Annotated in this window: 54 protein-coding genes and 1 riboswitch (2 of these 55 only partly in view); of the genes, 38 read left to right on the plus strand and 16 right to left on the minus strand. The window is 47.4% G+C overall.

Going from position 1 to position 57,671, the window contains the following annotated elements; all coding sequences use genetic code 11:
* Nucleotides 1-611, plus strand: the 3' portion of a protein-coding gene (locus tag FNY66_RS01285) for a M14 family metallopeptidase (RefSeq protein WP_150310059.1). The gene continues 325 nt to the left of window position 1, outside the view; 611 of the gene's 936 nt are visible here — the last part of the coding sequence; the start codon falls outside the window, past its left edge; it ends in the stop codon at nucleotides 609-611.
* Between the two features lie 44 nt (nucleotides 612-655).
* Here FNY66_RS01285 and FNY66_RS15885 read toward each other — a convergent pair whose 3' ends face one another.
* A complete protein-coding gene (locus tag FNY66_RS15885) occupies nucleotides 656-778 on the minus strand; it encodes a hypothetical protein (protein WP_267872915.1) in 123 nt (40 codons plus the stop codon).
* A gap of 214 nt (nucleotides 779-992) precedes the next feature.
* Between FNY66_RS15885 and FNY66_RS01290 the strand changes: the two genes are divergently transcribed.
* The 4 genes from FNY66_RS01290 (at nucleotide 993) to FNY66_RS01305 (ending at nucleotide 5,833) form a co-directional block, all read left to right on the plus strand.
* Entirely contained in the window at nucleotides 993-2,144 is a 1,152-nt protein-coding gene (locus FNY66_RS01290; RefSeq protein ID WP_087150191.1) for an ROK family protein, read from the plus strand.
* 240 nt (nucleotides 2,145-2,384) lie between these two features.
* Nucleotides 2,385-3,455: an NAD(P)-dependent alcohol dehydrogenase gene (locus FNY66_RS01295; RefSeq protein ID WP_150310060.1), complete on the plus strand. Its 1,071-nt coding sequence runs from the start codon at nucleotides 2,385-2,387 to the stop codon at nucleotides 3,453-3,455.
* Nucleotides 3,456-3,490: 35 nt separating this feature from the next.
* Nucleotides 3,491-4,849, plus strand: coding sequence for an MFS transporter (locus tag FNY66_RS01300; protein WP_150310061.1), 1,359 nt, complete (start codon nucleotides 3,491-3,493; stop codon nucleotides 4,847-4,849).
* A 99-nt stretch (nucleotides 4,850-4,948) separates the two neighbouring features.
* On the plus strand, nucleotides 4,949-5,833 hold the full coding sequence (locus tag FNY66_RS01305) for a Uma2 family endonuclease (protein ID WP_229409409.1): 885 nt from the start codon (nucleotides 4,949-4,951) through the stop codon (nucleotides 5,831-5,833).
* Between the two features lie 33 nt (nucleotides 5,834-5,866).
* On the opposite strand, the gene hcp is transcribed toward FNY66_RS01305, so the two are convergent.
* Nucleotides 5,867-7,459, minus strand: a complete 1,593-nt coding sequence (gene hcp, locus FNY66_RS01310) for a hydroxylamine reductase (protein ID WP_190324742.1) — start codon at nucleotides 7,457-7,459, stop codon at nucleotides 5,867-5,869.
* A gap of 147 nt (nucleotides 7,460-7,606) precedes the next feature.
* Between hcp and FNY66_RS01315 the strand changes: the two genes are divergently transcribed.
* A complete protein-coding gene (locus tag FNY66_RS01315) occupies nucleotides 7,607-8,266 on the plus strand; it encodes a Crp/Fnr family transcriptional regulator (protein WP_150310062.1) in 660 nt (219 codons plus the stop codon).
* Between the two features lie 43 nt (nucleotides 8,267-8,309).
* Here the strand turns inward: FNY66_RS01315 and pepT are convergent, their stop codons facing one another.
* The 4 genes from pepT to FNY66_RS01335 form a co-directional block, all read right to left on the minus strand.
* Nucleotides 8,310-9,539: a peptidase T gene (gene pepT, locus FNY66_RS01320; protein WP_150310063.1), complete on the minus strand. Its 1,230-nt coding sequence runs from the start codon at nucleotides 9,537-9,539 to the stop codon at nucleotides 8,310-8,312.
* Between the two features lie 31 nt (nucleotides 9,540-9,570).
* Nucleotides 9,571-10,788, minus strand: a complete 1,218-nt coding sequence (locus FNY66_RS01325; RefSeq protein WP_150310064.1) for an MFS transporter — start codon at nucleotides 10,786-10,788, stop codon at nucleotides 9,571-9,573.
* A gap of 126 nt (nucleotides 10,789-10,914) precedes the next feature.
* Nucleotides 10,915-11,346: a MarR family winged helix-turn-helix transcriptional regulator gene (locus FNY66_RS01330; protein WP_150310065.1), complete on the minus strand. Its 432-nt coding sequence runs from the start codon at nucleotides 11,344-11,346 to the stop codon at nucleotides 10,915-10,917.
* Between the two features lie 66 nt (nucleotides 11,347-11,412).
* A complete protein-coding gene (locus tag FNY66_RS01335; protein ID WP_150310066.1) occupies nucleotides 11,413-11,841 on the minus strand; it encodes a GNAT family N-acetyltransferase in 429 nt (142 codons plus the stop codon).
* 201 nt (nucleotides 11,842-12,042) lie between these two features.
* On the opposite strand from FNY66_RS01335, the gene FNY66_RS01340 reads away from it, so the two are divergent.
* Entirely contained in the window at nucleotides 12,043-13,392 is a 1,350-nt protein-coding gene (locus FNY66_RS01340; RefSeq protein ID WP_150310067.1) for an MATE family efflux transporter, read from the plus strand.
* Between the two features lie 85 nt (nucleotides 13,393-13,477).
* Here FNY66_RS01340 and FNY66_RS01345 read toward each other — a convergent pair whose 3' ends face one another.
* The gene (locus FNY66_RS01345; RefSeq protein ID WP_150310068.1) at nucleotides 13,478-14,512 is read right to left on the minus strand and encodes a LacI family DNA-binding transcriptional regulator; all 1,035 of its coding nucleotides are present in this window, start codon (nucleotides 14,510-14,512) and stop codon (nucleotides 13,478-13,480) included.
* A gap of 459 nt (nucleotides 14,513-14,971) precedes the next feature.
* Between FNY66_RS01345 and FNY66_RS01350 the strand changes: the two genes are divergently transcribed.
* The 6 genes from FNY66_RS01350 (at nucleotide 14,972) to FNY66_RS01375 (ending at nucleotide 22,270) form a co-directional block, all read left to right on the plus strand.
* Nucleotides 14,972-15,913: an ABC transporter permease gene (locus tag FNY66_RS01350; RefSeq protein ID WP_150310069.1), complete on the plus strand. Its 942-nt coding sequence runs from the start codon at nucleotides 14,972-14,974 to the stop codon at nucleotides 15,911-15,913.
* 12 nt (nucleotides 15,914-15,925) lie between these two features.
* On the plus strand, nucleotides 15,926-16,825 hold the full coding sequence (locus FNY66_RS01355) for a carbohydrate ABC transporter permease (protein ID WP_190324743.1): 900 nt from the start codon (nucleotides 15,926-15,928) through the stop codon (nucleotides 16,823-16,825).
* A 14-nt stretch (nucleotides 16,826-16,839) separates the two neighbouring features.
* A complete protein-coding gene (locus FNY66_RS01360; RefSeq protein ID WP_150310070.1) occupies nucleotides 16,840-18,546 on the plus strand; it encodes a type 2 periplasmic-binding domain-containing protein in 1,707 nt (568 codons plus the stop codon).
* 22 nt (nucleotides 18,547-18,568) lie between these two features.
* A complete protein-coding gene (locus FNY66_RS01365; protein WP_150310071.1) occupies nucleotides 18,569-20,062 on the plus strand; it encodes a glycoside hydrolase family 32 protein in 1,494 nt (497 codons plus the stop codon).
* Between the two features lie 243 nt (nucleotides 20,063-20,305).
* On the plus strand, nucleotides 20,306-20,794 hold the full coding sequence (locus FNY66_RS01370) for a flavodoxin family protein (RefSeq protein ID WP_087150206.1): 489 nt from the start codon (nucleotides 20,306-20,308) through the stop codon (nucleotides 20,792-20,794).
* Nucleotides 20,795-20,932: 138 nt separating this feature from the next.
* Entirely contained in the window at nucleotides 20,933-22,270 is a 1,338-nt protein-coding gene (locus FNY66_RS01375) for an MATE family efflux transporter (RefSeq protein ID WP_229409416.1), read from the plus strand.
* A 75-nt stretch (nucleotides 22,271-22,345) separates the two neighbouring features.
* On the opposite strand, the gene FNY66_RS01380 is transcribed toward FNY66_RS01375, so the two are convergent.
* Nucleotides 22,346-23,353, minus strand: coding sequence for a YeiH family protein (locus tag FNY66_RS01380; protein WP_150310072.1), 1,008 nt, complete (start codon nucleotides 23,351-23,353; stop codon nucleotides 22,346-22,348).
* A 229-nt stretch (nucleotides 23,354-23,582) separates the two neighbouring features.
* On the opposite strand from FNY66_RS01380, the gene FNY66_RS01385 reads away from it, so the two are divergent.
* From FNY66_RS01385 to FNY66_RS01395, 3 genes are read left to right on the plus strand one after another with little or no spacing between them, the layout of a single operon-like run.
* Nucleotides 23,583-24,509 carry a LysR family transcriptional regulator gene (locus FNY66_RS01385; RefSeq protein ID WP_087150208.1) on the plus strand — a complete coding sequence of 309 codons (927 nt, stop codon included), beginning with the start codon at nucleotides 23,583-23,585 and terminating at the stop codon, nucleotides 24,507-24,509.
* A 47-nt stretch (nucleotides 24,510-24,556) separates the two neighbouring features.
* Nucleotides 24,557-25,303 (plus strand): ABC transporter ATP-binding protein, encoded by a 747-nt coding sequence (locus FNY66_RS01390; RefSeq protein WP_087150209.1) that lies wholly within the window; start codon nucleotides 24,557-24,559, stop codon nucleotides 25,301-25,303.
* A complete protein-coding gene (locus tag FNY66_RS01395) occupies nucleotides 25,293-26,231 on the plus strand; it encodes a SufB/SufD family protein (RefSeq protein ID WP_087150210.1) in 939 nt (312 codons plus the stop codon). The genes FNY66_RS01390 and FNY66_RS01395 overlap by 11 nt, the downstream gene beginning before the upstream one ends.
* A 65-nt stretch (nucleotides 26,232-26,296) precedes the next feature.
* Here FNY66_RS01395 and FNY66_RS01400 read toward each other — a convergent pair whose 3' ends face one another.
* On the minus strand, nucleotides 26,297-26,764 hold the full coding sequence (locus FNY66_RS01400; RefSeq protein WP_150310073.1) for a YbaK/EbsC family protein: 468 nt from the start codon (nucleotides 26,762-26,764) through the stop codon (nucleotides 26,297-26,299).
* A gap of 136 nt (nucleotides 26,765-26,900) precedes the next feature.
* On the opposite strand from FNY66_RS01400, the gene FNY66_RS01405 reads away from it, so the two are divergent.
* From FNY66_RS01405 to cytX, 8 genes are all read left to right on the plus strand, one after another.
* Nucleotides 26,901-27,818, plus strand: coding sequence for a hypothetical protein (locus FNY66_RS01405; protein ID WP_150310074.1), 918 nt, complete (start codon nucleotides 26,901-26,903; stop codon nucleotides 27,816-27,818).
* A gap of 162 nt (nucleotides 27,819-27,980) precedes the next feature.
* Nucleotides 27,981-28,493, plus strand: a complete 513-nt coding sequence (locus tag FNY66_RS01410; RefSeq protein WP_150310075.1) for a DUF6442 family protein — start codon at nucleotides 27,981-27,983, stop codon at nucleotides 28,491-28,493.
* 351 nt (nucleotides 28,494-28,844) lie between these two features.
* Nucleotides 28,845-29,375, plus strand: coding sequence for an energy coupling factor transporter S component ThiW (thiW, locus tag FNY66_RS01415; RefSeq protein ID WP_087150214.1), 531 nt, complete (start codon nucleotides 28,845-28,847; stop codon nucleotides 29,373-29,375).
* A 206-nt stretch (nucleotides 29,376-29,581) separates the two neighbouring features.
* Nucleotides 29,582-29,692, plus strand: a riboswitch (TPP riboswitch).
* 73 nt (nucleotides 29,693-29,765) lie between these two features.
* Nucleotides 29,766-30,584 (plus strand): hydroxyethylthiazole kinase, encoded by an 819-nt coding sequence (gene thiM / locus FNY66_RS01420; protein ID WP_087150215.1) that lies wholly within the window; start codon nucleotides 29,766-29,768, stop codon nucleotides 30,582-30,584.
* Nucleotides 30,571-31,224: a thiamine phosphate synthase gene (gene thiE / locus FNY66_RS01425; RefSeq protein WP_150310076.1), complete on the plus strand. Its 654-nt coding sequence runs from the start codon at nucleotides 30,571-30,573 to the stop codon at nucleotides 31,222-31,224. The genes thiM and thiE overlap by 14 nt, the downstream gene beginning before the upstream one ends.
* Nucleotides 31,225-31,247: 23 nt before the next feature.
* Nucleotides 31,248-31,907, plus strand: coding sequence for an HAD family hydrolase (locus tag FNY66_RS01430; RefSeq protein ID WP_150310077.1), 660 nt, complete (start codon nucleotides 31,248-31,250; stop codon nucleotides 31,905-31,907).
* Between the two features lie 152 nt (nucleotides 31,908-32,059).
* Nucleotides 32,060-32,938: a bifunctional hydroxymethylpyrimidine kinase/phosphomethylpyrimidine kinase gene (gene thiD, locus FNY66_RS01435; protein WP_150310078.1), complete on the plus strand. Its 879-nt coding sequence runs from the start codon at nucleotides 32,060-32,062 to the stop codon at nucleotides 32,936-32,938.
* Nucleotide 32,939: 1 nt separating this feature from the next.
* Entirely contained in the window at nucleotides 32,940-34,121 is a 1,182-nt protein-coding gene (cytX, locus tag FNY66_RS01440; protein WP_087150219.1) for a putative hydroxymethylpyrimidine transporter CytX, read from the plus strand.
* Between the two features lie 22 nt (nucleotides 34,122-34,143).
* Here the strand turns inward: cytX and FNY66_RS01445 are convergent, their stop codons facing one another.
* Entirely contained in the window at nucleotides 34,144-35,076 is a 933-nt protein-coding gene (locus tag FNY66_RS01445; RefSeq protein ID WP_087150220.1) for a helix-turn-helix transcriptional regulator, read from the minus strand.
* A 139-nt stretch (nucleotides 35,077-35,215) separates the two neighbouring features.
* On the opposite strand from FNY66_RS01445, the gene FNY66_RS01450 reads away from it, so the two are divergent.
* The 3 genes from FNY66_RS01450 to FNY66_RS01460 all read left to right on the plus strand — a co-directional run bounded on the left by FNY66_RS01450 (nucleotide 35,216) and on the right by FNY66_RS01460 (nucleotide 39,284).
* Nucleotides 35,216-36,949, plus strand: coding sequence for an alpha-glucosidase (locus tag FNY66_RS01450; protein WP_150310079.1), 1,734 nt, complete (start codon nucleotides 35,216-35,218; stop codon nucleotides 36,947-36,949).
* A 161-nt stretch (nucleotides 36,950-37,110) separates the two neighbouring features.
* A complete protein-coding gene (locus FNY66_RS01455; protein WP_150310080.1) occupies nucleotides 37,111-38,622 on the plus strand; it encodes a Na+/H+ antiporter NhaC family protein in 1,512 nt (503 codons plus the stop codon).
* Nucleotides 38,619-39,284, plus strand: coding sequence for a C39 family peptidase (locus FNY66_RS01460; RefSeq protein WP_150310081.1), 666 nt, complete (start codon nucleotides 38,619-38,621; stop codon nucleotides 39,282-39,284). Before FNY66_RS01455 ends, FNY66_RS01460 begins: the two co-directional genes overlap by 4 nt.
* Nucleotides 39,285-39,362: 78 nt before the next feature.
* On the opposite strand, the gene FNY66_RS01465 is transcribed toward FNY66_RS01460, so the two are convergent.
* The 3 genes from FNY66_RS01465 to FNY66_RS01475 all read right to left on the minus strand — a co-directional run bounded on the left by FNY66_RS01465 (nucleotide 39,363) and on the right by FNY66_RS01475 (nucleotide 42,313).
* Nucleotides 39,363-40,538, minus strand: coding sequence for an MFS transporter (locus tag FNY66_RS01465; RefSeq protein ID WP_150310082.1), 1,176 nt, complete (start codon nucleotides 40,536-40,538; stop codon nucleotides 39,363-39,365).
* 184 nt (nucleotides 40,539-40,722) lie between these two features.
* Complete coding sequence (gene asnA, locus FNY66_RS01470; protein WP_087150225.1) at nucleotides 40,723-41,733, minus strand: aspartate--ammonia ligase; 1,011 nt, start codon at nucleotides 41,731-41,733, stop codon at nucleotides 40,723-40,725.
* 103 nt (nucleotides 41,734-41,836) lie between these two features.
* Nucleotides 41,837-42,313 (minus strand): MarR family winged helix-turn-helix transcriptional regulator, encoded by a 477-nt coding sequence (locus FNY66_RS01475; protein WP_087150226.1) that lies wholly within the window; start codon nucleotides 42,311-42,313, stop codon nucleotides 41,837-41,839.
* A gap of 315 nt (nucleotides 42,314-42,628) precedes the next feature.
* Between FNY66_RS01475 and FNY66_RS01480 the strand changes: the two genes are divergently transcribed.
* From FNY66_RS01480 to FNY66_RS01510, 8 genes are all read left to right on the plus strand, one after another.
* The gene (locus tag FNY66_RS01480; protein WP_150310083.1) at nucleotides 42,629-43,825 is read left to right on the plus strand and encodes a MalY/PatB family protein; all 1,197 of its coding nucleotides are present in this window, start codon (nucleotides 42,629-42,631) and stop codon (nucleotides 43,823-43,825) included.
* A gap of 12 nt (nucleotides 43,826-43,837) precedes the next feature.
* Nucleotides 43,838-45,535: an FAD-dependent oxidoreductase gene (locus tag FNY66_RS01485; protein WP_150310084.1), complete on the plus strand. Its 1,698-nt coding sequence runs from the start codon at nucleotides 43,838-43,840 to the stop codon at nucleotides 45,533-45,535.
* Nucleotides 45,536-45,686: 151 nt separating this feature from the next.
* A complete protein-coding gene (locus tag FNY66_RS01490) occupies nucleotides 45,687-47,102 on the plus strand; it encodes a cation:dicarboxylate symporter family transporter (RefSeq protein ID WP_087150229.1) in 1,416 nt (471 codons plus the stop codon).
* A gap of 147 nt (nucleotides 47,103-47,249) precedes the next feature.
* Nucleotides 47,250-48,158 (plus strand): DUF2156 domain-containing protein, encoded by a 909-nt coding sequence (locus FNY66_RS01495; RefSeq protein WP_087150230.1) that lies wholly within the window; start codon nucleotides 47,250-47,252, stop codon nucleotides 48,156-48,158.
* Nucleotides 48,159-48,779: 621 nt separating this feature from the next.
* Nucleotides 48,780-49,775, plus strand: coding sequence for a helix-turn-helix transcriptional regulator (locus tag FNY66_RS01500; RefSeq protein ID WP_087150231.1), 996 nt, complete (start codon nucleotides 48,780-48,782; stop codon nucleotides 49,773-49,775).
* A gap of 19 nt (nucleotides 49,776-49,794) precedes the next feature.
* Nucleotides 49,795-50,646, plus strand: coding sequence for a hypothetical protein (locus FNY66_RS01505; RefSeq protein ID WP_087150232.1), 852 nt, complete (start codon nucleotides 49,795-49,797; stop codon nucleotides 50,644-50,646).
* A 115-nt stretch (nucleotides 50,647-50,761) separates the two neighbouring features.
* Complete coding sequence (locus FNY66_RS15405; RefSeq protein ID WP_162607862.1) at nucleotides 50,762-50,935, plus strand: hypothetical protein; 174 nt, start codon at nucleotides 50,762-50,764, stop codon at nucleotides 50,933-50,935.
* A 183-nt stretch (nucleotides 50,936-51,118) separates the two neighbouring features.
* Nucleotides 51,119-51,934, plus strand: coding sequence for a PHP domain-containing protein (locus FNY66_RS01510; RefSeq protein WP_087150233.1), 816 nt, complete (start codon nucleotides 51,119-51,121; stop codon nucleotides 51,932-51,934).
* 55 nt (nucleotides 51,935-51,989) lie between these two features.
* On the opposite strand, the gene FNY66_RS01515 is transcribed toward FNY66_RS01510, so the two are convergent.
* From FNY66_RS01515 to FNY66_RS01525, 3 genes are all read right to left on the minus strand, one after another.
* Nucleotides 51,990-52,340 carry a hypothetical protein gene (locus FNY66_RS01515; RefSeq protein ID WP_190324744.1) on the minus strand — a complete coding sequence of 117 codons (351 nt, stop codon included), beginning with the start codon at nucleotides 52,338-52,340 and terminating at the stop codon, nucleotides 51,990-51,992.
* Complete coding sequence (locus FNY66_RS01520; protein WP_190324745.1) at nucleotides 52,337-52,690, minus strand: PqqD family protein; 354 nt, start codon at nucleotides 52,688-52,690, stop codon at nucleotides 52,337-52,339. The genes FNY66_RS01515 and FNY66_RS01520 overlap by 4 nt, the downstream gene beginning before the upstream one ends.
* 140 nt (nucleotides 52,691-52,830) lie before the next feature.
* Complete coding sequence (locus tag FNY66_RS01525) at nucleotides 52,831-54,738, minus strand: OPT family oligopeptide transporter (protein ID WP_150310085.1); 1,908 nt, start codon at nucleotides 54,736-54,738, stop codon at nucleotides 52,831-52,833.
* A gap of 352 nt (nucleotides 54,739-55,090) precedes the next feature.
* Between FNY66_RS01525 and FNY66_RS01530 the strand changes: the two genes are divergently transcribed.
* The 3 genes from FNY66_RS01530 to FNY66_RS15675 all read left to right on the plus strand — a co-directional run.
* On the plus strand, nucleotides 55,091-56,377 hold the full coding sequence (locus FNY66_RS01530) for an aminotransferase class I/II-fold pyridoxal phosphate-dependent enzyme (RefSeq protein ID WP_087150236.1): 1,287 nt from the start codon (nucleotides 55,091-55,093) through the stop codon (nucleotides 56,375-56,377).
* 169 nt (nucleotides 56,378-56,546) lie between these two features.
* On the plus strand, nucleotides 56,547-57,443 hold the full coding sequence (locus tag FNY66_RS01535; RefSeq protein ID WP_150310086.1) for a penicillin-binding protein 2: 897 nt from the start codon (nucleotides 56,547-56,549) through the stop codon (nucleotides 57,441-57,443).
* 34 nt (nucleotides 57,444-57,477) lie between these two features.
* Nucleotides 57,478-57,671: the beginning of an ATP-binding protein gene (locus FNY66_RS15675; protein ID WP_229409411.1), read on the plus strand. Its footprint extends 628 nt past the window's final position; 194 of the gene's 822 nt are visible here — the first part of the coding sequence; its start codon is at nucleotides 57,478-57,480; its stop codon lies off the right edge, out of view.

Consider the following 57,671-nt stretch of genomic DNA (forward strand, 5'->3'; position numbering starts at 1 on the left):
AGAGGATTGCGGACGGTGTGTTCCGGACGGTAAAAGATTATGACTACGGCATACAGTTTGCAAGCTTTTACATGCCGGGAGACTTTATCCCACACGTCCGTATGATGGACACGGGCAGGCAGAATACTAGCCTTGCCGGGCTGTTCGGACTTCCCTATGTAGTGGTGAGAAAGCCAAAGCCTATAGATACGACCACACTGAACTATAACTGGCAGATCTGGGATACCAGCGCATTCTCCCTGTATACGATGGAGACGGACTTTATCGACGAAGTGTCTGCTCAGCAGGCGGTATCCGCAGTGCTGCGTTTCCTGACCAGAATGGGTATTCTGAAATACAACAGCCATAACGGATACATCTCTACGGTGATCGGCGAGGAAGAACTGGCATCCGTGCGGACAGCTTCAGGCGGCATATACAGAAGACTGTGCCATCCCGGAGACGAAGTGCGGATGGGGACACCCCTTGCCGAGATCGTCCATCCTTATGAGGGAAATGTAATCTCTACAGTGCTTTCCCCGACAGAAGGAATTGTATTTTTCACACATAAAAAACCCCTTGTGACGGAGAATGAAGTAATCTGCAAGATCATACGCAGGCTGCATGCATAACGAAAAAAGTGGGGCTGTCGGGAAATAGATAGTCCCTTTTTCGGTCAAGGTGATGATCCATATTGCATGTCCCCGGGAAGATTTGAGAAATTCAGTTCTTCTTTTGTCGGAGTAAACAGGATTTCAATTCGGTTCATGATTTCCAGATAACAGGCTTCTTTACTCATTTTTGTTTTCTCCGTTTCCTTCCTTAATACTGTATTGAAAATACAGAAGAACTGTGTCTGCGATATGATGCTTTTATGAAATTCAAGGGAAATTGATGTGAATTCACGCTATATTTCCGAAGGATAGAATGCATTCCAGAAAATGCGTGACAGTTTTGAAAAAAAAATATATAATTATTTTTATTAAAGTAATAATAAAAGTGAGGGATAACAAATGAGACAGAATGCTGCCAGAGGACTGGAACCGAAACGCAGTAATAAGATCCGGACAGCAAAATTCATCTCAGCCAGGGGAATCACGTCCAAGACAGAGATTTCCGTAAGCCTGAAGTTGAGTATGCCTACTACGCTGCAGAACGTAAAAGCGCTGGTGGAGGAAGGGATCGTTGAGGAGACAGGAGAATACGAATCCACCGGAGGACGAAAAGCAAAAGCGCTGTCAATTTGCGGCGATGCAGGATATGCCGTCGGGGTTGATATTACGAATAATCATATTACCATGGTGATAGTAAATGCAAAGAAAGAGATAATGGCTTCTGAGCGAGTCAGATGTGTCTATGAGAACTGTACACAGTATTATGATTTTTTGGTGCGCGCAGTATCTGACTTTATAGAGAAACAAGGTGTGGAATTGACAAAGATTGCCGGAATCGGCTTCTCACTGCCCGGTATTGTTGATAAGGAGCAGAGCCTGCTCCTGCGTTCCCACACACTAAAAGTACAGAATGTAAGCTTCCGGTCTGTCGGCAATGCTCTTGGGTATCCCTGTGACATTGAGAATGATGCCAACAGCGCAGCCTATGCCGAGCTGGGAACAGCGGCAGTATCCGGCGATGCAGCAGAAGATGAAGAAACGAATGCAGTATATCTCTCTTTAAGCAATACGGTAGGTGGCTCGATCTGTTTCGGCGGACAGCTGTATTCTGGAGATAATTTTAAGAGCGGCGAATTCGGCCATATGGTGATCGAAAAGAACGGCAGGCAGTGTTACTGCGGAAAGCGGGGGTGTATGGACGCCTACTGTTCAGCGCTGGTCCTTCAGGAAAATACAGACAGAAGTCTGGAATGCTTTTTCGACGGGGTGAGAAAAAAGGAACCGGAAATCCTGAAAGTATGGGACAGATATCTGGATGATCTGGCGACAGCAGTGACAAACCTTCGGATGATATTCGACTGCCGGATCGTACTGGGCGGATATGTGGGAGGTTATCTGGAAGAGTTTATGCATGAGCTGTCCAGAAAAGTGATGCAGTATAATAATTTCGACGTGGACACGTCCTATCTCCGGACAGGAAAGTATAAGTTGAATGCCGCGGCGTATGGAGCGGCGTTAAAATTTATAGAAAGCATATTTGACAATATATAATACAGAGTGAACGGAAGCGCCCCGGGAGGCGGGACGTCATCTCTCTAAATAGAAGACAGGAACTTCAGCAGTAAAGCAGCTGGGGTTCTTTTTTTGTGTGCTTTTCACAAAAAGAGAACACCATAATTGTGCACTTGAGAGAAACCGCAAAATCTAATTGACAAACAGGGATAATAAGATAATAATATAATTACTTTAATAAAACAATTAATAAAAGTCAAAACAAAAGGAGAAAAAGAAATGGAAGGAAAAATGAAAACAGCGGTTATGCTCGGAATCGGGGAAATGGGATTTGAGGAGCGCGATATTCCTCAGGTAAAGGACGACGAGGTGCTTGTAAAGCTGGAATATGTGGGAATCTGCGGAAGCGACCTGCATTATTATGAGACCGGTGCGATCGGGGACTATGTAGTCGAACCGCCTTTCGTGCTCGGCCATGAGCCGGGAGGCACTGTTGTGGAAGTAGGAAAGAATGTTACTCATCTGAAAGCAGGAGATCGTGTGGCACTGGAACCCGGAAAGACATGTGGACACTGCGAATTCTGTAAGACAGGAAGATACAACCTCTGTCCCGACGTGGTGTTCTTTGCAACTCCTCCGGTAGACGGCGTGTTTCAGGAGTATGTGGCGCATGAGGCAGATCTCTGCTTCAAACTTCCGGACAATGTGAGCACACTGGAGGGCGCCCTGATCGAACCGCTGGCTGTCGGATTCCATGCAGCAATTCAGGGAGATGCACACCTCGGACAGAAGGCGGTGGTGATGGGAGCCGGCTGTATCGGACTTGTGTCCATGATGGCATTGAAGGCAAGAGGCGTATCTGAAGTATATGTCGTGGACATCATGGAAAAGCGCCTTCAGAAAGCCCTTGAGCTTGGAGCAGACGGGGTGATCAACGGCGCAGAGGAAAATGTGGAGGAGAAGATCCGTCAGATCACAGACGGAAGAGGCGTGGATCTTGTGATCGAGACAGCGGGTACAGAGGTTACCACCCGGCAGGCCATCAGTATTGCGAAGAAAGGCTCCAATATCGTCCTTGTGGGATACAGCAAATCCGGAGAAATGACACTTCCAACGAGTCTTGTGCTTGACAAGGAGCTGACGTTCAAGACAGTATTCCGCTACCGTCATATTTATCCTATGGCGATCGAAGCGGTATCACAGGGAAAAGTGAACCTGAAAGGGATCGTGACAGATATTTTTGATCTTGACGACGCACAGAAAGCGATGGACTACAGTGTGAACAACAAGGCTGATATTGTAAAAGCAGTCATCCGTATCTGCAAAGACGGAGAAAAGGCCGGAGAATAAGACAAATCTGAAACAGGAAGGAGAGTCGGAAGAGCATGGAAAAGGGAGCGACAAATGTAAAGGTGCCGCTGATCAGCAAGATCGCATACGGCATGGGAGATGTGGGCTGTAATTTCAGCTGGATGTTTGTAGGAAATTTCCTGATGATATTTTACACGGATGTATTCGGGATCAGTATGGGAGCAGTGGCGGCACTGATGCTGTTCTCCAGATTCTGGGATGCCATCAATGACCCGGTGATCGGGGCCCTGAGCGACAAAACGCATACGCGGTGGGGAAGATATCGTCCGTGGCTTCTCATCGCGGCGCCTCTGACTGCTCTGGTGCTGATCCTTACATTCTGGGCTCATCCGGACTGGTCGGACACTTCAAAGATCATTTATATGGCTGTTACATACTGTATTCTCGTACTGGGATATACGTGTGTTAACATTCCCTACGGAACCCTCTGCGGAGCTATGACGCAAAATATTGAAGAGCGTGCGAAGATCAATACATTCCGTTCCGTGAGCGCCATGATTGCTATCGGAGTGATCAATATTATCACAGTTCCGCTCATTTCAGCACTGGGCGGAGGCAGCGATCAGAGAGGATATCTTCTCATTGCGGTGATCTATGGATGCATTTTTGCAGCTTGTCACATCTTCTGTTTTTCAAAGACAAAGGAAGTAGTGGAAGTGCCCGCAAAGCAGAAACTGTCTCTGAAGACACAGCTTGCCGCGGCGGCAAAGAACAAACCGTATATGATCGCTGTTGCAGGGCAGCTTTTGTTCGGACTGACACTCTACGGCAGAAATGCGGACGCGTTATATTATTTTACATATGTTGAAGGAGATGCGGCTCTGTTCAGTACCTACTCCCTGTTTATCATCATTCCATCGATTATTGGGGCGGCCTGCTTCCCGGTGATGTTTCGTCTGACAGGGAATAAAGGAAGGGCAGCGTCTATATTCGCACTGCTTACCGGGATCAGTATGTTTGCAATGTATTTCTTTACGGCAACAGATACACCGGTTACATTTTACCTGTTCTCTGCACTGGCACAGTTTTTTTTCTCCGGTTTCAATACTGCGATCTATGCGGTCATACCGGACTGTGTGGAATACGGAGAGTGGAAGACAGGCCTCCGGAATGACGGTTTCCAGTATGCATTCATTTCACTGGGCAATAAAGTGGGTATGGCGATCGGAACCTCTCTTCTTGCGGCAGTACTTGAAATGTGCGGCTATGTGGCGAATCAGCAGCAGAACTCTGCGGTACTCAGTGTGATCCGCCATTCATTTACCACAGTTCCGGGCATCCTGTGGGTTGTAACGGCTGTTGTACTTCTGTTCTACCGTCTGAACAAAACAACTTATAATAAGATCATAGCAGAATTACAGAGTAGAAAATGACAGTTCAGATATGCTGTATAACAAACCGAAAACGGGTAAAACGGTTGACAATTATCAAAAACGGATATATTATAGAGCATAAGGAAGGAGGTATGCCTTATGCTCTATGAGAACCTGAATCAGCGGAAGAAAGAACTGGGACTGACAACAGAACAGCTCTCCCAGCTGTCGGGAGTGCCGGTGGGAACGATCAATAAGATCTTAAGCGGGGAGACGCGTTCTCCGCGATATGATACGCTTCGTGCTCTTGAGGATGTCTTGTATGGCGCTGCAGGCAGCGGGAACCTGGAACCTGATCCCGGCAGAAGCATCTATGATACAGCTTATGACCGGACAGACAGTTTATGGGCAAAAGCCGGCGATGAGGCATATCGGAATCTGCCGGATGCTGTCAGAGAAGCGGCTGCTCCGTATGTTACGAAAAGACAGGGAGAATATACGGCAGACGATTACAGGAAGCTGCCCGAAGATGTCCGGGCGGAGCTGATCGACGGCGTGCTTATTTTTCTTGAAGCTCCTACATTTACACATCAGGAGATGGTGACAGAAATTTTGCTGGATTTTGGGTTTTATATCCGAAAAAACAAGGGACTCTGCCGTGTGCTCCCGTCGCCTCTGGATGTACAGATTGACTGCGACGACAGAACCATCGTGCAGCCGGATATCGCTCTGATCTGCAAAGAGGAAAGAATCACGCGGAAAGGAATCTATGGGGCGCCGGACTTCTGCATTGAGATCGTCTCGGATTCCAGCCGGAAGAGGGACTACGGGATTAAGGTGCAGAAGTATATGAATGCCGGCGTGCGGGAATACTGGATCGTGGACCGAAAGAGGGAAAAGATCGTATGCTATTGGTTCGAGGGTGAGGATGCTCCGGAAATCTCGATGTATACGTTCCGTGATAAAGTGCCTGTGAGGATTTATGACGGACAGCTTGAGATCGACTTCCCGGGAATCATGCAGCGCTTGTGGAAAGAAGAGTAAAAAGGGGCCGCAAAGCCCCTTTTTAAAATGATATTATCCGAGTATCTCCTTGAGATCCTGCTCCGGTGTTGTGGTCGGGCGGATTCCGTAATTCTTCACAAGAAAATCAAGCACGCCAGGTGACAGAAATGCCGGCAGCGTGGGTCCGAGATAAATATTCCGGATACCCAGGTGCAGGAGTGTCAGCAGGATGCAGACAGCTTTCTGCTCATACCATGAAAGTACAAGTGTCAGTGGCAGGTCGTTGACGCCGCAGTCAAACGCATCCGCCAGAGCAAGAGCGGCCCGGATCGCGCTGTAGGCATCGTTGCACTGTCCCATATCCATGATCCGCGGGAGACCGCCGATGGTACCGAGATCAAGGTCGTTGAACCGGTATTTCCCGCAGGCGAGAGTGAGTACTGCCGTATCGGCCGGTGTCTGCTTTACAAAATCTGTATAATAGCTGCGGCCTTTTCTCGCTCCGTCGCATCCGCCTACAAGGAAGATGTGCTTTAAGGCGCCGCCTTTTACTGCATTTACGATCGTACCTGCGGCGGATAATACGGTATTGCGCGCAAATCCTGTGGTGACAGTTTTTCCGCCGTTGATCCCGGTGAATTCGCGGTCCTCCGGGTAACCGCCCAGTTCCAGCGCTTTTTCGATGACAGGAGTGAAGTCTTTATCTTCTCCAATGTGGATAACTCCCGGATAAGAGACAACTTCTGTTGTAAATACACGGTCCGCATAACTTGCTTTCGGCGGCATCAGACAGTTGGTCGTAAACAGGACCGGAGCAGGAATATCTGCGAATTCTTTCTGCTGATTGTGCCATGCGGTACCCAAATTACCCTTCAGATGCGGGTAGGCTTTCAGTTTCGGATATGCGTGTGCCGGAAGCATCTCGCCGTTGGTATAGATATTGATCCCTTTCCCTTCTGTCTGTTCCAGAAGAAGCTGCAGGTCTTTCAGGTCATGCCCGCTGATCACGATAAACGGTCCTTTTTCAACTGTAAGCGGAACAGTGACAGGCACCGGATCCCCGTAGCTTTCAGTGTTTGCCTGATCCAGAAGCGCCATACATTTCAGATTGATCTCGCCCACTTTCATTACGATGGGAAGAAGCTGCTCCATGTTCAGATCTTCGCCGATGGCGAACATTCCTTCATAGAAGAAGGTATTGACTTCCTCATCAGAATATCCCAGAACCATAGCGTGATACGCATATGCCGCCATTCCTCTGAGACCGAACAGAATCAGGGATTTCAGAGAGCGGATATCCTCGTCGGCATTCCACAGCAGTCCCATATTGTAATCTTCCGTTCTGCCGCACGGCTGCGCGCAGCCTCCACAGCCGGGGATGAGGGAGTTTTTCTCTCTTGTTACATTTTCAATCTGCTGTCTGATCGTCTCTTCGTTAAAGTTTACATTGGTGATCGTTGTGAACAGCCCCTCGATCATTGCCTGGTGAGTGGACGGAGAGGGCGTATTTCCGCTGGCTGCCCGTGCAAGGCCGATCAGGGCGCCTGTAAGTTTATCCTGAAGTCCTGCCACATCTGCGCTCTTTCCGCAGACTCCGGCTTTGCCGGTGCATCCGGTACATCCTGCAGTCTGCTCACACTGAAAACAAAACATATTATCTGACATTTTCATAACCTCCTGTCAGCGCCGGCCGTGTTTTTGTTTATCTACCGGCACTGTGATTGATTTCTGTATTGCATCGCTTGACGATGTATCATGAGTATAGTACGATGTTTAAAACATAACAGTTGTAAATACAACAGAATGGGAATTATGAAAAAATATTTATCACTATTAAAAAATTCAAAGCTGTTTCAGGGAATCAGTGAAGATGAATTTACCTCCATGCTGGAATGCCTGTCAGCTGTTACACGGGACTACCATAAAGGAGAATATGTATTCAGCAGGGGAGAGCGCATTGACAGCGTGGCGTTGCTTCTGGAGGGATGTATCCATATTCAGAAAGAAGATTACTGGGGGAATCTGAGTATCCTCAGCGAGATTTCAGAAGGAGAGATATTCGGTGAAGTGTATGCATGTCTCGGGAGTGATGAATTACTGAATAATGCAGTCGCCGTAAAGCCGAGCAAAGTGCTCTTCCTGGATGTGAAGCGGATCCTTACCATGTGCCCGTCGGCATGTCAGTTCCACGGACGATTGATCCGCAACCTGCTCACCGTGCTCGCTCAGAAGAATAAAATGCTTACTCAGAAGCTGGAACACATGTCAAAGAGAACGACGAGAGAGAAATTGTTATCTTATTTATCGGAACAGTCCCAGAGAGCAGGGAGTCCGGTATTTGATATCCCCTTTAACCGGCAGCAGCTCGCGGACTTTCTCTCCGTGGACCGGAGCGCCATGTCCGCAGAGCTGTGCAGGATGCGGGATGAGGGGATACTGTCCTTTGACAGAAATCACTTTGTACTGAAATGACAGAACTGAAGAGCAGACAGAACAGTCAGATCGGACTGCCTGGTCAGAAGGATATCTGTTCTGCATATATTTTCACAAGTTCCAGTGCAACCGCACACGCTGCGTCCATACCTTCGACTGTGATATGCTCATATGGCCCGTGATATCCGTGACCGCCGGTTCCCAGGTTGGGACAGGGCAGTCCTTTGAAGCTTAACTGGGCGCCGTCTGTGCCGCCCCGGATTGGGAGGATCAGCGGTGTGACGCCTGCATTCCGGCAGGCTTTTTTTGCATTCTCGATCAAGTGCATACAGCCGGAGATGATTTCGGCCATGTTGCGGTACTGGTCTGTTATGGTGAGGGCAGCAGTGCCGCGTCCCCATTTCTGATTGATCTTTTTTTCTATATTCCGAAGTGTCTCTTTGCGCTCTTCAAATTTCGCTGCATCATGATCCCGGATGATATACCGGAGTACTGCATTTCCCACATCACCTTTCATGTCAATGAGATGATAGAAGCCCTCGTATCCGTCTGTATCACGCGGTGTTTCTCCCTCGGGCAGCATGGAGTTGATCTCCATGGCCACGAGAGAAGCATTTACCATAACATCTTTGGAAGAGCCCGGATGGACATTTACGCCGCTGATCTGGAATTCCGCTTTGGAGGCATTGAAGTTCTCATACTGGATCTCACCTTCCGTGTCCCCGTCCAGTGTGTAGGCGAAGTCCGCACCGAATTCCTCCACATCGAAATGAGCGGCTCCCATGCCGATCTCCTCGTCCGGAGTAAAGGCGATGGAAATAGGGCCGTGAGGGATATTTTCATCCAGGATCCGTTCTGCCATGGTCATGATTTCGGCGATTCCCGCTTTATCGTCTGCGCCGAGGATCGTAGTTCCGTCGCTTGTGATCAGGGTGCGTCCTTTCAGATCCTTTAAGTGTGGGAACATATCCGGCGACAGGACGCGGCCGCTTGTGCCGAGGGGAAGTTCCCGCCCGTTGTAATCCTCGTGGATCTCGGGGGTGATCCGGTGATCACAGAAGTCGGATACTGTGTCCAGATGTGCAATGAATCCAAGATTCGGCCGGTCTTCATAGCCCGGCGTGGCAGGAATGTGGGCGTACAGGTAACACTGGGTATCCACTTTCACGTCCGTGATCCCCATTGTAAAAAGCTCCCGGTACAGATGCTGTGCCAGTTCGAACTGGCAGGCGGAGGAGGGCACGGTATCGCTCTCCTCGTCGCTGGGAGTTCTGATCACTGCATATTTTAATAATCTCTCGAATGCTTTCATTTTAATTGTCTGATCCTTTCCTGATAATTATCTAATATATCCTGCATTTTACCGCATATCGTATTGAAACACCAGTAGTAAGCATAATCATACACAGACCGGAAATGAAGAACCACACATTCACACCTACTTTTTCTGCTATAGGACTGCTGAAAAGTAAGCCGATTGGCATTGTAACAGATGAAATCAGCGTGAGAACCGAAAATGCACGTCCCATCTTGTCTGGGGATATGGTTTCCTGCATATACGCAGTCAGCGGAATTGTATGGACATTTCCGGAAGCTCCTAAACAGATACAACTTCCTGCAAAGAAAAACCATCCAACATAAGCAGGTGGTATAATACCGCAGATCAGCGACATAACTCCCATTGCAAACAAACCGATAAAAGAAACTCTGATTTTCCGGTTTATCTTTAGAACACTGGAAAATAAAAGGGAGGATACCATCATGCCGATTGCAAAAGATAACTCCACGGCACTGCCATACATTGCCGATAACTTAAAATAATCGCTTGTCATCAACGGATAAAAGGAGGATAGTGGCGCATAAAAGAACATACAGAGTGCCTCTGCAATCACGATATAAAATAATTTTTTATCTTCTTTGAATACCTGCAATCCCTCTTTTATTTCTGCTATAAAATGCTGTTCCTTCCGTTCTGCTTTTTCAAGTTTTGGGATTTTAGCGACTGCTAACGCAATACTTGCTAAAATTGCCCCGGCCACATCACTCATTAAAACGATTGACATCGGGAAAATTGCATACAAAGACGCACCGATTACCGGTCCAAGCAAAAATGAGCCTGAATTCAGAAGCTGCATCCACCCATTTGTTTTTACTAACTGGTTTTTTGGTACAAGCTGCGGAATAATTGACTGTATTGCCGGCTGCTGGAATGTACTTCCAATCCCTCGGACACATAGCATGACAAATACTGTCCACACCGGCAGGTCAAAAAAGAATAGTAATACTGCGTAAATCAGCGCAATCGTCCCCATTGCCATATCCGAAAAAATAGAGATAAATTTTCGGTTATAACGGTCAGCTGCAATTCCTGCCAGCGGACTGAATAAGGTCATTGGAAGATAGGCAACAATCCCCGATATCCCCAACATTAACGGCGAAGATGTTTTCTCGGCAAGCCACCAGATAAGAGCAAACTGAACACCGTGACTTCCTAACATTGAAACTGCCTGTCCCAATGCAACGATCATAAACTGTGATTTCCATTTTTGTGTTTTTTCCATATCAAATTGTCCTCTCGTTTTCAAAATAGTTTTTCAAACAGGGGACAATATCAAATGTGATCATCCCCTTATTGTGCTGCTGCCGACATCAAGCCACCTCCCTTCATAAGATTTTGTTTTCCGTTTTTATAACATGGCTTCCAGATATTTTTTTAATCCGTCACGATATTTTTTTGTGAGCGTCAGATATTGCTGCTGTTCCTCCTCTGTCCACTCGTTCCAGATTTTGTTTTCAATTTCGTGCAGAGGCATTATTTTTTCTGATGAAAATTTCTTTCCCTTTTCAGTCAGGCAGAGAATTGTGTTTCTGCCTTTTCCTTGTTTTAAATATACGATTTCCTCTTTTTCCAATTTGCGAATGGCAGAATTGATTGTCTGGCGGCTGATACCTGTAAGTTTGCTTATTTCACTTTGCAGGCATTGCCCGTCTTTCTCACAAAGTACATATAGAATATTTTGAACGCTGTCCGAAATTCCTGTTTTTACAGCCGCTTCGTGGTATAAAGCATTGATTTCTCCTGCTAAATAGGTATATTGCCCGGTTTCTAAATAGTGCAAATTTATTCCTCCTCATCAGATGTCCGATTTCGTACATTTTTTATTATATCCGATTCCGTACATAAGTCAATAGATTTTTATCAGTGACTTCTCCATCCAGATATGCGGGCAGTCTTCATCAAAATCCGGTTCTCCGAAAATGGTATAGCCCTGCTTTTCATAAAAAGGTCTTGCCTGCTGCTGGGCGTGCAGGCGGACGGTGTTGCCGCCAGAGTTTCTGATCTCGGATTCAGCAGCGGAAAGGATCCGGGAACCGAGATGATTTCCGCGAAATTCTTTTTCAACGGCGATTCGCCCGACGATATATTCGCCCTGTGTCTGTCCGGGGAAAAACCGGCATGTGGCGGCGGGAATCTGGTCTATGTACAGGACAAGATGAACAGCGTTCCCGTCTGTTTCATCAAATTCATCATGAAAGCCCTGTTCTTCCATAAACACTTCTTTTCTGATCTTAACGGCATCCTTGTGTAATGTATGATAAACTTTAATATCCATTATGCTGCTCCTCAGTTGTGACCAATGTTAGTATTCGGCTGCGGCATTTTTTAGTCTGATCATCGCCCGCGATAAATGCATTGTAGCATTTTCAGTAATTCTTGGTCAAGGGATGTCTGAATGTGTTAGAATAAGTGTGGCAGCTCAGCTTTGCGAATGGAGCGGGGGGAACTGTCATTGAACGATAAAGGACGAAATATCATGAAGAATAGAACACAGACGCTTTTGTTTGATAATAGAAAACTTGCCGCCCTTCTGATCCCTCTGGCTCTGGATCAGCTCCTGAATTCTTTTATGGGAAGTGTGGATACCTTTGTAGTCAGCAATCTGGGATCTGCGGCGATCTCTGCGGTATCTCTGGTGGATTCCATTAATATGCTGATTGTGCAGGCGTTTTTCGCTCTTGCTTCCGGCGGTACGGTGGTATGTTCCCATTACCTTGGTTTACGGAACAGGGAGCATGCAAATGGCGCTGCAAGGCAGCTGGTATTTATTACATTGTTCATGTCCGTTGTTATAACGGTGCTATGCCTGATCTTTAACCATCAGATTCTGAGAGTGATCTTCGGAGAAGTTGAGCCTGAGGTTATGGAGAAGGCGAGACAGTATTTCTTCATTTCCGCAGTTTCATACCCGTTTATTGCTCTGTATGACGACGGAGCATCAATCCTCAGAGCACAGGAAAACAGCCGTTTCCCGATGATGATCTCTGTGGCGGCAAACGGGGTCAACTTGGCGCTGAATCTGCTTTTTGTATGGAAACTGCATCTGGGAGTTCCGGGTTCTGCTTTCGCAACCCTGCTGGCAAGGATCTTTTCCATGATCGTTGTTATGATCAGACTGCGAAGAAAAGATCTGGAGATTGTATTGAAAGATTATCTGTCGATCCGCCCGGACTGGAGGGTGATCCGCAGGATCCTGAATATTGGTATCCCTTCCGGTGTGGAGAATGGTATGTTCCAGTTCGGGAAACTTGCGATCCAGTCTACGGTGTCACTAATGGGAACGGCGGCCATCGCAGCTCAGGGAATGACCAATATTATCGAGAACCTGAACGGAATCCTTGCTCTGGGCGTTGGCGTCGGCCTGATGACGATTGTCGGGGAGACACTGGGGGCCGGAAGAAAAGAAGAGGCAGTCTATTATGTGAAAAAACTGTGCATCATATCGGAGGTTATTATTATCGTCTCATGCCTTGTCATGTATGCATTTGTCCGCCCGATCACGTATTTTGGCGGCATGGAATCGGAGAGCGCAAAAATGTGCATCTACATGGTAACATGGATCACCGTTGTAAAGCCGGTGGTATGGGTCATGTCTTTTATACCTGCGTATGGATTCCGGGCGGCGGGAGACGTGAAGTTTACCATGATAGTCTCTGTGGTCTCTATGTGGGTCTGCCGGGTTACATTTGTGATCATTCTGGCGAGAGTATTCGGCATGGGTCCTATGGCAGTGTGGATCGGTATGTTTACGGATTGGACCGTGAGGTGCATTATCTATACGGTAAGGTTCAGAAGCCGCAGATGGCTGGAGCACAGGGTTATTTGATGGTGTCCTGCTGCTGCATTATCAGGAAGCCTATGAAAAAAAGATTTCAGTGTTAGAAATAGCACTGAAATCTTTTTTATATCTGTCAGAAGTTAAGATCCCCTGTGGAAGCCCTGAATTTCAATGTTGTCTGGACGTGTGTGATCCGGTAGGGCATATCCGGTTCGTTGATGCGGGAGAGCAGCATATCTGCCGCAATATAACCCATCTTAGAACTGGGAATGTCAACAGTTGTCAGGCGGGGTTCGACGATTCTTGACTCCGTAGAGTTGTCAAAACCTGTAATCAGGATATCGCCAGGTACATTTATTCCGCACTTTTTAAGGGCACGGATCAGGTTGACCGCAGTGGCGTCATTGGCACACACAATTACTTCAGGAAGCTGCAGTGTCCGATTGACCGTTTCCTCAAGGGTTTGGGAATCTGAGAAGACTGAACGGCCGGTGAACTGTGTGCTGCAGGGCTCGAGCTGATTGGCGCTGAGGGCGTGTACAAAACCCTGATATCTCTCCGAGAAAGAACGGCAGTGTCCCGGATTCCCGGCAAATGCAAAGCGCCGGTATCCGTTTTGTATCAGTGTATCAGTGAGATTAAACATACTCATATGATTTTCCATGAGCAGAAAATCCGCATTGATCTGCGTCATGTCAATATCGGCCGCTGTATCGAGGAAGAGAAGAGGGATATCGAGAGTGTTCAGCATCTCGATATATTCCGGGTCAAACAGCTCGAGACATATGATTCCGGCAGTCTTTTCCTTATTAAAACCCATTGGAAGATTTAACGAAGCAATCTCTGTATCCCTTACCGGAAACATGGACAGCCGGTAGTTATTCTTGCTCATCCGCTCCTGAAAAGTGTTCAGTGCATAGGTACCAAAATGGGATCCGTAAGGCATATTCTGTGTGATCAGGGCAAGTTCCTTTACCTCTCCTTTTTCTGCCGGGGAAGGCTCTGAGATATAGATGACCCGGCGGTATCCCATTTCCGCAGCTTTCTCAAGTATTTTCTGCCGGGTGTCCGCGGCAAGGACGCCCGTATTATTCAGTGCTTTTGATACCGTATTTCTGGAAAGACCTAAAGCGTCTGCAATATCCTGAATCGTGATTTTCTTTTCCATTTATAGTACCTCCCGAATAATAGTGATGATGCATTATAACAGTTCAGCACGCGCCATTCGTAAAACCGCACTTCGTGCTTATTGCGGCTGCCGCCGCTGTTTTACTCATTGACAGGCGCTCAGCACATCTGATTATCAGCCGGCAGATTCTTATGCAAGCATAAATCTGCCGACTGATATCATATGGCTGAACTGTTACATTTAATGTAATGGAATTGTGCAAATTTGTCAAATGTAAAAATGTTAAAAGATAGATATTATCGGAATCGGAACTGCTGGTTTTACATAAATTGTTAAAATGGTGCATTTGTAAAATGAAAATGTTATGCAAATGTAAAAATGTGATTGACATTATGCACAATAAATGATACTATAATCACAACCTATAAACTATCTATGCATAAAAAGATCGATCGAAAAATGCAAGATGTGCAAATGTAAACACAGGAGGGGCTTAAAATGAGAGTTTTCCGTAAAAAAAACACGGCAGTCATCGCTAAGCAGACGCCGCGGGAAAAACTGAAGTATGTAAAAAAGAACTGGCAGCTGTATGTGTTCTTTCTTCTGCCGGGGCTGCTGCTTACGCTGATCTTCAAGTATGGTCCGATGGGCGGTATCCTGATCGCCTTTGAGGATTACAATGTAATCGAAGGCGTGCTCGGAAGTCCGTGGGTGGGACTGGATTATTTCCGAAGATTTCTTTCGTCACCGGATTTTATGAACTATCTGATGAACACGCTGAAGTTGAGTGTATTCGGGCTGTTATGGGGCTTCCCGATTCCGATCATCCTCGCGCTTCTGCTCAACCAGATCCGCAGGACGGGGATTAGAAAGAAGATCCAGCTGCTGATCTACGCGCCGAACTTTATCTCGGTCATCGTACTCTGCGGTATGGTCCGCATGTTCCTTTCTCCGGTGGGACCGATCAATTCATTATTCGGGATCGACACCAACTGGATGACAATGCCGGAAGCATTCCGGACGATCTACATCGCCAGCGGGATCTGGCAGACTGCCGGGTGGTCTTCCATCATGTATACGGCGGCGCTGTCCAATGCCAGCAAGGATCTGGAAGAAGCGGCGATCGTGGACGGAGCGAATATCCTGCAGCAGATCCGTTACGTACAGCTTCCTGCGATCAAAGATATCATCGTGATCCAGTTTATCCTTCAGGCCGGCAACATCATGAGCATCGGATTTGAGAAAGCCTATGCGCTGCAGACAGATATGAACCTGCCGGCTTCCGAGATCCTTTCTACATATGTATACAGGCTCGGTCTTCTCAACGGAGACTACGGATATTCAACGGCAGTCGGTCTCTTCAATTCAGTGATCAACGTGATCCTTCTGATCTTTGTGAACTGGGTAGTGAAGAAGTTGAACGACGGCGAAGGATTATAAAAGGGGGATTTGATGATGGAAACGAGAAGAAAAATGAAACTCGGAACATCCGACAAAGTGATTCTCGGCGTCGGATATACACTGCTCGGCCTGTTCGTGCTGGCAGTCTTTGTGCCGCTTGTGTACGTAGTCCTCGCCTCCTTTATGGACCCGAACGTGCTGAACAATCAGGGGCTGAGCTTCAACTTTAAGGACTGGACGCTGGACGCCTACAGGCGTGTGCTGGAAAATGATATGATCTGGCGGGGCTTTGCCAACTCATTCTTCTATTCAGCGGGATTTACGGTGATCTCGGTGTTAGTGACGCTGCTCGCCGCATACCCGATGTCCAAGAAGGAGTTTGTTGGACGGAACTTTTTCAACGTGATCTTTGTGATCACGATGTTCTTCGGCGGCGGGATGATCCCCACGTTCATCCTGATCAACAACCTGCACATGGTCAATACGATCTGGGCGATCCTCCTTCCGGGCGCGTTCAACGTGTGGAACATGATCCTCGCAAGGACTTATTTCCAGTCGATCCCGGGAGAACTCAGAGAGGCGTCCTCGCTGGACGGGGCGAGCGAGATCCAGCATTTCTTTAAGATCATGATACCGGTGTGCAAGCCGATCATCGCCGTGCTGGCGCTGTGGTCCTTCGTGGGAATGTGGAACAGCTATTTCGACGCCATGATCTACTTAAACGACGCGGATATGCAGCCGCTGCAGCTTGTCTTACGGTCGATCCTCGTACAGAATACTCCTCAGCCGGGTATGATCGCAGATATCCAGAGCACGGCGGAGATGGCGAAGGTGGCGGAGCTTTTGAAATACGCGACGATCGTTGTATCGAGCCTTCCGCTTCTGATCATGTATCCGTTCTTCCAGAAGTATTTTGACAAGGGAATCATGGTAGGTTCTGTAAAAGGTTAGGAGGCTGAGAATCGATGAAAAATAGGATCAAAAGACTGACAGGTCTTGGCCTGTCCCTCATATTGACACTGTCCCTGTTCGGGTGCAGCAGCGGGACCGCACAGGTTGCAGATACAGATCCGGATACTCCGGTCGAAGAAGTAACATTTCCGCTCAAAGAGACGAAAGAGCTTTCGTTTATCACAAGCGCTCCGGCGACGACCACGCAGGAGCCCAATGAGAAACTGATCTTCCAGAGGCTGGAGGAGCAGACCAATGTACATATCGACTGGACGTGTTTTGTGGACGACCAGTTTGCAGATAAGAAAAACCTCGCCCTGGCACAGTTTGGAAACCTGCCGGACGGACTTTTCACGGCGGGCATGAACGACTATGACCTGCTCCGGTATGCAAAACAGGGGATCATCATCCCGTTGGAGAATCTGATCGACAAATATATGCCGAACCTTCAGGCGGTGTTTGAGAAATATCCGGAGTACCGGACCATGGTGACTGCGCCGGACGGACATATCTACTCGTTCCCGTGGATCGAGCAGCTGGGTGAAGGCAAAGAAGCGATCCAGGCCATCGGTGATATCCCGTATATTAATAAGAAATGGCTGGATTTCCTCGGACTCGATGTGCCGACCACAACAGACGAACTGGAGCAGGCGCTGATCGCATTCCGCGATAACGCGGACGCTCTTGAAGAAGAGTTTGATATCGAGGGCGATGTGATCCCCATGTCATTTATCATCAACAACGGCGACCAGGATCCCGCGATCCTGATCAACGGCTTCGGGGAAGGCTATGGAGATACCGGAGATCATTTCGCGGTGACAGACGACGGAGAAGTGATCTATACAGCGGTGCAGGAGGGCTACAAGGAAGGAATCGAGTGGCTCCACTCTCTTGTAGAACAGGATCTTGTAGACCCGGAAGCATTTACCCAGGAGTGGTCCACCTATGTGGCAAAGGGAAAGAACCACAGATACGGCCTCTGCTTTACATGGGACATCGCAAATATCGACAACTATGAGGATTACGTGATGATGCCGGCGCTTGCGGGACCGGACGGCCTTGTCAATATTACAAGGCAGAATGGAAGCGAGACCAGCGGATTTGACCGCGGAAGATGCGTGCTTACGACAAGCTGCCGGGATACGGCACTTGCGGCGGCATGGATCGACCAGATGTACGCTCCCCTCCAGTCTCCGCAGAACAACTGGGGAACCTACGGAGAGAAGGACGCGGACAACATTTTTGAGATGAGCACCAACGCCGAGGGCGGTCCGATGCTCAAACACCTCGACCTGGGGGACGCTTCCCCGGTGGAAGTGCGGCAGGCGCAGTCCGTCAACGGCCCGCTGGCTGTGCTGAATGATTATTATGACGTCTATGTGACACAGCCGGACGATGCCAAATGGCGCCTCGACAATATGCATGAGGTTTATCTGGACGATATGCACAGCAAGTATGTATACCCGAATGTATTTATGAGCATCGACGACACGAACAGAGTGTCGCAGCTGGATACAGATATTAAAAAGTACGCGGAACAGAAGAAAGCGGACTGGATCTTAAACGGCGGGATCGAGGAAGAGTGGGACGAGTATCTCCAGAAGATGGAAGACTACGGCCTGTCAGAATACCTCCAGATCAAGCAGAAATATTTCGACAGCTATCAGGAGTCCCTTGCGGAAATGGAAGCGGGATCTTCTGAGGCTGCGGCAGAAAATTAAGCAGGAAAGGAATCGGATCAATATGACAAGTCAGACGCTGCGTGAAGCAAGAAAATATGAAGAGGCATCTGAGAAAATGATAAAGCAGGAGGAACGCCCGGATTTTCATCTGTCGGTGCGGACCGGCTGGATGAACGACCCCAATGGATTCTCATATTATAACGGACAGTACCATCTGTTTTACCAGTACAACCCATATGCACCGCGCTGGGACTCCATGCACTGGGGGCACGCGGTGACGAAAGATTTTCTGCACTGGGATTATCTTCCGGCAGCTCTGGCGCCGGATGAGGCTTACGACCGGGACGGCTGCTTTTCCGGGAGCGCGTTGACGCTCCCGGACGGCAGACAGCTGCTGATGTACACCGGAGTGCTGCGCGAGCGTAAGGAGAATGGAGAACACTGCGATACGCAGACCCAGTGCCTTGCCGTGGGCGACGGCGTGGATTATGAGAAGTGTGCGGGGAATCCGGTGCTGGAGAAAAACGATATCCCAGAAGGAAGCAGTGTCCATGACTTCCGGGATCCGAAGATGTGGCAGGCGGAAGACGGCACCTATTGCTGCGTGGTCGGGAACCGGCCGGCGGACGGAAGCGGGCAGATCCTTTTGTACACCAGCCCGGACGGCTTTCAGTGGAAGTTTAAAAGCGTGCTTGCCGCGAACAATAACCGGTTCGGCAAGATGTGGGAATGCCCAGATTTCTTCAGACTGGACGGCAAATGGGTCCTTCTGACAAGCCCGCAGGATATGCTGCCGGAAGGGTTTGAGTACCATAACGGGAACGGCACCCTCTGCCTGATCGGAGAGTATGATGAGGAGACCGGGAAATTTACGGAACAGCATAACCAGGCGATCGACTACGGGATCGACTTCTATGCTCCGCAGACGGTCCTGACTCCGGACGGCAGACGCGTGATGATCGGCTGGATGCAGAACTGGGATGCCTGCAGCCTTCGCTCCCCGGAGGAAAAATGGTTCGGTCAGATGAGCCTTCCCAGAGAACTGTTTCTAAAAGGCGGCCGGCTTTATCAGAGACCGGTGAGAGAGCTGGATGAAATGAGAAGAAACAAAGTAGAATACCACAATGTGACGTTCTCCGACGTGATCAGCCTGAACGGGATCAGGGGAAGAAAAGTAGACATGGAACTGACCCTGCGCCCGGCGGAAGGGGAGAAGCTGTATCAGAAGTTTGCCCTGCGTTTCGCGCAGGATGAAAAGTACCAGACAGCGGTCAGCTTCCGTCCCCGCGAGTCGGTCCTCAAGGTGGACCGGAAATTCTCCGGCTCCAGAAGGGCGATCATCCATCAGAGAAGAAGCCTTGTGAACAGTACAAACGGAGAGCTGAAGCTCAGGGTGATCCTGGACCGGTTCAGTGTGGAAGTCTTCGTAAACGACGGTGAACAGGTCATGACGGCAACCATGTATACGGATCAGTCGGCGGACGGGATCTCCTTCTTCGCAGACGGAACGGTGAATATGGATGTGGTGAAATATGACCTGGTGTCTGAAGGATAGTCTGTATCCGGAAAAGATACTTTATCGGAGGAGCAGGCTGCAAAGATACAGAAGAATGACGAACCGGAGGTAAAAGAGTATGGAGAGATTGCTGTCTGATACAGCTTCTGATCCGGGAACGAAATAAAAGTGAGGGTGTGGACGATACCCGTGAATAAGAGATTGAGTGATAAAAACCGGCTTATCAAAGCCGGTTTTTGTCGCCCCATTCGCACATTCCATCCAGGATAGGGATCGGCGCTCATAAAATCCTTTACAGTAGGAGCGGAAAGTGCGGGTAATACAGTGACGGAATTTTTCTTAAGCGGCATGGATATTCACGGCTGCAGAGGATGCTTCGGCGGGCACAGCAGCAGGGAATGTCCCTGTGTTCAGAAGGATGATATGGATCAGATCTATCCGGCGGTAAAAGAGTCCGATGTGGTCGTCCTTGCCACACCGCTTTATTACTGGAATATGAGCGGTCAGATCCGGACAGCGATCGACCGTCTGTTTGCGCTGGAGGAAGGCGACGGCAATCTCCTCAGAGGACACGACAGATCTTCCGCGCTTTTGATGGCAGCAGAAGGAAACGGATTTGATGACGTCCTTCTTTATTATGACCACCTGATGGAGCACCTGAGATGGAAGAATTTTGGCCATGTCCTTGCCGGAGGCAACGGTGATGTGGGAGATATAGAGGGAAAACCAGAGCTTAAGGAAGCCTATGAACTGGGAAAATCAATAAAGTAGTTCAGAAGCAAAAGCAGAACTGCACTGCCGGCCGGTGCCCCGTATCTATTGACGAACCCCAAAGAACGGAGTAAGATATCCATTGCAAAATGGAATGGAGGGGACCGGACATTGAAAACCAGTAAATATGAAATAGATATGTGCAACGGATCGATCATGGATAAATTGATCTCGTTTTCACTTCCACTTATGCTTTCCAGTATCCTGCAGCTGATGTTTAATGCGGTGGATATTATTGTGGTCGGAAGGTTTGACAGCAGTCAGGCGCTTGCGGCGGTCGGCTCGACAACTGCACTGATCAATATTTTCACCAATCTTTTTATCGGCATCTCGCTGGGGGCAAATGTCCTTGCGGCCAGGTATTTCGCAGCAGGGCGCGATAAAGAGATGTCGGAGGCGGTACATACAGCAATCACGCTTGCGCTGATCAGCGGTGTTATCATGGCATTTGTCGGAGCAGGGGCTTCCAGACTGGCACTTGACCTTATGGATACGCCCGCGGATGTGATCGATCAGTCTGTTACTTATATGAGAATTTATTTTATGGGAATGCCGTTTTTCATGTTATATAACTACGGAGCGGCAGTTTTAAGAGCAGTAGGAGACACCAAGCGCCCGCTGCTCTTCCTTGCGACAGCAGGGATGGCGAATGTTGCACTGGATCTGCTGCTGGTGATCGTTATCCCGCTGGGGGTAGCGGGTGTAGCTATCGGGACGGTGAGTTCCCAGTTCGTTTCCTGTATACTGGTGTTGTGGTGCCTCCACAGGTCAGACGGGAGCTATCAGCTCCGGTTCTCGAAGCTCACGATCAAATGGATCTACCTGAAACGCATCTTTCAGGTGGGTATACCCGCGGGAATCCAAAGCACGGTGATCAATTTTTCCAATGCAATGCTCCAGTCGTCTGTCAATTCGTTCGGATCGACGGCAATGGCGGGCTATACGGCGGCAAATAATGTTCTCGGATTTTTATATGTGTCAGTCAATGCTGTCACACAGGCGTGTATGAGTTTCACCAGCCAGAACTACAGTGTGGGCAAGCAGAAACGTATGGACAGGATCCTTCTGGACTGCATGATCCTGTCGGCGGGGGTATCAGCAGTGCTCGGCGTCGGGGCATACATATTCGGTTCGCAGGTCCTTGGGATCTATACATCGGATGCAGAAGTAATTAAGTGCGGCATGGAGATCCTGTCGATCACGACAGTACCGTATTTCCTCTGCGGCATCATGGATCTGATCCCGGGAGCACTTCGCGGGATGGGGCACTCTGCTGTCCCTATGGTATTGTCCGTGATCGGTACAGTTGGGACAAGGATCGTGTGGATCTACGGATTCTTCCCGCATCACAGATCGCTGTTCTTCCTGTTCATCTCCTATCCGGGATCTTGGATTGCGACAATCCTCATGCAGGCAGTGTGCTTCTATTTCGTTCGGAAAAAGTGTATACGACAGTTAAAAACCGTTAATGGATAAAAAATGGAAATGGTGGAAATGGGGACGTAGTAAAATCGCATTTTACTACGTCCCTATTTCCATTTTTGGATAGATTTACCATATACCAAGCACATGCTGCATCCCCAAACTTACAAGTGAGATCCCCAGCCAGCAGCAGAATCCGGTGAAGATCGGTTTCCCGCCGGTCTTTACCAGTTTGACGATGTTTGTGTTGAGTCCGATCGCCGCCATCGCCATGACAATCAGGAATTTACTCAGCTCCTTGAGCGGATCCGTCACGCTGACCGGAAGCTGGAATACTGTGGTCACGACGGATGCCAGCATGAAAAAGAGTACAAAGAACGGAAAAGCTTTTTTCAGGCTGAAGGTCGAGCCTGCCGAATTTTTCGCCTTCTTCCCGCGCCAGATGGCAAGGATCAATGTGATCGGAATGATCGCAAGGGTTCTTGTCATTTTTACGATTGCAGCGGATTCCAGTGTATTGCTTCCGTGGATTCCGTCCCATGCAGTCGCGGCGGCCGTAACAGAAGAAGTATCGTTGATGGCTGTTCCGGCGAACAGGCCGAAGCCCTCGTTGCTTAAGCCCAACATGGATCCCAGTGTGGGAAAAATGAGAGCAGCGAGCACATTGAACAGGAAGATGACAGAGATGGACTGTGCCACTTCCTCGTCGGTGGCCTCTATTACCGGAGCTGTAGCTGCGATGGCGCTCCCGCCGCAGATCGAAGAACCGACTCCTACCAGTATTGCGTTGTTTGTGCGCAGTTTCAGCGCTTTGTATAAGATAAATGCGATGATAAGGGAGGTCGCGATCGTAGAGATGATGATCGGAAGAGACTGTTTTCCCTTAGCGAGGATCTCGGTCAGGTTCATGCCGAATCCTAAAAATACCACGGCCGCCTGCAGAATCTTTTTGGAAGTATAATTGATGCCCGCGGTAAAGGGTTCCTTTTTTGTCAGTATCAATGTAAGGATCATACCGATGAGTATGGCGAATACCGGACCGCCGATGACAGGGAGTGCCTGCCCGAGAAACCAGGACGGTACTGCGATAATAAGGCAGAGCAGGAGCCCTGCTCCGTTTTTCTTTAAGAAGTTCATTGTTTTATTTCCTTCCTTTATGATTTCCAATATTTGTCTGCAAGTCATAAGATATCATAAAAAAATCATAAAATAAAATTATTAATATTTATTTTATCATAAATATATGTTATGATAATGCGCAGGGAGTAGTTCTTTATAGATTTGGGCGGAGTTCTGACAGATCTCCGCCCGGGTTTCTTTTACATATTGTCAGTTTTGTGTTGCCGAAGATAAGGGGAGTGAGGTAATGCTTGATTTTAGGATGGAAACATTTCTAACTGTATGTCAGTGTATGAATTTCACGCGAGCATCGGAAAAACTGAATATCACACAGCCTGCGGTGTCCCAGCATATTCATTTTCTGGAGAAGCATTATAATACGAAACTTTTCCGATATGAGGGTAAGAAATTAAAGCTCACGGGTGCCGGAGAGATCCTGCGAAATGCATCGCTCACTATGATGCACGACGAGATTTCCATGCAGAATCAGATGCAGAAGAGCGAAGAGGAGGAAGAGATCCGTTTCGGGGCTACCAGGACAGTCGGCGACGTGCTCATGGGCCGAATTCTCGAGCGTTATCTGCGGGAATACCCGGATGCAAGGATATGCATGATCGTGGAGAATACGCAGGAACTTCTGAAGAGACTGGACGAGGGGACGATTGACTTTGCCCTTGTGGAAGGCTTTTTTCAGAAGAATGAATACGATTACCAGAAGTATTCGGAGGAAAACTATATTGCGGTATGTGCGCCGGACTATGTATTCTACGGACAGAATGAAGCCGGTTCTTCCGGCGGTTTAAGAGACACTGCGCCTTCCGGACAGATGATGGGCATTGAGAATCTTTTTCATGAACGCCTGCTTGTACGCGAGGAGGGATCGGGAACGCGTGAGGTGCTGGAACGCTGTCTGGATGCTCAGAATCTGAGTGTGCGGGACTTTGACAAAGTGATGGAAGTGGGAAGTCTTCAGACTATCAGGGAGTTGACAAAAGCCGGATGCGGTATTACATTTTTATATGAGACTGCTGTGCGGGAGGATTTGAAAAAGGGGATTTTGAAAAGGATTCCACTGAAAGGTTTCGATATTTCCCACGAATTCAACTTTATCTGGAGGCGGGGGAGCATCTATGCGGACAGGTATAAGGAGATTTTCTGCAGGTTTTCCGTATAGCGGATTTTCACATTAGAGATATAATAAGAAGGAAGTGAACTTAAGAGATGTTACAGGTAGAACATTTGTCATATGATGTTGTAGAAGAAGGAAAACAGTCGGAGATCTTATCTGACGTGAGCTTTACTGTAAATGACGGAGAGATGCTTGTGATCACCGGACCGAACGGCGGAGGAAAGTCCACACTTGCCAAACTGCTCATGGGGATCAACAAGTCTACCGCGGGAACGATCACTCTTGACGGACAGGATATCACGGATTACACCATCGATGAGCGTGCTAAGGCGGGCATCGGCTTTGCATTCCAGCAGCCGCCCCGTTTTAAAGGAATGACGGTGCGCAGACTTCTGTCACTGGCAGCAGGACAGCCGCTGGACGAGAAGACGTGCTGTAATCTTCTGAGCAGTGTAGGTCTCTGTGCAATGGAGTATATTGACCGTGAGGCGGATGCAACGCTCTCGGGTGGTGAAATGAAGAGGATTGAGATTGCGACTGTTCTGGCGAAACAGCATAAGATCTGTGTATTTGACGAACCGGAGGCGGGGATTGACCTCTGGAGCTTCTCTATGCTGATCAAGCGGTTTGAGCAGATACACAAAGAGAAGAAAGAAAGCCTGATCCTGATCTCTCATCAGGAGAGGATTATACAGATGGCAGACCGGATCATGGTCATTTCCGACGGAAAGGTAGAATCTATCGGAGATGCGAAGGATATTATGCCGACACTGTTCGGCGGGGAACTGGATTCCTGCGAGTGCAGGAGACAAAAGGGAGGTGAGCTCTATGGAGAGTAATCAGACAGCGAAGCTCGACAAAGTGACAGAAGATGTGCTGAAAGTGATCGACTCCTACGGGTTTAAACAGGAAGGCGCATACAACCTGAGGCTGAACGGCATGGCCGTCTGCCACGGCGACAGCCGCCATATCCATATTGTGAAGAAAGAGGATAAGCCGGGAATCGATATCCATATCAGCGGTGAGGCAAAAGACGAGCAGGTGCACATCCCGGTCGTTATGAGCCAGGAAGGCGTCGATGTGGTGTACAATGATTTCTACATTGAGGACGGAGCTGATGTGACGATCATCGCCGGTTGCGGTATCCACGGCGAGGGCTGCTCCGAGACACGCCATGACGGCATCCATGCATTTCATGTGGGGAAAGGATGCAACGTGAAATATGTAGAGAATCACTACGCAGAAGGAAACGGTACAGGACAGAAAGTCCTCAATCCGGTGACGAAGATCTATGTGGGAGAAGACTCTACATTTACACTTGAGACAACGCAGATCAAAGGCGTGGATTCCACAGAACGTGAGAACTACATCGAGCTTGCAGACAATGCGAAGCTCTTCGTGACAGAGAAGCTGATGACAGATGAAGGACAGACAGCAATCTCCAATATGGACGTAGAGCTGAACGGCGAGAACAGTTCCGCCAGGATTGTATCCCGTTCCGTCGGAAAAGGAACCTCCAGACAGGTATTCCACCCGAGAGCAATCGGAAACAACCGCTGCCATGCTCATGTGCAGTGCGATTCCATTATTATGGATACGGCTGAGATCAGTTCAATCCCCGAGATTGATGCAAAACATGTGGATGCGCAGATCATCCACGAGGCGGCGATCGGCAGGATCAACGACGAACAGCTTGTGAAACTGAGGACATTCGGTCTTAATGAGGAAGAGGCTGAAGCCGTGATTATAGAAAGTTTCCTGAAATAGGGTGAAAATTAGGAAGCTCCTCTCATATGAGAACATCGTATGAGAGGAGCCTTTTGACAGTTATCCTATTTGCACACGTCAATCCATTCTTTTGCTTTTGAATCCTGCTCCAGTTCTTCGCAGGTCAGCTCTACGGCAGAGTTCGCGCTTCCCGCAGCAGGGAACACAGTCTCAAATCTCTTTAGCGAGACATCCAGATATACAGAAGTGTTTTCTGGATTTCCGAACGGGCACACGCCTCCGATGGCGTATCCGGTCAGTTTTTCCACATCTTCCGCGGCCAGCATCTTCGCCTTCATCCCGAAGAAATGCTTGAATTTACTGTTGTCGATCTTCATGTCGCCTGCGGTCACGATGAGGATCGCGGCGTCTTTTTCCTTCGTATAAAACGAAAGCGTCTTGGCGATACGCGCCGGTTCCACTCCTACAGCCTGAGCCGCCAGTTCGACGGTAGCACTGGAGACGGGAAATTCTAGAATTTCTTTGTCAATATTGTTTTCCTTAAAATAGTTTCTTACAATTTCTACAGACATAATTATAACTACTTCCTTTGTTTCATTTTATCCAATTATAACAGGTATCGGACAACTTTGGTAGCATCGGTTTACATGACATGACTGCCATGCTAGAATAAGGTTGTATTGAATTATCGCAGCCATAAGGCATTATATGAAAAATAAAAAGAAATATCAGAAGAAAAAGCAGGTTTATAATTTCGAAGCTGTACATCCGCCTGATTCAGCAGATCTGCTCCGGGAGCGTGAACGCAGGCTGAAAGATTTGGAGCAGCTTACTCTGCTCAGCGATGTATTTATGTCGGTCGTATTATCCGATCTGAAAGCCTGTCAGCATGTAGTGCGCATCCTGATAGGGAATCCGGGGATCACGCTCGTATCTGTTAAAACACAGTATGTTATTTCAAAAGTCACCTCGCACGGAGCCAGACTTGACGTTCTTGCGGAAGATGCAGACAAAACGCTCTATCATCTTGAAATCGAGGGAGCGGATGTGACAGATCATGCGCGAAGGACCAGATTTTACGGATCACTGACTGATGGAGAGATTCTGAGAAAAGGGAAAGACTACAGTGAACTGCCGGAGAGATACATTTTCTACATCAGCAGAAAGGATATCTGGAAAGGCGGCTGTACTGTTTACGAGGAAGAAAAGCGATTCCGGAAGAGCGGACAGCCGTATACGGACGGCGCCCATCTTATCTATGTAAATACCGAAATAGATGACAGGAGCAGAATAGCAAAATTAATGAAATATTTTAAAACCGCAGATCCTTTCGATGACAGGGAGGGAGAGTTGTCGAAGCAGGTGCGGTTCTTAAAGACTGAGGAAGGAGGTATAGAGATTATGTGTGAGATCATGGAAAGAATCAGAGAAGAGGGAAAAATAGAAGGAATACGTGAGGGAAAGAAATCCGGACTGCGTGAAGGCAGGAAATCAGGCCGCCTTGAAAGCAGCAGGAAGGCAGCGGTTAATTTGGATCAGATAGGAATGCCGCCTGAAACGATCGCACGCGCGGTAGAGGAGGATGTCACTGTGGTGAAGCAGTGGCTGAAAGCGGCAAAAAAGTGAAATTCAACCACCGGTATGGTTACTTTTTGCATGCAGGGATGTATATTAGAGGCAGGAAGATAGGTGAAACTTCCTGCCTTTTTACATATCTGAAAATGTGTGAATAGGAATGTGATAAGAAATGGCAAAACGGATTTATAACATAGCTAGGGAGGGGCGCAGATGAATCAGGAAAAAACAGGGGCTTTCATCGCCAAAAGAAGAAAAGAACTGAATCTTACACAGAAAGAACTGGCAGAAAAGCTCGGCATTACAGATCGGGCAGTATCTAAGTGGGAGAATGGACGCTGCATGCCTGATCTGTCACTGCTCCAGCCTCTGAGTAGAATACTGAAGGTCGGAGTCAATGACCTGCTGAGCGGGGAGATTATTTCAGAAAAGGAATACAGAAAAAAAAGTGAGACAAATATTATCGGCTTAGTTGACTTAAATATACTGAAGAGTTTTAGATATGGATATTTCTGGTTTTATATACTTGCAGTTTTGCTTCTGATCTATTGTCTCATAAAAAATGTAGAGTATGCCGGTGTTCTTGCCCTTTTCCTTGCATATAGCACGGCAATGTATTATTACAGATATCGGATAAAAAGAGATGTTTTGTCAGCAATTATTATAGCAGGAGGGATTCTTGGTATGGTTACAAGTCTTATCGGGTTTATTGTACGGACATGGTAGAGTATTGGATTCTGTTTGCTTTGGATTGAAGTATATGGCACCCTGCCAGATAGGATATACAATTTCTACTGTTCCAGATACCGTAGGACGAGAAGTCAACAATTACTTGGATACGGGATTGTGTGGGCGCTTACGGCAGGTCTCAATCTTATTGCATTTCTCATTGGGACGTGGTAACATTATTTTCGGACAATCGAATCAAAGATCACACGAAAGAGGTTTTACCGGGCGGGGAGCGCCGTTCCGGGTTTTCACTGTACGCGATACGAAAACAATATGCGAGGGAATCCGTGTTCCGGAGTGAGAGGATGCCAGTAAGCATCGACCGATATGTGTACAGGAGGTAGAGACATGAAAAATGTCAACGTAAGGAAACTTGCCCTTGCGGGAATACTGGTAGCGGTCGGTATCGTATGTTCGCCGCTGTCCATCCCGATCGGGGCATCCAAATGCGCTCCGGTCCAGCACTTCATCAATATTCTCGGCGGAGTGTTCTTAGGACCAGGCTATGCAGTGGGCATGGCGTTTGTAACCAGTCTTTTAAGAAATCTGATGGGGACAGGCACACTGCTTGCATTTCCCGGCTCCATGTGCGGAGCATTTCTGTGCGGCATGCTGTATAAGTACGGAAAGCATCTTCCCTTTGCCTATGCGGGAGAGCTGTTCGGCACATCAGTTATCGGAGGACTTCTGAGCTATCCGATCGCCACACTGATCATGGGAAGTGAGAGCGCGGTATTTGGTTTTGTACTTCCTTTCTTCGTTTCAAGCTGCGGCGGCACTGTTATAGCTGCGGTGCTCGTGACTGCGATGAAGAAAATGAAAGTGTTTGACGTTTATCTGGGTAATCTGGATGCAGAGCCTCAGAAAATAAAACACTGATGTAATATTTGCAGGGATATATATCAGTTCAGCTCGCGCCATTCGCAAAGACGCACTGGCGTGCTTACTGCGGCTATGCCGCTTCTTTGCTCATTGACTGGCGCTCGGCTCATCAGGAACAGGCCGGACTGATCCTTATGCAAGCATAAATCAGCCCAGTCCATTCCTGATGGCTGAACTGTTAAAAGAAGATTGTCTGAAACACATATGAAAAAACGGGGAGCTTGCGTATCAAGCAGGCTGAGAGGAAGATGAATCGCTTCGACCCGCTACCTGATTTGGGTAATGCCAACGTAGGGAATATAGAGAGACTACTGACGCGGGCGTACCCTTTTGCAGGGCTTCCCGTTTTTTTATTCCTTTTTTGGAAATATGAAAGGTGGAAATACGATGAGAGAATATCTGGAAAATGTAAGAAATACAGTACCACTGGTACATAATATCACTAACTATGTGACAGTAAACGATGTGGCAAATGTACTTTTGGCATGCGGAGGAAGTCCGATCATGTCTGACGAGGCGGAGGATGTGGAAGATATCACATCTGTCTGCGGCGGACTGAATATCAATATCGGAACCCTCCATAAGACGAGTATCGAGGGCATGTTCCGTGCGGGCAGAAAAGCAAACGAGCTCGGGCATCCGGTGCTTCTTGATCCGGTAGGGGCAGGAGCAAGTGCGCTTCGCACAAATACAGCTCTCGGGCTCATGAAAGAACTGAATTTATCTGTTATCCGCGGAAATATTTCAGAGATTAAAACGCTTGCTCTTGGAAGCGGCACGACGAAAGGCGTGGACGCGGATGTGGCAGATGCGGTGACAGAGGGAAATCTTGACGAAGCAGTTGCATTTGTAAAGAAATTTGCAGAAGAGACAGGGACGATCATCGCCGTGACCGGGGCTATCGACCTGGTGTCCGACGGCAAGACATGCTATGTGATCCGCAACGGAAGGCCGGAGATGGGAAAGATCACAGGGACTGGATGTCAGCTTTCCGGCATGATGACAGCCTATGTAACGGCGAATCCGGAACATCCCCTCGAGGCGGCAGCGGCAGCAGTCTGTGTCATGGGACTGGCAGGTGAGATCGGCTGGAGCCGGATGCAGGAAGGGGACGGAAACTCTACTTACCGCAACCGGATCATCGATGCGATCTACAATATGACGGGTGAAGAGCTTGAGAAGGGGGCAAAATATGAGATCAGATAACCAGGGAAACTGCAGAAAAGAGGATCTGCTCCTCTATGCGGTCACAGACCGGAGCTGGCTGAACGGAGAGTCTCTGTATGATCAGGTTGAGAAAGCATTAAAGGGCGGCGTGACATTTGTCCAGCTCAGGGAAAAGAATCTGGATGAAGAAGCATTTCTTGAGGAGGCAAAGGAGATAAAGAAGCTGTGCGCTCAATATCGCGTGCCGTTTGTTATCAACGATAACGTGGGGATTGCCGCACAGATCGGTGCGGACGGTGTCCACGTAGGACAGAGTGATATGGAAGCCGGAGATGTGAGAAGGAAACTCGGACCGGACAAGATCATCGGCGTTTCGGCGCAGACTGTGGAACAGGCCTTAAAGGCACAGGAACACGGCGCGGATTACCTTGGTGTAGGAGCGGTATTTCCGACAGGTTCTAAGGCAGACGCAGTGGAAGTAAGCCACGAGACGGTTAAAGAGATATGTAAGGCCGTGGATATACCGGTTATTGCCATCGGCGGCATCACTGCGGACAATGTGACAGAACTTGCCGGCACAGGGATCTGCGGCATAGCCGTGATCAGCGCAATCTTTGCACAGAAAGATATCGAAGCTGCGGCACAAACGCTGAAGCTGCGTACGGAAGAGACAATATAAACAGTCAGAAGGAGATGCGTGATATGATTCGTGGAGTGATATTTGATGTGGACGGAGTATTGTTAAACTCCATGCCTGTATGGGAAAATCTGGGAGAGCTCTATCTGAACAGGCTGGGGGTCGAGGCAGAGAAAGACCTCGGCGAAATATTGTTTGCGATGAGTCTTGAAGAAGGCGCGGAGTATCTTATATCGCATTATGGAATTGAAAAGACACCGGAGGAGATTGTCAGGGGTCTGAACCGTGAGGTGCAGGAGTTTTATGAGAAACGAGTGCCGTTAAAAGAAGGCGTCAGACAGTATCTACAGGAATTCCGGGACCGAAAGGTTCCCATGGCGATTGCCACATCAGGTGACCAGAAGAATGCAGAATCCGCATTGAAAAGGCTGAAGATACTCTCTTACTTTCAGGGAATCTTCACCTGTTCGGAAATCGGCAGCAGCAAGAGCCAGCCGGATATCTATTATGCCGCTGCTCTCCAGCTCGACACAGATCCTTCTGAGACATGGGTGTTTGAGGATGCGCTACATGCGCTTAAGACGGCAAAACAGGCGGGATTTAAGACGGTAGGGGTCTACGACCAGGCGAGCGACCGGAATCTCGCACAGATATGGAACACGGCAGATATTTATCTGCCGGAGTTCAAGGATTTTAATTTATTCTGGAAAAGGGCGTCCGCATAACAGCGGATACTTTTCGGGCTGCAGTTCACTGCGGCCTTTCAGCGGCAGGCCGGGGGCACCACTTTCTGCCGCTATATAAAATTAATGCTGAGTGTGCATGGCTGCAGAAAATGTCAGCGGCACAGACACGAAAGAAGAAAGGATGAGGAAAAATGAGAACAGCATTAACAATCGCTGGCAGTGACTCCAGCGGAGGCGCCGGAATTCAGGCAGATATCAAGACAATGACCGCAAATGGCGTTTTTGCCATGAGCGCGATCACTGCACTGACTGCACAGAATACGACCGGCGTAGCAGGAATCATGGAGGTATCTCCTGAATTTCTAAAACAACAGGCAGACTGTATTTTTACGGACATCCGTCCGGATGCGGTCAAGATCGGGATGGTATCGTCATCGGAATTGATCACTGCCATCGCGGAGAAACTCACAGAATACAAGGCGGAGAATATCGTTGTCGATCCGGTCATGATGGCGACGAGCGGGGCAAAGCTGATCAGCGATGACGCCATAGATACGCTGAAAGAGAAGCTGCTTCCTATGGCGGATATCCTGACTCCGAACATTCCTGAGGCGGAAGTTCTCTCAGGTATGGCGATAAAGACTGAGGAAGACATGATAAAAGCAGCAGAGAAGATCAGCGCGGCTTATCACTGTGCTGTGCTCTTAAAGGGAGGACATCAGTTAAATGACGCCAACGATCTGCTCTGGAGAGATGGAAACTACCGCTGGTTCTATGGAAAACGTATTGACAATCCAAATACACACGGAACCGGATGTACCCTGTCAAGTGCCATTGCTTCCAACCTGGCGAAAGGCTTTGACATGGATCAGTCTGTAGAGAGGGCAAAGGCATATATCTCCGGCGCTCTCGGAGCCATGCTCGATCTTGGCAAAGGCAGCGGGCCGATGAACCATGCTTTTGACATCACAGGCGAATTTGCAAAGACTCCGGAAAGTGCAGTGACAGGAACACCGGAAGGTACAGTGCCAGAGACAGACATGTCTTCTGCCGGAAAGGAGACAGTCTGATATGGAATCAAAACGTACTTCTGTATATGAAAACAGTCTGATCTGGTTCGGGGCAGGTGTTTCTATTGCGGAGATTCTGACAGGTACTTACCTTGCGCCTCTCGGATTTCAGAGAGGACTTGCCGCAATCATTATCGGACATGTGATCGGATGCTGCATGATGTTCTTTGCCGGGCTGATCGGCGCCAGAATGAGAAAGAGTGCTATGGAGACGGTGAAGATGAGCTTTGGACGGAAGGGAGGGCTGCTCTTTGCCATCCTGAACGTACTCCAGCTCGTGGGATGGACTGCCATCATGATCTATGACGGAGCTCTTGCGGCAAACGGCATCTTCCACACCGGAGCATGGGTGTGGTGCCTTGTGATCGGTGCTCTCATCGTACTCTGGATCGCAGTAGGAGTGACAAATCTGGGCAAAATCAACACGATAGCAATGGCAGCGCTTTTTATCCTGACCATTCTGCTCTGCAGAGTCATCTTTTTCGGAGGTTCGGACGCTTCCGTGGATCTGAGCAGCGACGCTATGAGTTTCGGCGCAGCGGTGGAATTGTCTGTGGCGATGCCCCTTTCCTGGCTCCCTGTGATCAGCGACTATACAAGAGAAGCTGAGAAGCCGGTGAAAGCGACGGCGGCAAGTGTGATCGTCTACGGTCTTGTAAGCTGCTGGATGTATGTGATCGGCATGGGAGCGGCGATCTATACAGGAGAGACAGATATCGCGGTGATCATGGCCAAGGCTGGTCTGGGAATCGCGGCACTCCTGATTGTGATCTTTTCCACAGTCACGACCACATTCCTCGATGCTTATTCAGCAGGAGTGTCTTCGGAGTCGATTTTCTCAAAACTGAAAGGAAATCATGTGGGCATTGTGGTGACAGTGATCGGAACAATCGCTGCTATTATCTTCCCGATGGATGATATTACGGACTTCCTCTATCTCATCGGTTCCGTGTTCGCGCCGATGATCGCAGTACAGATCGCGGATATATTTATCCTCAGAAAAGAGAAGAAGCTGACAGACTTCGACTGGAAGAACCTTGTAATCTGGCTGATCGGTTTTGTGATATACCGGTGGTTTATGACGATCGATATACCGGTGGGAAATACGTTACCGGATATGGCGGTGGTGATCGTACTGTGCCTGATCGCAGAACTGCTGTGCGGCAGGAAAGGCGGGAGATAACTTTTGTGACAGCAGGCAGGGATCATACCCTGCCTGTGCTGTTTTCCCGGTGCGGCAGAAACGGCAGCGATGGAGCTTCCCGGATAAACTGTTTCGGAGTCATGCCGTACTTTTTCTTAAATTCCCGGTAGAAATATGACAGATTGGAAAAACCGCATGACATGGAAACGTCAAGCACTGACCGGCCGCCCTGCGCTAAGCGCGAGGCGGCTTTTTCGAGTCTCAGGTTTTTGATGTATTCCAGACAGGAGATCCCAACATATTTTTTAAAAAAGCGCATGAAATGATATTCGCTGAAAAAGCAGAGTTTCGAAAGCTGAGGGATTGTCAGATCTTCGGCGTAGTGTTCACTTATGTATTCCAGGACAAGTTTCAGTTTTGCCGTATGCTCATTTTCGAGCTGCGGCCTGATATTTTCAGTTTCTCTGTATGGTACCAGCAATGCTGTTGCATAGAGCAGCAGTGCTTTGAGCATCAGTTCATAACCGGGCTGCATTTCACTGTATGCACGCTCCATTTCATGAAAGACTTTCACAAGTTCAGGATAAACCGGGTGGTCTTCCTTTATGATATAGGGCAGCATTAGGGAATGCCTGCTGATCGGTGTCAGATATTTTACCGCACATATATCAGCAGAGTCTGCATTAAGATAATCCATATGAAAGACATAAGTTGTAGATTTCATTTCTATTCCGGGTTTCATACTGATCGAGTGGAGTTCCGCGGGAGGAATGAACAGCAGGTCGCCCGCCTGTGCTTCGTAGGTCTCCAGGTGGATGTGGTAAGTGCAGGATCCGTCAGTGATGAGTGTCAGTTCCGCCTCCTCATGCCAGTGAGCAGTGACTGCCGGATAAAGATCTGAAAGGGCAGTGATATATCTTTTCAGTGGGAACATTTTCTCTCCATGCTGCGCCTGTTCTTTCTGTGACGGTGACAGTTCAAAATCAGATTTCATAAGATCATCCTCCAAAGCAGCAGAATTGTGTTATTAATGCAAATGATTGTGCAAGATTTCTTTGCTTGATTAAGCTTATAATAACAGCATCATACAAAAAAAGCAATGTTATCAGGTGAAGAGAGGAGAGAAATCTATCATGAAGAAAAAATGGTGGCATGACAAAGTGGCATATCAGATCTACCCGAAGAGTTTTCTGGATACAAATGGTGACGGAATCGGGGATCTTCGCGGAATTATCTCAAAACTTGATTATCTGAAGGATCTGGGGATCGATATTATCTGGCTGTCGCCCATCTACCAGTCCCCTTTTGTAGATCAGGGGTATGACATATCAGATTATTATAAGATTGCAGAAGAATTCGGTACGATGGATGAATTTGATGAGCTGCTCGCCGAGGCTAAAAAACGGAATATGTACGTCCTGATGGATCTTGTTGTAAACCATTGTTCCGACAAGCATGAATGGTTTCAGAAAGCATTGGAAGATCCATACGGAAAATATGCGGGATACTTCCATTTTGTAAAAGGCAGAGACGGCAAGGCGCCGAGCAACTATCGGTCATATTTTGGCGGCAGTGCGTGGGAGCCGGTACCGGGGACAGATCTGTATTATCTCCACATGTTTGCAAAAGAACAGCCGGATCTTAACTGGGAGAACCCTAAACTGCGGGAAGAAATCTATAAGATGATCAACTGGTGGCTGGATAAGGGGCTGGCAGGTTTCCGTATCGATGCAATCATTAATATCAAGAAAGACCTGAGTTTTCCGTCGTTTGAGCCGGACGGACCGGACGGACTTGCATCCTGTGTGAAGATGGTAGAGGAAGTTGAAGGCGTCGGGGAGTATTTTGAAGATATCAAGCGGAATACATTCGCGAAATATGATGCGTTTACAGTGGCGGAAGTGTTCAATATGAAGGATGATGAGCTTGCGGAATTCATTGGTGATAACGGGCACTTCTCGTCAATGTTCGATTTCAGCGCCCACACGATGGCACAGGGAGAGAGCGGCTGGTACAACAGCAGAAAACCTTCTTTTAAGAAGTGGCGCGACACAATATTTGCATCACAAATGAGGCTGCAGGAGGTAGGACATGCAGCGAATATCATTGAAAACCACGATGAGCCGAGAGGTGTAAGCCGTTTTCTTCCGGATCATGCACAGAATGAAGCCGGAAAGAAGATGCTGGCAACTACATCGATCCTCCTGTATGGTATTCCGTTTATCTATCAGGGGCAGGAAATCGGAATGACTAACTGCTGGAGAAGTGACATCTCGGAATATGATGATATCAGCACAAAAGACCAGTATCGGGAGGCGCTGGCCGCGGGATGCAGTAAAGAGCAGGCGCTGGAATACTGTTATGAAAACAGCCGGGATAATGCGAGAACACCTCTGCAGTGGAGCGGCGCTTCGGAAGCGGGATTTACAGACGGGACGCCATGGCTGTCTGTCAATCCGAATTATAAAGAGATCAATGTAGAGGAACAGGAACAACGGAAAGATTCTGTGCTTTCTTACTATAAGGCGCTCATTGCGTTGAAGAAATCCCCGGAGTATAAGGAAACCTTTACGTATGGAAGATTTGTTCCCGATTATGAGGAGAAGGAGGGGGTCTTTGCCTTCCACAGAATCTCAGCAGATGCTGCCGGAAACGGGGCAGAATTAATGGAAGCGGCAAAAGGCGGAAAGCAGGATATCCTTGTGGCGGCAAACTATGGGACAGAAGCGTGCACGCTGGATCTGGACGGACGGACAGGTAAAGTGCTCTTATCCAATGTGGGAGAGGAGAAAACACGCAGCGAAGAGATTCGGACAGAAGGAACGATTACACTGCAAAGTTGTGAGTCGGCAGTAGTAATGCTGTAAAAAGCAGCAGTTTGAAAAGATTGTCTTGTTATTTTCCTGTACTTCTTATACAATAGTAGACACATGCGAGTGTCGAAACAAAAGGAGCGGCTGCATATGCGGCCGCTCCTTTTACGGCGTCTCATGGTGCAAATCTTGAAAAGGAATGGAGAGATAATTTTATGGATAGTTCTATGTTTATCGGGACATGGTGGGCTCTGATCCCGCCGCTTCTTGCGATAATCCTTGCTTTTGTTACAAAAGAAGTGTACAGCTCCCTGTTTCTCGGTGTGGCAGTTGGTGCTATGCTGTACAGCGGATTTCACCCGTGGGAGTCATTTGTCAATTTCTTTGAGATCATGAAGAACAGCATGAATCTGAACATACTGATCTTTGACGTGCTGTTGGGAATGATTATTGTACTGATGGCAAAGACAGGGGGCTCCGCAGCTTATGGCAAATGGGCGGGAACAAAGATAAAATCGAAGAAGAGCGCTCTGCTCGCGACAACAGGGCTTGGAATACTGATCTTTGTGGATGATTATTTTAACTGTCTGACCGTAGGCTCTGTCATGCGCCCTGTAACGGATCGATACAAAGTATCAAGGGCAAAGCTTGCATATATTATCGACTCCACTGCTGCACCGGTGTGTATTATCGCACCGATCTCGAGCTGGGCGGCAGCAGTTAATTCTTATGTGCCCGAGGATGCGGGAATTACGGGGTTTCAGCTTTTCCTGAGGACAATCCCGTATAACCTGTACGCGATCCTTACCCTGTTTATGGTAATCTTTATCACTGTTATGGCATTTGATTTCGGCCTGATGAAGAAGCATGAGGATAATGCGGCGAAAGGAGACCTTTTTACAAGTGGCGCAGAGGAGTTTGAACAGATATCTGAGGATGAAGTAAATCCGAACGGCAAAGTGATAGATCTTGTTCTTCCTGTGGCTGTTCTTATCGTATCGGCAATAGGTGCCATGGTATATACAGGATATCTCGGAGGAGCGACAGATGTGATCACCGCATTTTCCGGATGTGATGCAGAGACGAGCCTGATCTTCGCCACAATGATTACTATCTTTTTCATGCTTATTCTGTACCTGCCGAGAAAAGTGGTAACGTTTAAAGGATTTATGGACAGCCTTGCGGAAGGGTTTAAACTTATGGTACCGGCAGTAACCATCCTGATCTTTGCATGGTCGCTTAAAGGCGTGGGAGACGCACTCTGTCTCGCAGATTTTGTGGGTCACATAGTAGGGGATAATGCATCTGCCAGCATTTTTATTCCTGTAGTTATGTTTGCTGCAGCAGTATTTCTTTCGTTTTCAACAGGAACATCCTGGGGAACATTTGCCATCCTTGTACCGATCGCGACGGCTATGTTCTCCGGCGGAGCAGAGCTGGAGATGATGGTCATCTCTGTATCGGCGGTGCTTGCCGGAGCTGTATGCGGAGATCACATATCTCCGATCTCCGATACTACGGTCATGTCCTCTGCGGGAGCCCAGAGTAACCACATCAATCATGTGTCGACTCAGATGCAGTATGCTGCAGTCGTTGCGGCGGTCTGTCTGGTGGGCTATGTGATCGCCGGAATCGTGCATGTATGGTGGATCGTGCTTGGTATCAGTCTGATCCTCCTGGTGGGAGTCCTCACCGTGATTCGGAAAGTGACGAAGCAGGAAAGATGAACGGGAAAAAGAGAATTATTTTAAATGCGCCGTATATTGACCAGAGTATTTTCTATCCTACCGGTTGCGAAAGTGTTTCTTCCGTGATGCTGCTTCAGTATCTCGGGATTGATATTACAGTGGATGAATTTATAGAAAAATATCTGGACAAGCAGGAATTTGAAGAGAGAAACGGGGAACTGTACGGTCCGGATCCACGGAAATATTTCTGCGGGAGTCCGTATGATGCAGATTCATTCGGATGTTACGCTCCGGTGATAGTGAATGCACTGGAAAAGATTTTCTCGAAAAAGCAGGAGAGCACAGGCGGCGAAACAGCAGCGGGGACATATCAGGCTGTCGATGAAACGGGTACACCGGTAAATGAGCTCATCATAAAATACATTGACAGGGGCATGCCGGTAATCTGCTGGGCATGTATCGATATGCGTGAACCCGTGATTGGTCCGCAGTGGCGTCTTAGAGACACAGGCGAACTGTTTACCTGGATCTCTAATGAACACTGCATGCTCCTTGTCGGCTATGACAAAGAAAGCTACTATTTTAATGATCCTCATAACGGAAACGGGGTTATCGGATATAAGAAAGAAATAGTGGAAGAACGCCATCGGGCGCAGTATATGCAGGCTGTTGGCGTGAGAAACGAGCAGACAGAAGAATAATATAAAAAAACCGGAACGTTTTTGATGACAGATGTCATGAGAAAACATTCCGGTTTTTCAGTGCTATAGTATCAGATATTAGTGTGCCGTCTTTTTTGACAGAAGTTCATGCATGATCACCATGAGGATCAGCAGAGCCATTATATATACAGGAAACAGAGCGATACTGATATGATTTGCAATGAGTCCGAAGATCGGCGGCATGAGACATGTGCCTACATAGGCGCTTGCCATCTGGACTCCGATCAGGGCCTGTGACCGTCCGGCACCGAAATGTGCCGGTGTGGAGTGGATAATGCACGGGTATACCGGAGCACATCCGAGACCGATAAGAATCAGGCCGGCAAGCGAGATGATATGGGGACCGGGCAACAGCATAACGATCACGCCGATCGCAATAATGCTCTGTCCCAGCCGGATCATCTGCGAGTCCTGTAATTTCATGGCGATAAATCCGTTTATAGCGCGTCCGACGGTTATGCCGATGAAGAACATGCCGGCAAATCGTGCGGCAGTTTCTGCAGAAACTCCTTTAAATAAGGTGAGATAACTGCTGGCCCACAAGCCGGCAGTCTGCTCGATCGCGCAGTAACAGAAGAAACACAGCATGACCTCTTTTGCTCCCGGAATCTTTATGATCTGAGGAAGTGCAAGAGGTTTTTCGAGTGCCGTATTTTCATTTGTATTTCCGGGCGACTCTGAAGTTTTTCGCTCTTTCCACAGGGGCAGGCTGAAGACCAGAATCGCGGTCAGCACAATCTGAAGCACGCCGATGTACAGATACCCTGTGTTCCATGTCTTTCCGCCGGACAGTGCAAATCCCATTATATAAGGGCCGACTGTGGCTCCTACACCCCACATGCAGTGAAGCCAGCTCATGTGATGACTTTCATAATGAAGAGCAACGTAATTATTCAGTGCAGCGTCCACGCTTCCTGCGCCTAATCCGTAGGGAACGGCCCATACACAGAGCATCCAGAAGGCATGGGAAGAAGAGAATCCGAGCAGGGCAATGGCGGTCATTGCCACGCTGATCGCGGTGACCTTACCCGTTCCCAGCTTTCGTGTCAGCCGGTCGCTCTGCAGACTGGATATGATCGTGCCGAGAGCGATGATCATAGATATGATCCCGGCGTATGAGACAGGAACATCGAACTCCGAATACATTGTGGGCCAGGCAGATCCCAGGAGGGCGTCCGGAAGCCCGAGACTGATAAAAGCCAGATAAATAATTGCAAGCAGCAGGTGTATCATATTATGTTCTCCTTAGTTTGGGTTGATTACTATTATAGTGCTGTAAGATCGGAAACGCTTGCAGTATACTGCAGGATTATAACACAAAAATGCTCTCGGCCGTTTTAAACAGCCAAGAGCAGATTATAGATTATAATTCCGTAAATCTGAAGCCGGATGTGAGCTGTAATAAGCTGTATGCCGGTTACAGCAGATTGATTCCGTGCGCAAGCGCCTCTTCTGACACATCATCCGGCCACAGTGAGGACTGCACCTCTCCGATATGTGCCTTGCGCAGGTAGTACATACAGATACGTGACTGACCGATTCCGCCGCCTACTGTATAAGGCAGCTCCTTGTTCAGCAGGGATTTCTGGAACGGAAGTTCGGCACGCTCTTCACAGCCTGCAGTTTTAAGCTGGCTTTTAAGAGAATCCTCGTCTACGCGGATTCCCATGGAAGAGAGTTCCAGTCCCATATCAAGCACAGGATAATATACAATAATATCTCCGTTTAATTCCCAGTCATCATAGTCCGGAGCACGCCCGTCATGCCTCTCACCTGAAGCAAGAACCTTCCCGATCTGAGAAATGAATACTGCACCTTTGGCTTTGGCAATTCTGTTTTCCCGCTCTTTTGGAGTACAGTCAGGAAACATGTCTTCAAGTTCCTGAGAAGTAATAAAGAAGATATCATCCGGCAGCAGCGGCTCGATATAGTTATATCTCCTGGATATATAATCTTCAGTATCCTTCAGGGCACTATAGACTTTGCGGACAGTGTATTCGAGTGTCTCCATGTTGCGCTCTTCTTTTGAAATAATCTTCTCCCAGTCCCACTGATCAACATAGAGTGAGTGGATATTATCTGTATCTTCATCGCGGCGGATGGCACTCATATCGGTATAAAGTCCTTCTCCGGAGTGAAAACCGTATTTTTTCAATGCGTAACGTTTCCACTTTGCAAGAGAGTGGACGATTTCTGCTTCTGCGTCACCCTGCTCTTTGATTCCGAATGATACCGGACGCTCCACTCCGTTTAAGTTGTCATTCATACCCGATTCCGGACGGACGAACAGAGGTGCGGACACACGTGTCAGATGCAGTGATTTGGCAAGCGCCCGCTCAAAATGGTCTTTTACTTCTTTGATAGCTACCTCGGTCTCACGGATTGTGAGCGGCGAGAAGTAGCCTTCTGGTATTTTCAGGTTTTCCATTGTTAAAACTCCTTTTTAAATTCATTAATTCTGGCATACATGCATTGGGATTTTGCTGGCACGGTATTTTCTTCTGTTACCTATGCTTTTGCTTCCGCCATCATTACGTCTCTGCTTTCAGCAGTCCGATATACTGCTCCAGTATCCGGTAAAACGCATCTAAATCCGCTTCACTGCATTGTTCTACAAGATAGGCCGTGGTCTGTGTGATATCTGCTACATCATAAGCCTTGTGGACATTGGCGAGCTGATGCCCCTTCTCCGTGACAAACAGACGAGCTGTCTTTTCATTGTTTTCCAGATGCTTTTTTTCCACATACCCTGCGGTGATCAGCTTCTTTACAGTCTGGGAGATAGCGCTTTTGCTCTTATGCCATATTTTCGAAAGTTCTGTTGCAGTGATTCCCGGACGGTCATTAATATAGGTAAGGGTGTGTATTTCCATCATGTTGCAGTTTTCTGCTTCATAAGTATGCTGGGCATAGATATAGTTGTGATACAAAATGACAAATTCGTAGAGCATATCTGCTCTGACTGTCAGTTTTTCATACATTTTGCTGATATCCGAAAAATGGTCCATACTATTGCTCTTCTCCTGATTTTTCTGCTATATCTCTCAACTCAGTATATTCAATCATACCATATTTAAAATGCCGTTTCAAGATTTTCGTTCATTGCAGTTCTTTTTTCTTTATCTGTCACATGTGTTGTTAAAATAGTAAAGTTTATAAACTATATTGTGCTGTATACCATAAAAATATTGTTAAATATAACTAATTTATATCATAATCAGAATGAATAATTGACATAAATTACAATACGCATTATAATATGGTTTAGTTAGAAAACTATTTCGCTTTTCCGGGAAAGTAAGAGAGAAAGGGTGGTAATTAGAATGGATTTTGAGAAGTATTGCCGCGAAAACTGTGTGGAAAGAAAAGGAACAGGCACATTAAAGTGGGATTCTCTGGAAGAGATTTTCGGAGATGCTGATCTGCTCCCCATGTGGGTTGCCGATATGGAAATCAGATGTCCGCAGTCTGTGCTTGATGCAATGGCAAAACGTGTCTCGCATGGAGTGTTCGGTTACGGTAAGGTGGAAGATTCCTATTATGAAGCATTTTTTGCATGGCAGAAAAAGCATCACAATATGGATATTGCCAAAGAGAATGTACGGTTCGCAACCGGTGTGGTAGGTTCCCTGTATGCAGCAGTAAGAGCATACACAAAGGAGGAGGAGTCTGTAATTATCTGTTCCCCTGTATACTATCCGTTCTATGACGCAGTGCTGAATTCCGGAAGGAAGCTGGTTACTGTTGAACTGGATAACAATGACGGATACTACACGCTGGATTACGAAAAATTTGAAAAAGAAATAGAAGATAATGACGTGAAGCTGTTTATCCTCTGCTCACCCCACAATCCGGTGTGCCGTGTATGGACTGAAGAAGAATTGGAAAAAATATTTGATATCTGCCGCAGGCACGGAGTGCTGGTAGTCTCAGATGAGATTCATCAGGATTTTGTCTTTGGAGACAACAAATTCATATCTTCTTCAAATTTAAAAGGCGGTGCGTATAAGGATATGCTGATCCTTCTGAACTCTGGCTCCAAGACGTTCAATCTGGCCGGACTGATTCATTCCCATGTAATCATTTATGATGAGAAGCTGATGGAAACCTATGATAAATATATCCAAAGCATCGGTTCTCCGGAGGCAAATGTGATGGGACTTGTCGGTATGGAAGCTGCATACCGAGGCGGTGAGGAATGGTTTGAGGATGTAAAGGCTCTGATCTGTCACAACTACGATTATATGAAAGGCGAGTTTGCAAGAGAGCTCCCGAAGATTGTTGTAACACCTCTTGAGGGGACTTATCTCTCCTGGATTGATCTGAGAGCCTACATTGACGGAACAAAAGTGGAAGAATTTGTCCAGAAGAAATGCCGCCTGGCATGCGATGTAGGCGAATGGTTCAGTTATACCGGTCACGGATTTATCCGCATCAACCTTGCTACGGATACGAAGTATATTAAGACAGCGGTGGAAAGCCTTATTAAAAACCTTAAGGAATTAAATGGATTAGACTAAAGGAAGTGAAACATGGGAAAACGTATACTTATTATAGGCGGTGTGACGGGAGGAGCTTCTGCGGCCGCACGGATCAGGCGTCTGGATGCAGATGCGTCCATAACGATTTTTGAAAGAGGAGAACATGTATCCTTCTCTAACTGTTCTCTTCCCTACTATTTGAGCAGGACAGTTGAGGAAGCAGATTATCTGCTTGTAATGACTCCGGAAGGTTTTCGGGACTCCTATGATATTGAGGTGAGGACAAACAGCGAAGTCCTCGCCATTGATCGGGAATCCAAAAAAATCCGGGTCAAAGATAAAATTGCCGGAGAAGAATATGAGGAGGCCTATGATGAGCTTGTCCTTTCACCCGGCGCCGCTCCGATTCGTCCACGATCCATCGAGGGTGTATTTCTTCCTCACGTATTTACAGTCCGTAATGTAAATGATATTGTTAATCTCGACCAGTATGTAAGGGAGAAAGACCGGCACAATGTAGCTGTTATCGGAGGCGGATTTATCGGTCTGGAGGTTGCGGAGAACTTAAAAGAGTCGGGAAAGCACGTCGCAGTAGTGGAGGCAGCGGACCAGGTTATGGCTCCCTTTGACTATGATATGAGCCAGATCCTTCATAAGGAGCTGCTTGATCACGGTGTGGAATTATATCTGGGAGATGGAGTAAAAGCGATTGCTGAAGATCATGTAACGCTTGTATCCGGCAGGAAAATTCCTGCAGATGTGGTAGTTTTGGCAATTGGTGTGCTCCCGGAGACGTCACTTGCCAAAGATGCCGGGCTGGAACTGGGGGTGACCGGGGCCATCAAGGTATCCCCGGATTTCCGGACAAGTGATCCGCATATCTATGCGGTGGGAGACGCTATAGAGGTCTATAACAGTTTGACCCGCAAACCGGCAAAACTCCCTCTGGCGGGTCCGGCACAGCGTCAGGCAAGGACGGCTGCAGATGCCATTTGCGGTAAAGGCGGGGCAAATAAAGGAGTGATAGGCTCCTGCGCGGTACGCATCTTTGGAATGAATGCAGCCGCAACCGGACTGAACGAAAAGACAGCAAAGCAAAACGGGATACCCTGCGATTATGTCTATACTATGGCAATGGATAAGGTAGGGCTGATGCCGGGCAGCGCGCCGGCACATTTCAAACTTGTATTTGAAGTTCCTACAGGAAGAATCCTTGGGGCTCAGTCGATCGGCGCGGGCAATGTGGACAAGCGAATAGACGTCATCGCTACAATGATTGCGATGAATGGGACTTTGGAGGACTTAAAGGAGCTGGAGCTCTGTTATTCTCCAATATTCGGGACTGCCAGGGATATCGTAAATCAGGCTGCACTTGTAGCTCTTAATGTGCTCCACGGGGTATTCAGACAGGTTCATGTAAGCGATGTGAGAGAGCTTGTAGAGAGTGGCGCATACATTGTAGACGTGAGGACACCGGAGGAATTTGCAGAAGGACATCTTAAAGGCGCGGTGAATATTCCGCTGGGAGAACTGCGGCAGAGAGTCTCAGAGATTCCTGAAGACTGTCCGGTTTATCTGCACTGCAGAACAAGCCAGCGAAGCTACAATGCAATTATGGCGCTTAAAGGAAGAGGATATGAAAATGTCTATAATATTTCAGGTTCTTTCCTGGGAATCAGTTTCTATGAGTACTATATGGATACTGTGACCGGACGTGAGAAGATACTTACAGATTATAACTTTATGTAGATGATGCCAGGATTGTGGGAGTGCGCAGCACGGAACAATCCGTAGGCATCATGCAGATATCTTTATCAAAAACTGCTTCAGGATATCATAAATGATTCGGTTATCATGCAATCCCGGGGCGGAAATAAAACCAAAGAGAAGGTGAGAGTATATGGATAACGTTTTTTTAAAAGACTTTATGATGATTAGTGATTTCAGGACCATTATTTTTCTGGTTGTACTCGCGGCACTGTTCTATCTGATTCATGTTTTATACCATAAGAAACATATGGATTTCTCTATTGTTGTTCTGATCGGAACCGGGCTGGGGCTTGTACTCGGACTTGTGATGCAGTTTGTTGCCGGCTTCCCGGATGATCCGATGGAAGTAACATTTGTATCGGAAGCGACAACCTGGTATGCAATGTTCGGAAGCGGATATCTTAACCTGATCCGTATGATCGTGGTGCCGCTGGTTATGATCTCTATCCTTCAGGTTGTGATCAACATGCAGCAGGGCAAGACCATGGCCAGTCTGGTAAAAAAGACAATTGCAGTTACCATGGGTATGGTTGCCATCGCTTCTGTAACAGGTATTGTTGTAGGTCTTTTGTTTGGCATCGGACAGGGGGGCACCATTGTCGAGGAGGGAACAGCTACGGCAAAAGAAATCACTCCGGTAGCTACTACTATCCAGAACCTGATTCCGAACAATATTGTCAGTGCAATGGTGGACAGCAACATTATCGGACTGGTTATTTTTTCAGCTTTCCTCGGCCTGGCAGTATGGTGGGTAAAACACGATCCTTCAACAGAAGGATTTGCAAAGCCGTTATATGATCTGATCAATGCAGCGCACAAGGCAATGATCAACATGGCACTCCTGATTCTCGATTACATGCCGTGGGCGGTTATGGCTCTTCTTGCCAATACTATCGCACAGAGAGGCCTTTCCTCTATTATCGAGGTGGGAAAATTCATCATTGCGCTTTATGTCGCGGTTATTATACAGTTTATCATTCAGCTGATCCTGCTTGTGATAAACGGACTGAATCCGGTGGTTTACTTAAAGAAAAGTTTTGCTACTATGCTGCTGGCGTTTACATCCCGTTCCAGTGTCGGATGTCTTCCTATGACTATTGAAACGCTGACAAAGAAACTCGGAGTTGATCAGGGGACTGCAAGTTTTGTTGCGGGCTTTGGCACAACGGCAGGCATGCAGGGATGTGCGGGTGTATTCCCGGCTCTGCTGATCATCTATGTATGTAATATCACAGGAACTCCGATTGATATCACAATGATCGTCATGACTATCTTCGTCGTAACCATCGGTTCTCTGGGCATCGCAGGTATTCCGGGCACGGCTACAATGGCAGCATCAGTAGGACTCTCCGGTGTAGGTATGGGCGCACAGTTCTCGAATGTAAGTCCGATACTTGCCATTGACCCGATTATCGACATGGCCAGAACGATGTTAAACGTAACCGGATCCCTGACGAATGCACTTGTTGTAGATAAGATGATGGGAAGTCTGGATATGAAAGCTTATAATGATATGAATGCCGGCCAGGTGGAAAAGAAAAATTAATCAGATAATAATCTGTTATTGTCAGCAAGAGCATCACAGTTCCATCGGACTGTGATGCTCATTTTTCGGCAGTTTTGCATGCGTATAATAAAACGGGAGTATATCCCGGAAGAAAAATAAAAATGAAATGAATGGTGAGTGACATACATGACTGAAATTGAATTTAAGAAAGTAGAGCTGGAACACAGGGCTCTGATTTCCGGATTTTTTCATAAATACTGCAGCAGAAGCTGTGAGAGGTCTTTTGTAAATGTTTATCTGTGGTCCAGATATTATCCTGTTACTTTCGGAATCGTAGAATCTGCGCTGGTATTTAAAAATGAAAGTGAAACAAGGCTGGCATTCGCCTTCCCGGCAGGCGAGACCGGTAATGTGAAGCGGGCTCTGGAGCTGCTGGAAAACTACAGCCATGAGCGGGGATGTCCTTTCTGCCTCTATAATATTACTGAAAGTAATTTTGCACTTCTGGAAGAATGGTATCCGGGAAGATTTCAGATCAAATATGATGAAGATCTGGCTGATTATGTATATGAAACCGAGAAACTTGCCTCACTTTCCGGGAAAAAACTTCACGCAAAACGGAATCATATAAACAAATTTAAGGCCGTATATGAAGGGCGCTGGAGTTATGAACCCATGTCTTCCGACAATGTGGAAGAATGCTTCCAGATGGCGCTTATTTGGCGTCAGGAAAACGACTGTGAGGAAGAGGAAGAAAAACTTGCTGAAATCTGCGTGGCATTGAATTCTTTGCGGCTTTTTGAAGAGCTGGAACTTACAGGGGGAGTCCTGCGGGTGGACGGTGAAGTGGTTGCCTTTACCATTGGAGAACCCCTCTGTGGAGATACATTTGTCGTCCATATTGAGAAAGCTCTTTCCCGTGTGCCGGAGGCTTATGCGATGATCAACCAGCAGTTTGTCTGTCACTCCTGTATGGATTACCGTTATGTAAACCGCGAGGAGGACACAGGATCAGAAGGACTGCGCCAGGCAAAACGTTCTTATCGTCCTGCATTTATGGTGGAAAAAGGATTTGTGACAGAATGCAGGGGTTAACCTGTAAAAACTGCATAGCTGTTGCGGGATTTTGTATAAAGCACAAACATAATTGACTGATAATTAAATGATTGAATGAAAAATATCAAAAAAATAGTTGACAAAACAGAAATAAAGAGTTATTATTAATTCAACAAATAAAACTGATTGAAAGTTTTAGAGAAACCCATTGAATATCGGAATTGAGAAATGGGTAATCAGATATAGAGAAAGATCATAATGACGAGAAAGTTATGAGAGAAGTAAAATCTATATCGAAGAAAGATTATCGAGGAACTCAAGTTCAATGGGAATTTAAGTAAAGGAGGTACGGACCACCGGGAACATAAGTTAAGTCTATCAATCACAAAAGAAAGATAGAAAGAGGTAAAAGAAAATGATAGAAATATCAGTATGAAAGTGGATGTTGATCAAGACAGATTGGTTGGCATCCACTTTCTATTATTGTTTGTGATGGTCAGGTATGGCAGTAACCTGGATTATGGCCACTGTGTAAATATTAATTGTTATATCTTGTCAATAAACAGGAACATTGATAGAATAAGGAAAGCAGACGCCGGTACATTAGAAAGATGACAGCTGTGACGGTGTTGTACATATTTCAGGGGAGTATGGGAATCTATGGCAAAGAGCAGCAATCAGAAAGCGAAAATTTTATATCTGATGGAACTGTTCATGCGGGAGACAGATGAGGAGCATCCGGTTTCCCGGAAAGTCCTGGAAGAGAAGCTGGCGGCTCAGGGAATCCGTGCAGAGCGGAAGAGCCTTTACAATGACATTGAGACTCTGAAAAATTTTGGTATGGATATCGCTTATCGTAAAGAACATCCGGAGGGATATTATCTTGCGGAGAGGGAATTCGAGATGCCGGAGCTGAAGCTTCTTGTGGATGCCGTCCAGTCCTCAAGATTTATCACTCAGAAGAAATCCGATACGCTGATTCGAAAAATCGAAAAGCTGACCAGCCGGTACGAAGCGCGTGCACTGCAGCGGCAGGTGGTCGTGGCCGATCGCATCAAGGCGATGAATGAAAGCATTTATTATAATGTAGATAAACTTCATACGGCAATCGCGCTGAACAGACAGATTGTCTTCAGGTATTTTGAATGGACAGTTTCCAAAGAAATACGTCTTAGGAGAGACGGCGGAAATTATCATGTGAGCCCGTGGGCGCTGACCTGGGACAATGAGAATTACTACCTCATCGGTTATGATACAGATGCAGATATCATTAAACATTTCCGGGTGGACAAGATGCTGAATATCGAGCTGACCGGGCAGGAAAGAGACGGGCGTGATGAGTTTTCCAGATTCGATCTTGCACGGTACACGAAACGGACATTTGGAATGTTCGGCGGAAATGAAGAAACAGTCCGGATCAGATTCCATAACAGGTTTGTAGGAGTTGTGATAGACCGTTTTGGGAAGGACGTACCTCTGCGCACGGATGGGAGAGATTACTTTGTGGCCCGCGTGGAGGTGGCCGTCAGTGAACAGTTCTTTGGATGGATAACCGGACTGGGAAGGGATGTGCAGATAATCTCACCGAAGTCTGTTGTGGAGGAGTACAGAAGTCTGCTGGAAGACCTGGGGAAAATATATGAAAAAAATAATTAAGGGGTAAAGGTGTAGTTATATGAATGTAAATGAAATTTTTGACGTGATACGTAACTTTGATCTGAGTGGTATAATTCGGGAATTGGGGGCAGAAGAGCATGTGCTGACGCAGCCGGAAATGATAGGCCTTGCAGCTGCCGCGGCGACCGGACTTCTGCTCTGCCTTCTCGGCCTGAAGATCGTGCGTGTATGGGCGGCTCTTACCGGTCTGATCCTCGGTTTTGCCGGCGGACTGACAGCGGGCGGGATGCTCGGGCTGAACGAGACGGGAATGCTGATTGCCGGAGGTGTGCTGGGAATTATACTTGCAGTACTTGGAGCTGTTCTTTACCGTGTGGGTGTATTTCTGACGGTGTTTGCTTCGGCAGCCGGCGTCAGTGTATATCTGATCGCTCCGCAGGATTGGATATGGTCGCTGGTTTGTGTCGCGATTGCCCTTGCAGCCGCAATCCTCGCGATACGGTTTGTGGCTGTGCTCACAATTATTGTAACTTCAGTGGGCGGAGCGGCAGCGGCGGGAACTGCCATCTATTATTTGCTCCCGGTAACAGGAAGCCTGATACATATCGCACTTTGCGTAGTCATCTGCGTTATCGGTATCCTTGTACAGCTGCTCCTTGAGTCAAAAAAACAGAAAAAAAGAAGCCTTAAAAAAGCGGCGCAGATCAGAGAAGAAAAATCCACAGCGAATGAGGTCGAAAAAGCCCGTGCCATGATGGAGAATCTGGACAAAATGTCGGAGGATAACGACGAGGAGCCTGCTGAAGAGGCAGAGGAAGATGAATATCTGGACGAAGAGCCGGAAGAAGATTTTGAAGATGATGATATGATTATAATAGATTTGGATGACGAGGAAGAATCCAAAAAGTAAATGTTTAAAGAAGGAAAAGATAGGTAAAGTCCGTTTTATGACACACCTGACCTGTTAAGATAGACCTGTCAAAACGAAATAAGAGGTAAATCTTATCAGAGAAAGGTGTGTTTTTATGTATAGCAGAAAATCTGTTTTTAAGGGAATTGCAGCGGTTATGGGAATCATTATACTGATTATAGTGGCTGTGCTGTACTGTTTTACGGAGATTTCGGTTCCGGTGCCGGTATATGCGGCGGTGTGGTTCGGGTGTCTGGCAGCGATGCTTGCAGGAACATCCCGGAAGTAGCTTTTGAGTATCAATGTTCAATTCAGCACGCGCCGTTCGCAAAACTGTACTGACGTGCTGTCTGCGGCTTAACTGTTTCTGAAAAGTCCGTGTTCTCATATTGTCACCGGTCTGTTGTTTGATGTATAATTAGTTTATAATAACTGCATCATAAAGAGAGCAGAATAAAAAGGGGGCTTGTGTATGAAGATAGATATGCACTGCCACGTAAAAGAGGGCTCTATCGACAGTAAGGTCGGAGTGGAAGAATACATTACAATATTAAAGCAGCACGGATTTCAGGGAATGGTCATTACCGATCATGATACGTATAATGGATATCGCTACTGGAAAGAGCATATCAAGGGTAAAAAACATACAGATTTTGTGGTGCTTAAAGGAATCGAGTATGACACCCGTGACGCGGGACACATCCTTGTTATTATGCCGGAGGGAGTAAAGATGAGGCTTCTTGAGATGAGAGGGATGCCTTTGGCGCTCCTGATTGACCTGGTGCACAGGAACGGCGGTGTGCTTGGACCTGCACATCCGTGTGGCGAGAAATATATGAGCTTTACAAATGCAAGGAGATATTATTTGTCACCGGAAATTGCCAAAAGATTCGATTTTGTGGAGGCGTTTAACAGTTGTGAACCGGTTGAGTCCAATGCCGGTGCGGAGAAACTGGCGAAGAAATACGGGAAGGTCACGACGGGCGGAAGCGATGCGCATAAACCGGACTGCGTGGGGACAGGCTATACGATCCTGCCTGAGCCGGTGACATGCGAGACGGAACTGATTTCGCTGATCCACAAGAAGACCGCGTTTAAGGCCGGAGGCACGCTCTACGGGAAGACGACAAAAGAAAAGATTGGAAAGATCAACAAACTGCTCGTGTATTCGTTCTGGGTATATAATAAGAGCGGCGAGCTGCTTAAGCGCCGGGGTAGAAACAAGAAGATGGAAGAAGAGCATCCGTTTGACCCGATCGATCCCATCGAACTGTATTATCATTCGTAGCAGCCAGCCGAATAACAGCAGATATGCAGCCTGAAAAGAAAAAGCTGCCTGTCAGTTATCTTCGTAACTGATAGACAGCTTTTCCGTTTTCATGCGTTTCTGTGATCATTTTCTGTTTTATCATATATGGAAGGATCGAGTCGAGGAACTGTTTCGGATCCGTTACGGCAATCTGCTCCCTGCTGAAGGGCTGCTTTGCTGTCAGATTTTTTATGAAAGGCTCCAGTTCCTTTTCTGTCATGGCTCCGTTTTTCTTCAGCGCCTTTTTAACTTTTGATATACCTTTCGCGCTGAGCATATTGGAGAGATCCTGCTGCTGGCGTATTGAGCGCCACAATCCCCACGCGTAGATGATCATCGTTGCAAGGGCGAAAAGGAGGACATAAGGAAGATATTCTAATATCATTTTACTTTCTCTCCTTTCCAGCGGATCAGACGGTTGTCATGGAGGATCTCAAGGAATTTGATCAGCCTTGACAGTGACTTTTCCATCTTAGGGAAACGGGCGTCAAGCTCTTTGGAGAGCTGGTGCACGTCTTTCATATCATCGATGGCGAGCCATACGAAACTGCCGTAGTCGTCCAGCTTCACATCGCTCACGCGGGGACGGTGGAAAAACTTCTGGGCGATCCTGTGGTAGAATCCTTTCCATTCAATATAGACAGTGACCCTGCCGTTTTCATCAGTTCCGTATTCAATCTCCGGATTCTTTACCGGGATGTAGTCCAGATAATTGTTATCTTTCTTTTTCTTCATTACAGAGATTTCCTTTTTATCTAATAAATATTATGTCCGTCTGCGCCGGAGGCTGTCCGGCTGCGGAGCTGGCCCATTAGTGAATCATAACATAACACAGAAAGAAACAGCCTGCAAGAGGCAGGCTGTTTTTCTTATATTTATTTTTCCTTCTTCATACAGCGTGTGTACAGGAAGTACAGAAGCAGGATGAAGACGATCAGGCTTACAAACTGCGGAGTAGTGAAATTAAATCTCGCACTCAGATTGATTACGGAATCCACTTTCAAAACTGCAAGTACTGCAAGCACAATACCGATGATACCTTCTCCGGCGATCAGACCGGAAGTGAAGAGTACGCCTCTGTCTGCGCGTGCTTTCTTCTCTTCGTCTGTTCCTTTGATCTTCTCAACGATGAAGCGGACAGCACCGCCGGCCATGATACCCGCACTTAAGCTGAATGGCAGGTACATACCTACTGCAAACGGCATAACCGGAACTTTCAGGATCTCTGCCACGATAGCGATGAACACTCCGATGAAGATCAGAGCCCACGGAAGTTCAGCATTCATGATACCTTCAACGAGCATCTTCATCATAGTCGCCTGAGCTGCAGGAAGTTCCTCTGTACCATAGTGCCATGCTTCGTTCAGCAGGTAGAGAACACCGCCGATTGCTGCAGCTGATACAACGACACCGATCATTTCACCAATCTGCTGTTTCTTCGGAGTAGCTCCGACAATGAAACCGGTCTTAAGATCCTGTGACGTATCTCCGGCGATTGCCGCGATGATACAGATAACACCGCCAATTGCGATTGCTCCGACCATACCTGTTGTTCCTGTTGTTCCTGTAACTTTCAGGAGCAGTGTGGCAATGATCAGTGTAGCAATAGCCATACCGGATACCGGGTTGTTGGATGAACCGATCAGTCCGACCATACGTGAGGATACGGATGCAAAGAAGAATCCGAAGATCACGATGATCAGGGAACCTACCGGATTAACCGGGAATGTCGGGATGATCCAGATCAGGAGCACGATCGCCAGAATGATCACAAGGAGGATCGGCATCGGCAGATCCTGCTGTGTACGCAGTGCGTTTTTCTGTGCGTGCTTCTTGCTCATGCTCGCCATTGCCTGCTTGAATGTGCGGACGATCAGCGGGAATGTCTTGATCAGGCTGATGATACCGCCGGCTGCAACGGCTCCGGCACCGATATATTTAATGTAGTTAGACCACAGAAGGGACGGACCGCCGCCTTCCATTGTAAGCATCTCATTAATAGACACTTCTCCGGGGAAGATTGTTGCATCTCCGCCGAACAGTGCGATCGCCGGCATGAGAACGAACCAGCTTAATGTACCGCCGGCCAGCATATAGCTGGAGATCTTCGGTCCGCAGATAAATCCGACGCCTGCAAGTGACGGGAGTACCTGGATACCGATCTGGGATCCTGCATAGCTTTTGAATGCATATCCAATCTCACTCGGGAAGAGCTTCAGACCGTCTGCGATAAATTTGTAAAGTGCAGCAACTCCAAGTCCTGTGAATACAGAACCAGCCTTGCTGCCGCCTTCCTCACCTGCAAGAAGAACTTCTGCACAGGCAGTTCCTTCCGGGAACGGAAGTGTTCCGTGTTCCTCTACAATAAGAGCCTGGCGGAGCGGCACCATAAAGCAGACTCCGAGAAGACCGCCAAACAGTGCGATGAAGAAGATAGTGATAACGCTCGGGTAATCAATCTTTCCTTCCTCTGCCCAGAGGAAAAGTGCAGGCAGTGTGAAGATCGCGCCTGCTGCAAGAGACTCACCGGCAGAACCGATTGTCTGTACGAGGTTGTTCTCAAGGATGGAATCCCTGCGAAGGATCACACGGATGATTCCCATAGAGATAACTGCCGCCGGAATAGAAGCGGAGATTGTCATACCAACGAGAAGACCGATGTATGCATTCGCTGCGCCGAATACAACTGCAAGGATGATACCGATGAGAACAGAGGTTACCGTAAATTCCGGGACGATCTTGTCCGCAGGGATATACGGCTTGAACTCATTTTTGTTGTCCATGTTACATACATTCCTTTCTTTTGTTTTTTAACGACTTCTTAACGCAGTCTTGACCATTATATCACTTGACCATGCTAAAGGGAAGAAGAAATTTCATACAATTTTTATATATTATCCATAATTATTTTGACATTATGAAATATACGTATGCTTTATACAGTATCCTATATCGGGAAATTGAGTGCAAAATGAATGAACAAAATAGTAAAGCTTCAAAAAACAGACAATACATAACAAAAAATCGAAGAAAACAAGCAAAAAAATGCAAGAAAGCATTGACGAACCGTCATTAATCGGATACAATACCATTCAGTGACTAAAAATAATGAAGAGAAAGTGGAGGAGTCCTGCAATGACTGCGTACAAAGATTTGAGTAGAGATGAGTTATTGGAACTGAAGAGTGGGCTGGAGGCCCGTTTTACAGAGATCAAGGCCAAGGGCCTGAAACTGGATATGTCCCGCGGAAAGCCGTCCGCAGAACAGCTCAACCTGTCCATGGAGATGATGGATGTATTGAACAGCGGTGCCAACCTGACCTGTGAGGACGGAGTTGACTGCAGGAACTACGGCGGGCTGGACGGAATCGCCGAGGCAAAACAGCTTCTTGCGGATATGATGGAAGTGCCGAAAGATAATGTAATCATCTTCGGAAATTCCAGTCTGAACGTTATGTATGATACAGTTGCAAGAGCAATGACACACGGAGTACTCGGAAGCACACCGTGGTGCAAGCTCGACAAAGTAAAATTCCTCTGCCCGGTACCGGGATATGACAGACACTTTGGTATTACAGAGCACTTCGGAATCGAGATGATCAACATCCCGATGACGCCTACGGGACCGGATATGGATCTGGTAGAGAAATATGTAAATGAGGATCCGGCAGTAAAAGGTATCTGGTGCGTGCCGAAATATTCCAATCCTCAGGGAATCACATACTCTGACGAGACAGTATTCCGCTTTGCGAATCTGAAGCCGGCGGCAGAAGACTTCAGAATCTACTGGGATAATGCATACTGCGTACATCATCTGTATGAAGATAAGCAGGATTACCTTATCGAGATCCTGACAGAGTGTAAGAAAGCCGGCAATCCGGATATGGTTTACAAGTTCTCCTCTACATCCAAGATCAGCTTCCCGGGATCAGGTATTGCGGCTCTTGCAGCATCAGATGCAAACTTAAAAGAGATACGCAGCATGATGCAGGTACAGACAATCGGACACGACAAGGTGAATCAGCTGCGCCATGTACGTTTCTTCAAAGATGTACACGGAATCGTAGAGCACATGAAAAAACACGCAGATATTCTCAGACCGAAGTTCGAGGCCGTTATCGATATCTTCGAGAAAGAACTCGGAGGGCTGGAGATCGGTTCATGGACAAAACCGCTGGGAGGATATTTTATTTCCTTTGACTCCATGGACGGCTGCGCGAAAGCAATCGTTGCAAAAGCGAAAGAGGCAGGGGTCGTACTCACAGGCGCCGGCGCTACTTTCCCGTATGGCAAAGATCCGCACGACAGCAATATCCGTATTGCGCCGTCTTATCCGACGCCGGAAGAACTGTCTCTGGCGACAGATATCTTTGTACTGAGCGTAAAACTGGTCAGCATCGACAAACTGCTGGGTAACCTGTAAGAAACAACAGAAGGAAAGTCGGAATTGTTCCGGCTTTCTTTTTTTAGTGCGCTGTTCGTTTTCACACAACGGACAGACCTCTTTCATCATCTATTCACGGAAATAACATATGATTCAGCGAAACTGTTACCAGAAGATATATGAAAGGTAAATATGCGCTGAAATAAATATGAAAGAATCTATAAAAGTCAGGCTGAAACAATTACAGAGGATATCAGGACGTATTTTCAGATCAAGACTCCTTGTCCTCATGGGTGTTTTCTGCCTGACTTCTTCTATGCTTGTCTGCAGATGTTTTTATCTCCAGATTATAAAAGGAGAGGAGTATGCCGAAGAATACGAACTCCGGATCAAAAAGACAGAAGAGATCAAAGCAACCCGGGGGAATATTTACGACCGGAATGGAAATCTCCTAGCATACAATGAACTTGCCTATTCTATCACGATCGAAGATCCCACTTCCTCCGACAGCCCTGTATCTGAGCGGAATGAGACGATCAACGCAATACTTGAACAGGTTCTTGAGATCGTAGAGGAAAACGGGGACTCAGTGATCAATTCGTTCGGTATTACTCTGGACTCTTCAGGAAACTATCAGTTCAGCCAGACAAATGAAACGCAGCGGCTCAGATTCGTGGCTGATGTGTACGGATATTCGTCGGCGGATGATCTGACAGATGAACAGAAAAATCAGACGGCAGATGATATTATCGAATATCTGTGTACGGATGAAATATATGGATACGGGCTGGATTATAACGGATCTGATCCGGGGTATATCCTCGATATGGTCAATATGCGCTATGCCATGCATCTGAACAGCTACCAGAAATACATGTCTACAACTATTGCCACAGGAGTCAGCAGGGAAACGGCGGCAGCAGTCATGGAGAATAAGGATGTTCTTACAGGGGTGGACATTGCGGAGGATTCAGTCAGAAAATATACCGATTCAGAAGTTTTTTCTTCGATCATCGGATATACGGGACAGATTTCGGAGGAAGAGTACAGCGCCCTGAGCGATGAGGAGCAGGAGAACCGCTCCAGGAGCGGAGGACAGCAGTGATATTATCATCCCCGTGGGGGATGCGTATTACTCAATGATCGGAAATTCTGTCATCGATTACACGGAATTCGGCGACGAGGATGCAGGTGAGGCAGAACAGGAAGTGTACGGCATATTTATGGAGAAGCGGGCGTCTGTCTGTGAGGATATCATGGAACAGCTCTCGGACAGTGATGCCGCGTCAGATGACAGCCTTACGGATGAGATGCAGGATTATATGGACTATGT

The sequence above is a fragment of the Mediterraneibacter catenae genome (genome assembly GCF_008691045.1).
Lineage (GTDB): Bacteria > Bacillota > Clostridia > Lachnospirales > Lachnospiraceae > Mediterraneibacter > Mediterraneibacter ornithocaccae.

Excerpts from the sequence above, each read along its gene's own strand:
- FNY66_RS01335 (WP_150310066.1), bottom strand. The coding sequence starts at position 11,841 with ATGGATATTAAAGTTTATCATACATTACACAAGGATGCCGTTAAGATC.
- thiM (WP_087150215.1), top strand. The coding sequence starts at position 29,766 with ATGAGAGAATATCTGGAAAATGTAAGAAATACAGTACCACTGGTACAT.
- FNY66_RS01365 (WP_150310071.1), top strand. The coding sequence starts at position 18,569 with ATGACAAGTCAGACGCTGCGTGAAGCAAGAAAATATGAAGAGGCATCT.
- FNY66_RS01485 (WP_150310084.1), top strand. The coding sequence starts at position 43,838 with ATGGGAAAACGTATACTTATTATAGGCGGTGTGACGGGAGGAGCTTCT.
- FNY66_RS01390 (WP_087150209.1), top strand. The coding sequence starts at position 24,557 with ATGTTACAGGTAGAACATTTGTCATATGATGTTGTAGAAGAAGGAAAA.
- FNY66_RS01315 (WP_150310062.1), top strand. The coding sequence starts at position 7,607 with ATGAAAAAATATTTATCACTATTAAAAAATTCAAAGCTGTTTCAGGGA.
- thiE (WP_150310076.1), top strand. The coding sequence starts at position 30,571 with ATGAGATCAGATAACCAGGGAAACTGCAGAAAAGAGGATCTGCTCCTC.
- cytX (WP_087150219.1), top strand. The coding sequence starts at position 32,940 with ATGGAATCAAAACGTACTTCTGTATATGAAAACAGTCTGATCTGGTTC.
- FNY66_RS01535 (WP_150310086.1), top strand. The coding sequence starts at position 56,547 with ATGAAAGAATCTATAAAAGTCAGGCTGAAACAATTACAGAGGATATCA.
- FNY66_RS01525 (WP_150310085.1), bottom strand. The coding sequence starts at position 54,738 with ATGGACAACAAAAATGAGTTCAAGCCGTATATCCCTGCGGACAAGATC.
- FNY66_RS01360 (WP_150310070.1), top strand. The coding sequence starts at position 16,840 with ATGAAAAATAGGATCAAAAGACTGACAGGTCTTGGCCTGTCCCTCATA.
- FNY66_RS01340 (WP_150310067.1), top strand. The coding sequence starts at position 12,043 with ATGAAGAATAGAACACAGACGCTTTTGTTTGATAATAGAAAACTTGCC.
- hcp (WP_190324742.1), bottom strand. The coding sequence starts at position 7,459 with ATGTCAGATAATATGTTTTGTTTTCAGTGTGAGCAGACTGCAGGATGT.
- thiD (WP_150310078.1), top strand. The coding sequence starts at position 32,060 with ATGAGAACAGCATTAACAATCGCTGGCAGTGACTCCAGCGGAGGCGCC.
- asnA (WP_087150225.1), bottom strand. The coding sequence starts at position 41,733 with ATGGAAAACCTGAAAATACCAGAAGGCTACTTCTCGCCGCTCACAATC.
- FNY66_RS01465 (WP_150310082.1), bottom strand. The coding sequence starts at position 40,538 with ATGATACACCTGCTGCTTGCAATTATTTATCTGGCTTTTATCAGTCTC.
- FNY66_RS01475 (WP_087150226.1), bottom strand. The coding sequence starts at position 42,313 with ATGGACCATTTTTCGGATATCAGCAAAATGTATGAAAAACTGACAGTC.
- FNY66_RS01295 (WP_150310060.1), top strand. The coding sequence starts at position 2,385 with ATGGAAGGAAAAATGAAAACAGCGGTTATGCTCGGAATCGGGGAAATG.
- thiW (WP_087150214.1), top strand. The coding sequence starts at position 28,845 with ATGAAAAATGTCAACGTAAGGAAACTTGCCCTTGCGGGAATACTGGTA.
- FNY66_RS01400 (WP_150310073.1), bottom strand. The coding sequence starts at position 26,764 with ATGTCTGTAGAAATTGTAAGAAACTATTTTAAGGAAAACAATATTGAC.
- FNY66_RS01325 (WP_150310064.1), bottom strand. The coding sequence starts at position 10,788 with ATGGAAAAAACACAAAAATGGAAATCACAGTTTATGATCGTTGCATTG.
- FNY66_RS01385 (WP_087150208.1), top strand. The coding sequence starts at position 23,583 with ATGCTTGATTTTAGGATGGAAACATTTCTAACTGTATGTCAGTGTATG.
- FNY66_RS01480 (WP_150310083.1), top strand. The coding sequence starts at position 42,629 with ATGGATTTTGAGAAGTATTGCCGCGAAAACTGTGTGGAAAGAAAAGGA.
- FNY66_RS01405 (WP_150310074.1), top strand. The coding sequence starts at position 26,901 with ATGAAAAATAAAAAGAAATATCAGAAGAAAAAGCAGGTTTATAATTTC.
- FNY66_RS01395 (WP_087150210.1), top strand. The coding sequence starts at position 25,293 with ATGGAGAGTAATCAGACAGCGAAGCTCGACAAAGTGACAGAAGATGTG.
- FNY66_RS15405 (WP_162607862.1), top strand. The coding sequence starts at position 50,762 with ATGTATAGCAGAAAATCTGTTTTTAAGGGAATTGCAGCGGTTATGGGA.
- FNY66_RS01520 (WP_190324745.1), bottom strand. The coding sequence starts at position 52,690 with ATGAAGAAAAAGAAAGATAACAATTATCTGGACTACATCCCGGTAAAG.
- FNY66_RS01455 (WP_150310080.1), top strand. The coding sequence starts at position 37,111 with ATGGATAGTTCTATGTTTATCGGGACATGGTGGGCTCTGATCCCGCCG.
- FNY66_RS01345 (WP_150310068.1), bottom strand. The coding sequence starts at position 14,512 with ATGGAAAAGAAAATCACGATTCAGGATATTGCAGACGCTTTAGGTCTT.
- FNY66_RS01380 (WP_150310072.1), bottom strand. The coding sequence starts at position 23,353 with ATGAACTTCTTAAAGAAAAACGGAGCAGGGCTCCTGCTCTGCCTTATT.
- FNY66_RS01355 (WP_190324743.1), top strand. The coding sequence starts at position 15,926 with ATGATGGAAACGAGAAGAAAAATGAAACTCGGAACATCCGACAAAGTG.
- FNY66_RS01450 (WP_150310079.1), top strand. The coding sequence starts at position 35,216 with ATGAAGAAAAAATGGTGGCATGACAAAGTGGCATATCAGATCTACCCG.
- pepT (WP_150310063.1), bottom strand. The coding sequence starts at position 9,539 with ATGAAAGCATTCGAGAGATTATTAAAATATGCAGTGATCAGAACTCCC.
- FNY66_RS15885 (WP_267872915.1), bottom strand. The coding sequence starts at position 778 with ATGAGTAAAGAAGCCTGTTATCTGGAAATCATGAACCGAATTGAAATC.
- FNY66_RS01530 (WP_087150236.1), top strand. The coding sequence starts at position 55,091 with ATGACTGCGTACAAAGATTTGAGTAGAGATGAGTTATTGGAACTGAAG.
- FNY66_RS01495 (WP_087150230.1), top strand. The coding sequence starts at position 47,250 with ATGACTGAAATTGAATTTAAGAAAGTAGAGCTGGAACACAGGGCTCTG.
- FNY66_RS01375 (WP_229409416.1), top strand. The coding sequence starts at position 20,933 with ATGTGCAACGGATCGATCATGGATAAATTGATCTCGTTTTCACTTCCA.
- FNY66_RS01290 (WP_087150191.1), top strand. The coding sequence starts at position 993 with ATGAGACAGAATGCTGCCAGAGGACTGGAACCGAAACGCAGTAATAAG.
- FNY66_RS01445 (WP_087150220.1), bottom strand. The coding sequence starts at position 35,076 with ATGAAATCTGATTTTGAACTGTCACCGTCACAGAAAGAACAGGCGCAG.
- FNY66_RS01500 (WP_087150231.1), top strand. The coding sequence starts at position 48,780 with ATGGCAAAGAGCAGCAATCAGAAAGCGAAAATTTTATATCTGATGGAA.
- FNY66_RS01410 (WP_150310075.1), top strand. The coding sequence starts at position 27,981 with ATGAATCAGGAAAAAACAGGGGCTTTCATCGCCAAAAGAAGAAAAGAA.
- FNY66_RS01490 (WP_087150229.1), top strand. The coding sequence starts at position 45,687 with ATGGATAACGTTTTTTTAAAAGACTTTATGATGATTAGTGATTTCAGG.
- FNY66_RS01430 (WP_150310077.1), top strand. The coding sequence starts at position 31,248 with ATGATTCGTGGAGTGATATTTGATGTGGACGGAGTATTGTTAAACTCC.
- FNY66_RS01300 (WP_150310061.1), top strand. The coding sequence starts at position 3,491 with ATGGAAAAGGGAGCGACAAATGTAAAGGTGCCGCTGATCAGCAAGATC.
- FNY66_RS01305 (WP_229409409.1), top strand. The coding sequence starts at position 4,949 with ATGCTCTATGAGAACCTGAATCAGCGGAAGAAAGAACTGGGACTGACA.
- FNY66_RS01510 (WP_087150233.1), top strand. The coding sequence starts at position 51,119 with ATGAAGATAGATATGCACTGCCACGTAAAAGAGGGCTCTATCGACAGT.
- FNY66_RS01460 (WP_150310081.1), top strand. The coding sequence starts at position 38,619 with ATGAACGGGAAAAAGAGAATTATTTTAAATGCGCCGTATATTGACCAG.
- FNY66_RS01505 (WP_087150232.1), top strand. The coding sequence starts at position 49,795 with ATGAATGTAAATGAAATTTTTGACGTGATACGTAACTTTGATCTGAGT.
- FNY66_RS01515 (WP_190324744.1), bottom strand. The coding sequence starts at position 52,340 with ATGATATTAGAATATCTTCCTTATGTCCTCCTTTTCGCCCTTGCAACG.
- FNY66_RS01350 (WP_150310069.1), top strand. The coding sequence starts at position 14,972 with ATGAGAGTTTTCCGTAAAAAAAACACGGCAGTCATCGCTAAGCAGACG.